The organism is Paenibacillus sp. OT2-17 (assembly GCF_009827695.1).
In the GTDB taxonomy this organism is placed as follows: Bacteria; Bacillota; Bacilli; order Paenibacillales; family Paenibacillaceae; genus Paenibacillus; species Paenibacillus polymyxa_B.
Map to the genome: position 1 here is coordinate 57,672 of NZ_WUDQ01000004.1, position 57,671 is coordinate 115,342.

Below are 57,671 nucleotides of genomic sequence, written 5' to 3' on the forward strand. Positions count from 1 at the left end.
TGTATCTGACAACATCGCAAACGGCATAGAACATGCAAAGCCTGATCCTAACGCACCAATAATCCAGCCGATAATAATGAGGGTTAAGTCTGTACTGCCCATTAAAATCACGACTTGACCCAGCGCAGCTAATATCAATCCGATAATCATAATCGCATTTTTACTTAATTTTCTGGCGAAAAACGGAATCAGAACCATCGAGATCAACTGCAAGGAGGTCAGTCCATTGATTAAAGGCACTAAGTCCTTACTGTCCAGATTGTATTGCAGATAAAAGATTAGCGTTGCTGAACGAATATTCAAACCAATCCAGTAGCACAAGTTGGCAGCTACAACGAGCATCCATGGCCAGTTTCGTTTGATGGCTGTAAAGCTTTTAGCAATGGGAACGGATTTCGTTTTCACTGCTGCATTTTCTCGCAAATCGGCAAACGCTATGAAAAACATAATAATCGCCATGATTCCAAATAAAACGAGCGTTAAGGAAAATCCTTTTTGATCATTTCCCTGTCCAAAGAAAGCGACCAAAGGTAACGTAAACGTCGTGGCGATGAAGAAACCCACATTCCCCCCGACCATGCGGAAGGAGTTCAAGACTACGCGTTCATTAGAATTGGTGCTCAGATTAGGCAGAATAGACGTAATCGGCGTACTGATTCCGGTATAAAGGATACCTGCTATGATATACGTAATGGCGGCATATGCAATTTTGCCCGACTCACTCCAATTGGGTGTCGTAAACGTAAGGACCATGAACACAGCGAACGGAATAGCTAACCATAGAAAATAGGGTCTGCTCTGGCCGTATTTCGACTTGGTTCGGTCAATCAGGATGCCCCAAATCGGGGCATCAATGGCATCGATAAAACGGGTGATAAATAGTAATGTCCCGGCAATCCCGATAGAAAGACCGAATACATCTGTATAAAAATATAATAGATAACTGGAAATAACACAGTATAGTAGATTGCCTGCTGTATCCGTTAATGAATAGCTGATTTTACGATGAAAAGGAACGGTACTTGCTGCCTTTTCCGGTGATTCCGTACTCACAATTCTCGTACTCATGATCTTTCCTCTCCCCATGCGAATGAATTATGATTCATAAACCCATACACGCATTTCCCCTTTAGCCCGATTGCACCAGGCGTAGTAAGGAATGGCGGTAATTTGTTGAGGAACAAATTCAGGAGGCTCCGAGCTATATAATGCGTTCGAATTTTTTACCCGGTATCCCTCTATAGTCAACTTTACAATGCCACCCAGCAGGTTTTCGCTAAACTCTTCCGTAATGAGGCTATCCTTCGTCAATCTTAATCCTGCCAAATTCGCTCCATTATCCACTTCTTCCAGACAGAACACGACTGGGCCGCGTTGGAGAGCAATTTGCTGCTGGTTCATGGAGACAAGTGGATTGCTCCGAATGCGCTCAACTGGCATAGCCAAATGCAGAGTTACCACATCTCCGTCCTTCCAAGTACGCTGAATCTCGATATAGCCATTTTCCAGATGGTCTAATGACATAGCTTCCCCATTCACCTTCACCTCTGCCTGCTTGCACCAACCCGGAATCCGCAGTGCCCATTTGAAGGAAGTCGGCTCTGTTACGTGGATCGAAAAGGTTAGATCCGCATCCCATGGATAATGATGAGTTTGTGTAATTTCAACCTCATGACCAGATAAAGTCATGTTCACCTTGCTGGCAATGTACAGATGCGTATACAACGTATCATCCGTTTGGGTGTACATATTGTCCTCAACCGATGCAATCATTCGTGCCAAATTGGGCGGACAGCAGGCGCAGAAGAACCATTTTTGCCGTTCTGTTTTTACATGCTCCTGATCTTTTCTGGATTTTTGAAAAGGATTAACCTCCAGCGGATTCACGTAGAAAAACCGTTTTCCATCCAGGTCCATCCCACTAATCGTTCCGTTGTATAGCGCACGCTCCAAAACATCGGCATATTTCCGGTCTGGCGCTAAGCGCAGCATACGATTGGCCCAAAAGGCCAGCCCTACAGAGGCACAGGTCTCACAGTACATGCTGTCATTGGGAAGATCGTGATGGCAAGTGAACGCTTCCGCGTTTACAGTAGAACCGATCCCTGCGGTGATGTACATTTTATGATTCGTTACATCATCCCACAGCGTTTCACAGGCTTGTAACAGGGAAGCATCCCCTGTTTTCGCGGCCAAGTCCGCCATCGCAATATACAGATACACCGCTCTCACCGCATGGCCGACTGCCTCTTTTTGTTCCCGCACAGGTTGGTGTGCTTGCTGGTATTCGAAGCCTAAGCCAAAATTAATGTTGTTATCATCATTCCAGGTAGGCTCTGTTTGAATATGTTTTCTCTTTTCTTGTTCCTCTGCAAAGTAAATAGGATGCTGTCCCCGCTGTTCAATAAAATATTGCGCTAATTTGAGATATTGATCCTTTGCAGTTACGTCGTATAATTTGATCAAGGCCAACTCAATTTCTTCATGTCCCGGGTAGCCTTTCCGTTTCCCTTCTTCCGTACCAAAAATCTGCTGAATCAGGTCTACGTATTTCTCCATAATGTGAAGAAACTTCGTTTTGCCCGTCGTTTCATAATAAGCAACAGCCGCTTCTATAAAATGCCCTGCACAATACAGCTCATGATTATCTCTTAGGTTCGTCCAGCGATTATTGGGTTCCTTCAGCAGATAGTACGTATTCAGATACCCATCCTCAGCTTGAGCTCTTCCCAACAATTCAATCACTTCATCAGCCCGCTCTTCAAGCGCAGGATTCGGATGATCCCTTAAGCTAAAGGCAACTGTCTCCAGCCATTTGGCAATATCACTGTCCTGGAAAACGGTTCCATAATACTCCCCACTGGATTCCCCAGCTGCAATCCTAAAGTTTTCAATCGCATGACTAGGTTCTGTATCTGGTAATTCATCATTTAATGCTTTCCACTGATAAGGAATAACCTCTTCCGCCACAACCTGCTTATACTTTTTCCAAAATAAATCATCAACGATGACATGCTTAACTGGCTTTGCCGTTTTCATTGGATAAACATCCCTTCCTGGAAATAGAACGCTTTCATTTTTGAAAAAATAAGGATAAAGTAATGATAATATCGTACAAGCTAACCTGAGCTCCCCTTGCTACGTCCTTATTTTATCAACCTGAATTTATAAAAAAAATCGCGATCTTTAACTAAAACTTATACGATTTCACACACAAAGGAGCTGGCTTCCATGAGCAAAACAGACTTTCTATCATTCCTTGTCCCTCCGCTGCCTTATTTCATTGAGGGGAATTTTACTACATATCAAAAAGGGGATTGGCACCCGAATAGGTATAATCTGGGTTATTTTGACGTAATAATCATTAAAGAAGGATTGCTGCACATTGGCGAAGAGGACGAAGTGTGGAAGGTAACTGAAAATTACGCTCTCATTCTTGAACCGGATAAACATCATTTTCCCATTGAGGCATGTACAGAACAAACCTCCTTTTACTGGTTCCATTTTCAAACCAATAGCATGTGGTGCGCACAATCCTCGCCCAATCCTATTATACCCAGCACCCCCATTCCCGAGCTGCATTTTCATTCAGAACATACGACCATTCATTTGCCCAAAATTCAAAAAGTGGTGAATCCGCATGAGCTATTTTCGAAATTAGACTATTTACTAGCCTCTACTTTAAAACCTAGAAAGCTGGCACTATGGGAGGCCCAACAGACGTTTGTGAATGTTTTTCAGAGCTTGGAGTATGATCAGAATAATAAAGACAGCTCCTCTAAGTTGGCGGAACAGATCGAAATATACCTAAAACAGAATTACAAAAATACAATCACTAATAAAGATTTGGAGACCCATTTTCACGTACATCAGAACTATCTCGCCAGATGTATGAAGGTCGCCTTCCAGCGCACACCGCTTGAGTATTTAATGGATTATCGCCTGGATCAAGGACGCAGTCTTTTGCTGCAAACTGACTGGTCTGTCCAACAAATTACCGAGGAAACAGGATTCTCCCAAGCAAGCTATTTCTCCAAATGCTTTAAAGAAAAGTTCGGAATGTCTCCAAAGAATTATAGACAACAATACTGGAAGCCAGTCCATTGAATGCTTACACCGCCTTTACATTCCTTTTACATTTTCATTGTATCCTTTTGATATTCTCGCTTTATACTGAGTCGGTTATATCATTTTCACTTCAGAAAAGGGGCATACATATGAAGTCAACTAAACTAGCATTATTAGCCATTTTAACGGGGGTTCTGGTATCACCAGAACTGACCCATGCGGCAGACATTCAGCCATCCGGGTATGCATCACTACGAACACAGGCAGATAAAATGGGGGCCACAATTACATGGGACAGTGATGACCACTCTGTTTTGGTCAAACTGAAAAATGGCATTGTCGGGACCTTTACAGTGGGTGAGAAGCAATATCGTCTAGCTGGACTAAGCGGAAAAGCGGACCGGGAAATTAAGATGATGAATGGAAATGTATATCTTCCTACAAAACTTCTTACAGCTCTTGAAGCAGAGAACAGCAAATATGCAGATCCAAAGGATGCAGTCCCCACCTATAAAGTGATCCCTTCTGCTGAAACAGAAGCTGTGGAGGATGGAGAAGACGCAGCCGACGACCCTGCAATCTGGCTCAACCCGGCCGAGCCAGAGAAAAGTAGAATTTTAGCAACCAATAAAGGCGGCGGGATTTTAGTCTATGATCTGGAAGGCAAGCAACTGCAAAACATGAAGGTCGGAAAAATGAATAACGTGGACCTTCGTTACGGTTTCACATTGGGCGGCAAAAAAATTGATATTGCAGGGGCAACCAATCGAACCAACAACACGATTGATATCTTTGCCATTGACGGTGCATCAGGAAAGCTGACCAACGTGGTTGGCAAACCCATTAAAGCATCTATGAAAGAAGTGTACGGATTCAGCTTATACCATAGCCTCAAGACAGATAAATTTTACGCGCTCGTGTTGGGCAAAGAGGGTGAATTTGAGCAATATGAGCTGACTGACGACGGAAGCGGCAAAATTGCAGGTAAGCTTGTCCGCCAGTTCAAGCTGAATACGCAATCCGAAGGCATGGTTGCTGATGATGAATATGGTACGATCTACATCGCTGAAGAGGATTACGCCATTTGGAAGTATAGTGCCGAGCCAGACGGTTCATCCGAGCCGCTGCGACGTGTTGATATTGCAGATGGGCGCAGACTTCACGATGACATAGAAGGACTTACATTGTATTACGGTAAAGATGGCAAGGGGTATCTCATGGCCTCCAGTCAAGGAAACAGTAGCTATGCGATCTATGAACGACAAGGCGACAATGCATATATAAGCAACTTTACGATCAGCGCGAGCCCTACCGTTGACGGTACGTCTGTCACAGACGGTATTGATGTTCTTGGCTACGGATTAGGCAAGAATTTCCCTCATGGTATCTTCGTTGCACAAGATGACGAAAATCTTCAAAACGGCAAAAAGTTAAATCAGAACTTTAAAATGGTGCCTTGGGAGCGAATCGCTACGGGAGCCCCTACTCCGCTAACGATAGACGATGGCATCAACCCGCGTGAATTGGTAAACAGAAGCACGCAGTAATGCCCTTCGGGGAAATCAACTCAACATTCCGACTCTATTCATAGAAAAAAAGGGGTCTTCCAAAAGCCATAAAACGGCTGTTTGGGAACCCCTTTTTGTTTTTAAGCAGGAAAAGGTTTAAGATCCAGCACCAGCACATTTACCGAGTTGGCCGGTAAGTCTAAGAGAACAGAATCCGTATGAAGCGTGATCTGCTGTTCGGTAGGCACTACCTTCTCGTCATTCTTCTTGTTCACGTTAGGTACATGAACAAGCGAGGAATCGCCGGTTAGTGTAACCAGCTTAGCGATGGACTCAACACTCAAATCTTGTAGATTCAGCTGTATTACCTTATCTACGTTGTCAGCATTCACCAGCTTCACGTATACATGCTCAGCATCTTGGGTTACCGAGTTGAACACGTCTCTGTTGTAAGCCTCCAGCTTGTAGTCCAGCACTTTGCTGGTTGTCTCGCCGTCGGTGTATGAGCAAATCAGATTACTGCCCGTTTCACCGCCGTAGTTCACTGTTATGGTGTAGTCCGTGTTGTCAGCCAACTCTTCATAGCTAGCTGCTCTCAAGTTACCTGCCGCTGTACTGGAAGAGTAGTCACCCAATGTGTAGCCTTCTATGCCTTGCTTGTAAACCTTCACGCCGGTAGCCTTGCCGCCATAACCGATCGCGTATTCGACAACGTCCTTTTTCTCCGCAGAAATATCCGTGAGACCCGCACCCACATAAAAACCGTCCGTGCCGGAAATACGGGAAGCGACCACCTCTACCTTGTAATTGCTCCAGCTGTCGTTCAAGATGTACAGACCATTCAAACCGCTATCCTGAGCTTTGAGGACAAGCCCCTTGCCTTCCTCCACTGTAGAGCCCACGGAACCGGGAATGACCTGCCAGGCCGAATTCAATTCCTGGGTAAAGTCTTGATCCAGCAAAACACTGCCGTCCTGGTTGGAAGTAACAGTCACACGCTTAATCATAACTTCGGCGTTGCCTGTCGCTATTTCAATTCCACCCTGAGGAATGAGATCCGTTGGCTTGCCGTTTTTGTAAGTAGAGAAAGAAGTGCTCAATACTTTATTCCCCAAATATTTAGCATACATTTGCTGTACATAGTAGTTCGGCGTAAACCACACCGTTTCGTCATCGAACCAGATGCAGTCTGGCGTCCATCTGTAGGTTCCATCTGTCAGCACCTTGTTAAACAGCGGTGCATAGGCAGCTAGCCGAACGACATCGGCATTATTTTCGAAGCCCGTCATCACCGCTGCCTCTGCTACAGCGCCTGCTAAAGTATTTTTATCCGTTGATGCGTACTCCCCGACAAAAACCTTTGATGTTGCTTTCCAATTTATACTGCCGTCCACGTTATAAGCTCTGTAGTAGTAGTTATAGCGGTCCACGTTATTCAGCAGGTACTCGTTAGAACGATAGTAGTGCTCGTCTGCAATGGTATCCATATAGTCCTTTTGCTTCTCATACCAGGTTACCGTTTCTTCCGTCACCTGGTCACCATCTGCAAAAGCAACCTTAGCCGAACCGGTCATATTACCGCTTAAGAACTTCCAGCCCTGTTGATATGCATCGTCGTCTGCTTGAGCGCCAACCGTGGAGATGATATGCAGCTCATAACCCGGATAGTTTTTCTCCATATACTCATCAATCGACGTTTTGAACACTTCAAAGTTGGCAAAGAATTCTGTGCCCCAGTTCTCGTTACCCACACCCAAATAACGCAGATCGAACGGAGCTTCATGGCCCATTTTTTTACGCATAGCAGCCCATTCATTATGTTCAAAATCCACACTAATCGCAAAGTCGATCAGATCTGTAAAGTTCTTAATATAGTATTCTCTTAATGCGCCTCCAGCCGGATGAGCGTAATCGGAACGGGCTTGACAGAGAACGCCACAGGCCATAACCGGAAGCGGAGCTGCATTCAGGTCTTCTGCCAACTGGAAATACTCCATATAACCAAGGCCCATGGTCATCATATAGCCCCATACATTAAAGTTTTCCTTGCGCAGCTCGATATCCCCAATCGATTCCTTCCAATCGTATACGTTTTCCCATATAAACGAACCCTCGGAAATACAACCACCTGGAAACCGCAAAAACTTCGGATGCATGCCAACCAGTGCGTTCACCAAATCTTTTCTCAGTCGGTAGTTAGGATTTCCCTGAAAGTTAGCATGTGCCGATGGGGATTGCGCTTCCTCTCCTGCGCCCCATACATCTTGTGGGAATAAAGAAACCATATCAACCGAAATGTCCCCTTCAAATGTAAGCGCCAGCTGCCCGAGAACCGTAGCTGAGCCTGTCAGCACAAGTTTGGAATCGATGCCGTACTTCTTCCACCTGTTGCCACCTTCCACCTGTATCGTAACCGAATCACTAATAGCCTTTTCATTCGAGTCTTGCAGTTGCAGTGTGATTGCGCCCGCTGAATCGGCCTTCGCCCAGATGGTAAACTCATACTTGGCACCCTCTTGGATGGACATGGCACAATTCTGGTTAGAATCGGAAAAGCCCTTGTTCCGAATTGTTGCGCCATCCGCTACCGTCACATAATAAGAGTTCACTTCTTTGTCTTTTGCGCCTAAAAACTCATTTAATCCACCGCTATGTTGTGGAGTCATCTTGTCCGTATCACCAGACCAGGCAAACAACGGGTTGCGGTTCCGTCCTGTAGAGCAGCCGCATTCACCGGAAGCATGGGAATACGTATCAAACTCGAAAGATTCAAAGGAGCGATTCTGAACGAGTTCTGCATAAATCCCGCCATCTGCCGCGTTATTGATATCTTCATAGAACAAGCCGTACATCACTTCGCTGACATCCAGTACTTTCTTATTTCCATGAATGGTCAGCGTGTACGGAGGCAGCTGTTCAGGAAGAACGGATACTTCAAAGCTTTCTTCAATCTGGCTTAAGCCCTTCGTTAATAAAGCTGTGACGGTAACCCCTTGTGCGGAGGTAATCGCCTGCACCTGCCCATTGTCAGAGAGTATACTAGGTTGGCTGGATTTCCAGGTCACTTCTACTCTACCGCCCATCAGAACGGTTGGCAGAGATAAATCCTTGGTCACAATCGTCGTTGGAAAGGACAAATATTTATCTTTAGCAAGCTTCACGATCTCTTCATCTGTCAACGAATCGCACATGACCTCAATGACTTCATCTGCCGACAAGCCTGCTTTATAAATTCTAAAGTCTGAAACGGAGCCGGCAAAGTCTACATCCGCCGCATGCTGGGAGCGACCGATAAAATTGTTGCTGTAGTTGGACGAGTCTGTAAACGTTTCGAACCATTTACGCAGCTTGGCATAGTTACCGCTGGAAGTTTGGCTGATGGAACCATCCGCTACCACTTCACCATTGACATATATCACCGGACCGGCACTGCTTAATGTGCCGCCTTCCGTGCCGATCACAGACAGGGCTATGTGCATCCACTCATCCCTGACAAAGCCTCTTCCCGGGTCTACGGACAAATCCGCCTCGGTGAAAAGGGTTCCGCGCAGATTCCGTGTCATGAACATATAGGGTCCTGTATGGGCTTTACCAAAGTCAAAGACACGTTCCCACATATCTGTGAATCTGCCGAAGTTGACCCAAGCAGTAACCGTCACACCGGTGTTATCGCTTACATCTTTGAATAGATCGGAAGGAAGCTGGATATACGATGTACCGTTGGGGCCACCCTCAAGCATCAAAGCTGATCTACCGGTAGCATGGGAAATCGTAGGTGTTACTGTGCCTGAAGCAACCCCATCGTTACCTTGCCCTGAGCTATCTTTGCCGACGTTCTTTGCATCATCAAACTTGTAACGCGCAATGATTTGATCTTGGAATTTGGTCATCTTCGTTGCTCCTATACCTATAGTTTATTAATGTAATAACTAATTAATTAATATAAATACATACTATATAGCTATAGTACCTTATCCTGAGTACCTTTTTCAATCCAATAAATCGGATTTATGAAGAAAAAACTTGAACGAACTACATAAAAAAGCAGCCATCACAGAAGATACTCTGCGATAACTGCCTTTTGGCTTACAGGATTACTTGACCCAGTCGGAACTTTTCTGAAATAAAGAAGTTTGACCGTAGCTATGTTATCCGTTCAATTTTTGTCCACAATTCGGACAGAAGTTAGCTCCTTCGTTTTTTGTACCGCAATTCGGACAAAAATTGGGCTTATTACCGTCTCCAGATGGAGAGGGGGCAGCAGGTGTAGGCTGAGTCTCAGCCGAAGGCTTTTGGTTAGGGTTCAAATTTTTCATCATTTCATTTGCTATATTCATCCCCATCATCATACTCGCCATATCTGAAGCAGCACCGCCGCCTTTTACATTACCCGATGCAATCCCGTCCGTCATCGTCACTTGTTGGTACTTTTGCAGATTACCGATCATTTCATGAGAGGCTGTCTTCGTGATCATATCTTGGATTTCTTGAGGATAATTGAAGCTCATCACATGAAAGCCAGTAATCGTCATACCGTTGTCCATCACTTGCATATCCAGATCTTCTTGAATACCTTTTGAAATGTCAGAAGCATTCGCCTGCAGATTGAACATGTCCTTTCCTTCTCTGCTGATCCACTTCATCAATAACTGATCCAACACCGAAGTAATCCGTATTTTCACATCCTCAACTAGATAACTGTCCTTCACTCCGGCAATCTTATCGATGAGCGTAACATAATCGTTCACTTTAAAATTAAATGTGCCATTGGCACGTATCGGCATACCGCCTGGCAGCTGAGGGGTCGGGATCAGCACTGGATTCTGCGTCCCCCATTTGACCGTAAACTCCTTCGTATTAACGAATAAGACCTCTACCCTCATGCCACTGTTAAAACCAAATTTAAACCCTTTTAATGTGGATAGAAATGGAATAATGTCAGAGTCCATGTTATACGACCCTTCATTCTCGAAAATACCCTCTATTTTTCCGTTATTTACAAAAATCGCATCTTGACCGGAGCGGATGATTAATTTACTGCCTTTTTTAATTTCACGATTGCTCCACTTCCAGAAAATCATATCATCTCTAAATTCTTCCCATTCTACAACATTTGCAAATTGATTTCTGAAGAACCCCATACTGTATCCATCCTTTCAGTTTAGGATTTTGCAAAATTCGATTCCAGTCGCTCCAAAGTGCAATATATAGACGAACTAGACCATTTCGATCTATATATTGTTCATTGAAAGTCGCTTATTGGATTTTTACAAAATCCTCAGTTAAAATGATCCTCTGCTGCCGCTATGCGAATGACCGCCGCTGGTCGTTCCGCCACCACCGCCTGAGCTGCTGCTACTGCTGCTCTTTTCAATCTTCCGTTTCGTTGTCGTTGTGTGAAGATACTGATCTCGATGCTCCAGAACTCCTGAAGCGTTCGAATCCTCGTAGGTCTGCCGATTTACCGTAACCCGACCGCCAGAATTGGAAACCATCTTGCCCACGATCATCGCCGCCAATCCCAGGGCAACCGCCAAATGAAGCCAGCCTTTAAAAAATATACTGTCTGGATTCACCCCTGGACGGATGGCCAAATATTTGTGCGCGCTTAGAATATACTTTTGAAATGCCAGCCCATAGTTACCGTTCGTCAGATCCGGGCTAATCTCATGGCGTATTTTAGTAAGCCTGTCATCATCCAGATACCGTTCTGCCTTATAAAATCCGGCCAAGTACACCTCTCTATTTCTCATATCCATCGTTAAAATGACCGCGTTCCCATGAGATCTGTCATACCCAGGGCCATGGTCATCATAAAAGTCCTGCGTCATTTTCATAACATCCATATTGTCGGGATTGAGAGTAGTATAAATAATAATGTCCGTTTCTCTTTCCGCTCCGTATTGATTAGCCATAGCGTTCAACACATCATACTCTTCCTGATTGAGCAGACCCGCTTCATCATAAATCAATGGCTTCATTTCTGTCGTTGCTGGTTCGCCCTTCATTTCCATAGGAACTGCCAGAAAAGCAGCAAAGAACAACAAGACGGCTATAATCGCTCTATGCTTTTTCAATAAAATCCCCCTCCCATCATCAACCAAGTGATTAACCTCAATGAAAAGAGAGTAATGCCGAAAATGCCTGCAAACCAAGCCGTCACTTTGAACTTGCTAATCGGAGGCTTACCGACTACCTTGCCCGTCTGTCCGTTCATAGCAAACGTATGCTCCAATTGATTATAGTCATAGTGTATGACCCACACCGGGAGCAGGACATAATCCGCTTGTTTTAATGTAGTATCAATTTGCTTTTCCGTATAACTCACGGCCGTATACTCTGACACCGTAGAATGAATATAAGCATCAATATATTCCTTCACTTTTTCTTTAACTCGCGGGAAAAGCTCTTCTTCGTTATAACTGTACTTCTCCGCAATATAACCTGCTAGATATGGCGTTTTAAAGGGTTTTAGCTGATCGTATGGAAAAGGCTCCAATTTATCCATCAGCTCGTCGTTCATTTTCTCCGCAGCATCAATCGGAACCTTTACATAATTCAAACGGATTTTCCGATATACATCAAAATGCTTCGTTTCCGTATATTCGTAGTCTCCGCTCGTATAGGTTCTCACTTGGGTACCTTCACCTTGAACCTCAATTTTATTATGTAATTCATATAACCAGAAGGGCACATACATCCCGGTTATTCCCTTGATTCGGTCTGCTATCATGAACCGGTTCGGCGTCAGACGGCCATTCTTGCACCATTTTTTGAAAGCAGCTATGGCTTCTTCCTTACTGATTGAAAAAGGAATAACCTGCGCTGGAGCCAGCTTCCCAGTCAGTCGATCCCCGAGAACCACGGCAGAACCACAAAAACTGCACACCGTTGCACTCGTCTCCACTTCGGTCATAATCACTGCTCCGCAGTTATTACAATGATACTCATGGGCCTCATCTTCTGAAAAAATACGATTTATCAGAGGATCAGGAATAGATTCGATATTGTCCTCTCTTCCGCAACTATGACAGGATAACATCCTTGTCTCACCGTCAAAGACCATGCCGCTGCCGCAGTTTGGGCATTTGTATTCGATAACCGGCATCTGCTCACCTCTTCATGTAGATACTGTTATGATTCCTTATGGTTGATTTTTTCTTTGATCGCAGCCAGTTCATCTTCTGCATTCGTACTCTTCTCGTATTGTGCAAATAAAGCATCCAGGTCGTCCTTCGTTCCTGCCCGAAGCTCGGCTATAGCCATCGCTTCATCATACGCTCTGTTCACCTGTTCTTCCATAACTTCGAAAGCAGAATTCTTGCTGCCCATAGAGTTCAAGGTTTGCTGCGCTTTGGCAATCGCCATCTTCCCTTTAAGTTCAGCGCGCCGTGCTTCTAGTTGCCCCATATCGGACACCAACTTCTCCTGCATTTGTTTCATATTTACGGCGTTTGTCGAAGCTAAATCATAGGACGTTTGTAATTGTTCCAATTTCTCCGCCTGCAAACCTTTTCTCTCCAGAAACTTTCGAGCTTCCTCTTCATTACCAGCTTCCACAGACTTACTGGCATAATGCTGGAGCTTTTTGATTTCGGCTTTGCATTCATCCAGTGCTCTTTTTGCCCTTCTCTCATCAGCCAACACTGAGGCCGTCTCCGCTTTCACCTTGCCTAGATCACTGTTTAAATTCCGCATATAATCGTCAATGGTTCTCTCCGGGTCTCCCACCTTATCCACTAAGGCGTTAACATTCATTTTCATAATATCCCTAAACCTCGACAAAATTCCCATGATGACCTCCTTCGAAAGGACTACATTCCACCATATCATACATCAAATCCGGTAAAAAATGTTCATCATAGCTCTATATACTGGCCCACAGATCACTTTCGGATGTGTGTTCGTTTTATTATAAAAGCAAAGGGTCCAAAAACCCGCGACAGATTTTTGAACCCTTCTATTTATTGTTCCTGATTATAGTTCTTCATAGAACTTGGGGTCCTGACCCCATATCCGCCCATCCTCACTGCTAAATGCCGAAATCACGTTCATTTCCTCTGTAGACAACTCAAAATCAAAAATATCCAAATTCTCCGTCTGGTGTTTTAAAGAAGAGGCCTTAGGGATCGGGATCGCTCCAAGTTGGATATGCCAACGTAAAATCGCTTGTGTAGTCGTTTTACCATGAGCAGCAGCAATTTCCCCAATCTTTTCATTCTCCAGTATGCTGTGACCACGCCCCAAGGGGCTCCACGATTCGGTCACGATGCCCTGTTCAGCATCTTTTGCACGCTGGTGCTCCTGATTAAACAATGGATGCAATTCAACTTGATTGATGCTCGGGGCGACACCTGTTTCCCGAATTAAACGTTCATTATGCTCGGGCAGAAAATTGCAGACCCCGATGGAACGAATATAGCCCCTTTTCTTCGCCTCAATCAACGCCTGCCAGGCTTCAACATATCGATCAATTTGGGGATTCGGCCAATGGATCAGATAAAGATCATAATAGTCCAGACCTCCTCTATATAATGACTCTTCGATCGTTACAATGGCTTCTTGGTAAGCATGTCGGCGACCCGGTAGTTTGGAGCAAATCAACAATTCCTCTCTGGGCACAGAGCTCTGCCGGACCGCTTTCCCGACAGCCCCCTCATTTTCATAGTTGAACGCTGTGTCGATCAGACGGTAACCTGCATCAATTGCGCCGGTAATCGCCTGTACTCCATCTGCACCCTTAAATCCAACAGTCCCAAATCCAATGACGGGCACTTTAGTGCCATCATTCAATGCCTTCTTCGGAATTTGATGGTTCATATTAACAGCCTCCTTTACTATTCTCATATACCATAACACCTCTTTAATCCTCAGGCAAAATATAGAAATTCATTTCGTTCCCTATATATGTATATACCCACTAGCTTGTAAATTCTCTACCAAGTTCTCTGTGTGCTAAATCAAAAAGCGCCTGATCCCCATTGAAATCATACTTGAAGTCAAAGGAGTCAGGCACTTGTATACCACTACCAGATCATATATTCCACTTCATGCTTGATGGCTTGGTTGTCCAACACAAAGTTGAAGTGTCTGTGTTTTTATTTCAAGCCTTTCCATACCCAGTTCTCTACCTCTGGCAAATCAATACCCTCTTCGCGAATGAATTGATGATGTTTCTTAACCGTAGCATCCATTTCATCCACAATGTTGGTGTACTTCTCAGCGTCAGGTAAGTTGAGGACAGCTTCCTTCACTAAGTCAAAACGATCCATTTGATTCAATACACGCATATCAAATGGTGTCGTAATATCGCCATTCTCACGGTAACCATGTACATGCAAGTTATGGTTGTGACGATCAAAGAACAGATCTTTGATCAGACCTTCGTAACCATGGAAAGCGAAAACAACTGGCTTGTCTTTTGTGAAAAAATGATCAAACTCGGCGTCGGATAATCCACGCGGGTCTAGTTTTTGACTTCTCAGTTTCAGCAAATCTACCACGTTGATGTACCGAATCTTCAAGTCAGGCAGTTTTTCATGCAAAATGGAAATCGCAGCTAAACTTTCAATAGTTGGCTCTGTACCAGCAGAAGCAATGACAAGGTCAGGTTCCCCACCTTGATCTGTACTTGCCCAATCAATAATCTTCAACCCTTTGTCCACCAATTCTTTCGCTTCATCAGCACTAAACCATTGTGGACGTGGGTGTTTAGACGAAACAATCAAATTGATCTTTTGACGGTCATTTAAAATGGTGTCGAAAACAGCCAACAATGAATTGGCATCCGCTGGCAGATACTCCCGAATAAATTCTGGTTTTTTATCAGCCAAATGACCTAACAAACCTGGATCTTGGTGTGTATACCCATTATGATCCTGTTGGAACACTGTTGAGGTTGCTACGACATTCAATGATGGGATATCTGCACGCCATCCTTGATCCGTTGCTTTACGCAGCCACTTAAAGTGTTGGGTGATCATCGAGTCAACCACACGCAGGAAGGCTTCGTAACTTGCAAAGAAACCATGACGACCTGTTAATACATAACCTTCCAGCAATCCTTCAGCTTGGTGTTCGGATAATTGAGAATCAATTACGCGACCATAGGATGATAAGAATTCATCATTAGGTTCAATAATTTGGTCCATCCATTGGCGTTTGGTTACTTCAAAAACAGGAGCCAAGCGGTTAGACATCGTTTCATCCGGTCCGAAGATTCTGAAATTACGATTTTCTTCATTTAAAAGAACCACATCTTTAACGTATTTCCCTAAAACCGACATATCTTGCGCAATCACTTTACCAGGTACGGAATTATCCAGCGCATAGTTACGGAAATCCGGTAATTTCAAGTCTTTAATGAGGTTACCCGCATTCGCAACAGGGTTCATTCCCATACGTTTATCGCCTGTAGGCAGGATTTCAGCAAGCTCAGAGTTTAAACGACCGTTTTCGTCGAACAATTCCTCTGGTCTATAGCTATTCAGCCATTCTAACAAAGCAGGTGCGTGTTGCATATTCTTTTGATCAACCGGAATTGGAACCTGATGGGCACGGAATGAATTTTCATTCGGCACGTTGTCCCATTCCTTCGGACCTGTCCAGCCTTTAGGTGAACGGAATACAATCATCGGCCACGCCGGACGAGTAAGGTCATTATTTTCACGTGCATTCTTTTGAATAGCTTCAATCTTCTCGATGGCCGTATCCAATACTTTCGCCATTTCTGGATGCATGTGATCCGGATTTTCACCTTCAACAAAGAACGGCTCCCAACCCAAACCTTTAAAGTAGGAGGTCAATTCTTCTTTCGATTGACGAGACATAATCGTTGGGTTACTAATCTTAAAGCCATTCAAGTGCAAGATTGGCAGCACTGCACCATCCGTGATGGGGTTGATAAATCTGTTAGAGAACCACGAAGCGGCTAATGGGCCCGTTTCAGCTTCGCCATCACCAATAACAACAGCCGAAATCAGATCAGGATTATCTAAAATGGCACCTACACCATGAGAAAGGGAGTAGCCTAATTCTCCACCTTCATGGATAGATCCAGGTGTTTCAGGAGCAGCGTGTGAAGCAATACCGCCAGGGAAAGAGAATTGCTTGAACAATTTCTTCATACCTGGGATATCTTGCGTAATTTGCGGATAGATTTCAGTGTAACTTCCATCCAGATAAGAATTTGAAACCATAACCTGGCCGCCGTGACCAGGACCTTCAATATAAAGCATGCTCAAATCATATTTATTAATAACACGATTTAGATGCGCATAAATAAAGTTTTGACCCGGAATTGTGCCCCAGTGTCCAATAGGCTTAACCTTCACATCTGAATCTTTTAAAGGCTCTCTCAACAAAGGATTATCTTTTAAATAAAGCTGACCTACCGAAATGTAGTTCGTTGCACGCCAATATGCATCAAGTTTATCCAAATATGTTTTAGATGAATAATCTGCTAACACGGGTGATAATGACATTGTGTCCACTCCCTAAGTAGTTTTGTTTGTAATTTATTTCCGGAAATTTCATCTACATGTACATCATAACGCTACCCCAATTTAATTCAACCTTTTTCACAAGTGATACGGTCCAATTTTGTGAAATTTTGAACATACTATGAAATATAAATTAAAAAGACAGTAAAAAAGCTCTTACATTAAAATATATAGAAGTATAAACCAATAAAATTTGTAATAAACGAGGTAATTGCAGGCTTCAATCCTTTTTTCAAAACCATAAAAAAAAGACCGGAGAATTCTCCAGTCTTATCATTAGTGAACCGATACAAAGGTATTAAATTTCAAATATTTGTAATGAAATCGCATATGAGAAAACTCAAATGGCGTACCGTTATCTAAAAAGAACACACCTTCCATAATACCTACAGGCTCATTTTCATTTAAATGTAGCAGCTTTTGATCATTCTCTTGAGACGGTTCTGCAAAAATGGATAAAAAAGATTTGGTGACGGCCAAGTTCCGCGAGTCTTCCAAATAATTAAAAATGGACCCCTCGATAATTGTCTGATTTAAATTCTGGACAATTTTAATGGGGATATAGCCCGTTTCAATCATAAAAGGATCATCATCAAACAGACGTAAGCGAACAATTTTGTAAACAAAATCATGAGTCTCCAAGAACAAATCGCGCTGTAACTCTTCTGTTGGCGGAATGACCTCAAAACTCAATACTTTGATCTTAGGCTTTTTACCATGCATTTGAAAATTATCAGTGACCCCTAGATTAGAGCCTTCGTAGTTAAAGATAGATTCATTTCTTATGTATAATGGATTAATAAATGTCCCGGAACCTTGTTTTTTGAAAATAATTCCGACATTCTCCATTTTAGTCAGAGCACGTTTAATTGAACTACGACTAACCTGGTACGTCTCACTAAGACTACGTTCATCTGGCAATCTCATATCCGCAAACTTTCCCGCAAAAATTTTCATCTTGAGATCGTCAATAATTTGCTTATAGACAAATTGTGTCATAAAGTACTCCTCTTTCAGGTCTTCTATAACTCTATATAGTTTACCATAACTTGCCCATTTCATCTCATGTTTGTTTCTGTTTGCTGAGCGGGCTTTCAGCGGATAGGAAGCGCCGTCGCTTTTACTTTACATCTCTATGCATAATACCATGATTACACATATATAACACCACTGAACGCACCTGCAAAACAGCAGAAAATACAGAACCCCCACCTTAGCATCAGTAATAAGACCAAGCCTGTTTCCAACCTTGAGGGATGTTTGACTAGACCAGGCTAAAATCCTTGAATACATTGTTATTATTCATCTTGTTCAAACGTTTTCTAATAAGAATGGTGGGGGGGAGATCATATTGGCTATCCGCTACAGCGTCATCATTCCAACCTATAATCGAGCCCAGCAATTGTTGCTCACACTCGCTTCATTTGAGACACAAACCTATCCAAAGCAACTATTCGAAGTCATTGTAGCTGATGACGGTTCTACAGACGGAACGAAAGAAATGGTCGAAGGCTTCAAAGCATCCTATCCTCTTATCTATGTGTCACATCAGGAACAACGCGGTCGATCTGCCGTTCGAAATTTGGGACTGCGCCGTGCAAAAGGGCTATACATCATCTTCTGCGACGCTGACTTTGTAGTATTACCGGAATTCATTAGGATCGTGAGCCGTTATCACCGTAAATATCCCAAGTCCGTGCTCTCAGGCATTCCTCACTCATGGGACGATGCTTTTACCCATTATTACCCTGACTTTTCTCCTGAAGAAAAAGAACAATGTCGCAACATACTTACGCAGTCCAACTTATGGAATGCTGACTATGAAGCAGCGAACGAAATTACTCCGATCATAACGCCTGAAGATATCCTTCATCAAACGGGTGCACTGTCTAAAGTAGTTAGTCCCACAAGAGTCCCCCCCAATACGCAGAAACAATTTGCCACAACGGATGTCGCTCCCTGGATGCTGCTGGTTACTCGTTGTGTAGCCATCAGACGCAGCCACTTGATTCGTATTGGAGGTTTCAATGAACGGTTTGTGCTGTATGGACTCGAAGACTGGGACCTCGGCTATAGACTGCATCGCTTGAAGATCCCTTTTTATTGCATCAAAGAGGTGGTCGGATATCATCAGGAACATCCAACCTATCTTAGAGGTAACGTTTTAAATACAGAAAATCTGAGAATCATGTATGAAACTTACGGATTCAATGACTCCTCGTTAAATTTATTTGCCCTTATCCCTCCATCCGAGGATTTTGAGACCTACAAAAATACGTTGCGGGTATTGCGCAGGGGATTCCGCTCTAGGTTAACACGCTCATCAGCACTGTTATTAAGAAGAACATTACGCATTGCAGCCAAACAGTTCTACGATCAAAGCCATACTCATGCATACAAAAAATCATTACACTTGATAAAAAAGAAAGCAGAGAACCGGAAAAGTCGAGTCGCTTACGTGTTACGAGAAATGCTGGTGAAGTCTGAAAAGCTGGTGGAATAATAGTTACTCATTTACAGCGTGCAAAATCGTATGTATTGCATCCTCCTTACGGGATAAAAAAACTCCTCCATAAAGGTGCGAGCCCAACTTGGCAAGCAGCTTTATGGAGGAGGAGTCGCCATGTCCGGAGATAACGACAAGAATTGTCGTTACTAGTTTACTATTCCTCTGATAGTCCAGCATGCTTTCTGATTATTCATTACATATGAGTTTTACCAACTGCTAAGAACTCAATATTTTAATGCTATCATCGCACCAGCTAATTAAACTGCTAAACTGACTTTTACCATAGCTCATTGTGATCATCCAATATTTGTGATTATGGTCTTTATGCTCTACGTTGATAAGCCAACGTTCAAGTTCTTCAAAAATATGCAAGCTTTCCACTAGCTTTTCTTTATACTCCTGTATGTGCTTTATAATCGTTTCAGGCGAAGAATTCCCGCCAAAAAACACCCTCAACAGCAGCTCATTTTTTTTAAGCATCACCACATGCTCCATGGGCTGAGAAAGCCAGTCTGACAACGTCTGCCTTCCCTGATCGGTAATGCTGTAGAGTTTCTTGTCAGGCTTTCCTTTCTGTCGAATAACCTCGACTGCAATATCTTTTCGATCCAGTAGCTCTGCCAGGCTGGGATAGATCTGACCATAGTTCTCATTCCAAAAGTAACTAGTGCTTTGCTCCATATGTTGCTTTACATCATAACCGGTATGAGGACCCAGACTCAGAATGCCTAATACCGCAAACATTGTATTGGTTTTTCCTGACTGTCTCGCCATTATATATTGTGCCTCCTGTTACCTCTAGCAAATCTCCGTAGTATGTCATGCTTTCATTAGACTAGACATAATTATAGCCCATTTAAACTAGCTTCACATCTCTCTATATATTATTTAAATATATATTATTATAATAATTAGTGTTGACAGGGGTTTATCATCGTTTTATATTAACGATATCAACAAAATACCAATGAGCTTGCCAAGCTGAAGCCTTGGATACAGATATCATAAAGAATTCCAAGACATCGCTTGGTTAAATCTTAATAAGGAGATATCAGACCATGACCATGATCAGTGTAAATTATCCCGCAGGCCGCATAACGCTTGAACAGCGCCGTCTTTTGGCAGAAGGTTTGACGGATGCAGTTCTCGTTCCAGAGGTAGGTCAATATTGTCCGCCAGCAAGAGAAGGGTTTCAGGTCCATTTCAACGAACGTCCAATAGATTACATGGCAATTGGTGGGCAATTGCTGTCGGATCAGCCAGAACGTGATGTAATTACTGTCAATGTTCTGGTGATGGATGGTGACTGGCCTAACGACGTTCGCAAAAAAGTGCTTGAGAATATTCTTGGCAGTTTGACTAAAGTACTTGGTGTACCGGAACCATCCCCAACTTGGTGGGTATCCTTCCAGGTCATTGAAGAAGGCAGCTGGGGTTCTCGCGGCAGCGTGCTCTCCATTCTAGACCTGCTGGATTCAGGAGTCTTTACTGAGGAGAAAATTAAGGCTATCAAGCAAAATATTACACGGGTAACACCGGGAAATCTAACGAAAAAACACCCATAAGGGTGTTCTTCATTTTTCCAAAGAAACATCCTGCAGTTTACGTAATCTTAATGGCTAGCCAAATCATGCTCCAAAGCTTGAAGAGAAAGGCTATCCCTCGTACTGCCTCCCTCTCCCGGTCTCATATCAAAAATACGATCGACAAATCGATTGACATCCAGCAGCATTGCTTTTCGTTCCTCCAAGGTTACACGCGGCACCGAGCAAAGAAGCTTAATCTCGGCATCCGAAAACTTGGCGAACCCAAACAAATTATCGTTAGCCGCGTAGAGCATATCTTTCTGACGTGATATGCGAATATAATCTTCTGAAGATCCTGTTGTAAAAATCGAGTAGGCTCTCTTGCCCTCAAGCCCATATACACCATCAGAAGAGCGTATGAGTCCTGTTGTGAACACTCTATCTATATATCCTTTAATAACAGCGGGAAATCCGCCCCACCATACCGGTGAAATAATAATCAAGGCATCTGCCCACAATAAATCCTCCTGTTCTTTTACTATCTCCTCTGGCAATACGTTAGTGACCTTAGCCTCTAAATCCTTTAAGCCTACCATCGGATTAAATGACATTTGAATTAAATCTTTTACCTTAACATTCGCCCCTCGTACGTTTAAATGAGCGATCACCTGCTCCAAAATCGCTTTGTTAAAGCTCTTAGCATAAGGGTGACCGTATAAAATATTAATGTTCATCTTCTTCGCCCCAGAATATTTTCAGATGGCTTGTCAAAGCTTTAATGCTAATGTAATGTTAAGCCAATGGTATCGAAACAACAAGTAGGCATATTTATAGTATATACTATCAAAAATCATACTAATTGATTTCATAGGACTTTCTGGAATACAAATGATGAGGAGATGGCACAAATGAGTGAAAATCTGAATTATTTTATAGATTGCCCCTTAACAAAGGTTCAGAAAATCATTGGCGGCAAATGGAAAATAGTGATTTTATGGTTTCTGTCCCGTGGTACCCGAAGATTCGGTGAAATTAAACGCGCCTTTCCTGATATCACACAAGCGATGTTAACCAAGCAGCTAAGAGAATTAGAAGAAGACGGGTTTGTGCATCGCGAAATATTCAGAGAAATCCCTCCCCGGGTTGAATACTCGCTAACAGCTCACGGAGCAAATTTCGTCCCCATATTGCGCAGTATGTATGATTGGGGGGAGGTTCATCTGGAGCACTCGAAAATTAGATGCGTTGAAAAATAGCGATTAAATATACATCCCTTCCTGCCTAGCGTGATCAGACTTTCATCCCTATGTTATAAGTCCATACCAAGTGCATAATGAAAACCCACTATGACCAATTTTGTCAAAGTGGGTTTAATCCTGTTGATATTCATCTTGTCATGTTTATATTCAGTCATGTACCGTTTTTCTAAACCTGGCAGTTCCCATCAACGTGGCTTCACCTTTTCCTCTGGAGGCAAAACAGCTGCCGTTTCGTTTACTGTTGTTTTCCAGTTAATGTTCTCACTTCAATAGGATGCAGATTCGCCTCAATTTGAGCCCGCTGCGGTTCATACCACTCTGGCAGCATTAATTTCTGCCCCAAAGATTCAGCAGGTTCATTATTAGCAAATCCCGGTGGATCTGTAGCAATTTCAAATAGTATGCCGCCCGCTTCTCTGAAATATATCGCATTAAAATATTGGCGGTCTATGATTGGAGTCGGCTGATAGCCATAATGCTGGACTGCGCTTCTCCATTCTTCATGTTGTTCGAAATCTTTTGCACGCCATGCAATGTGATGTACCGTGCCTGCTCCACCAAAGCCTAGACCCATTTTGGCGAGCGGAACATCTACGATGTTGCCGATTTCTCCTACGGACTGATAACGGGCATATTCAGCGTCTTCATCGGTTTTTGTAAATCCGAGTATGCTCTCCAATGCATCCATCGTTCTCTGTGGATTGACGCTAAATAGCACAGCACCTCCAAACCCCTTAATTGCTTTATCAGCCGAAATGCCACCGTAAGACCAAGTACTATTCGCTCCCGCTTCACGTTCAACAAGCTCAAGTCGTAAGCCCTCATTATCCTCGAATTGAAGATATTGTTCAGAAAAACGGCTCGTTTTCGTAACTTGAATATCAAAGCTTTCCAAACGATGTTGCCAAAAATCAAGTGAACCTGGGGGTACCACATACGAGGTTATGCCCACCTGGCCTCCTCCGATTCGTCCTTTGGGAGTTCCTGGTGCAGGGAAAAATGTAATGATCGTTCCAGGACCTCCTGCCTCGTTACCAAAGTACAAGTGGTAAACCTCAGGAGCATCGAAGTTGATTGTTTTCTTCACTAACCGAAGTCCCAGGACGCCGGCATAGAAGTCGACATTTTCCTGCGGATTACCGGCAAAAGCTGTAATATGATGGATACCTGTAGTTTGCAGTGACATATGAAACCCTCCTTTAATCGTAGGAACCTTTATTTTTTGTTGTTAATGGCTTTTAATGACCTAAACATCATGTTTTATCTAAGTAATGCATCGATAGAATATGAACCTGCTCCTGTCAACGTAATACCGATTACGACTGCAATAAGAACTAGCGGATATTCATAGCCATTAGCTGTTGCCCAGATCCCGTTTGGGCCATGTACTTTGAAAATTGCTCCGAGCATAGTCACCGTAATCAACAATGCAGCCAGTGGAGTGAATAGTCCTAAAGCAAATAGAGCTCCTCCCAACAATTCCATCAACCCAGCAGACACTGCCATGAATACTCCGGGCTTAATGCCAATCGATTCCATCCAACCGCCCGTACCCTTTGGACCATAGCCGCCAAACCAACCAAAAAGTTTCTGAGCTCCGTGCCCCACCAATAACAATCCAACCACCAAACGTATCAATAATAATCCACTTGCCAACATAAAAATCATCCTCCATATTATACTCATTTAAAGATTATTAAATTAGAGATATTAGATAAAATTAAATTCATTGTTTAGCGATTTGAGCCTGTTCTTTTTTTAGTTTTTCAGGCGTAACATCGTCTCCATTCGGATCATAAATCGTAGCGTTCAAGAGAATGCTTTGTACAGAACCCCGAAAGATTTGAAGGTATTCTTTGCGAAGATCCATTTGTTCCGTTTTTTCAATTTCAGTCAACCCAACTTCTTTTGCTTTTTTTGCGAGCTGATTAATTCTTTCTAAAATGGTGATCATGTGTATACCTCCCTATTCAAAATTTTCTGGTTATTTATCTTTAATTTATTTATCTTGATATAAAGATATAATATTTTTTTATCCGTGTCAATACTTTTTCGAAAAGAAAATCAATGCTTGGGTTGCTTACGGAGAAAAAGCAGCAGGAACACTTAGAGATACCTTTAAGCTACAAGTTGTGTAAAACCTCTTCAACTCAATTACTAGAGCCATAATAAAAAGCCACCAACCAGAATCACTGGCTGATGGCTTTCTTGTCTTACTTAAATGGAGGCGAGGGGAGTCGAACCCCTGTCCGAAGATAACGACACATAAGCTTCTACGGGTGTAGTGACAGTTTTGATGTCACCCTAGAAACTCCCTGTCACCGGATTCCCTTCGGGTCAGCCTGATTATCTTCTTCAGCTCACCGCAGGCGGAGATGAGACAGCGTATTCCACTATTTGTTAGCCCCTATCCCAGTCACATGGACGATGCTGGGTAGAAGCACGCACACAGTTTCTTAGGCTGCGAAAGCGTAGTTGTTTTGTTGTTTGCCGTTTAATAGGCTTTAGCGTTGATGAAGCGGACGCGTCCCCACTACCCGCTACCCATGCTCGAACTATCCCCGTCGAATCCATAAACGCCCCCTTATTATAAAAGGGCTCCACGGATAAATCCGGAAATACCGGAGCATAAGCATGCATAATATCAAAAGCTGAATTCTAAGATTCAACACTCGAACAAAGTTAAAAGCTTTAAAACTGACTACTTCGTTAGTATAGCATATTACAGGTCATTACGAAACGAAATGAAGCCATTTAAGCCTTATAAAATAGCACCATTACAGGAACAAGTAACTTCTCCACGTAATTTGTACCATACAATAATACAGCAACTTATCTCGCAATTTTCTGTTTCTCACGCAAAGCGCGCTGGATATCACGCTGTGCATCACGTTTAGCGGCAGCATCACGTTTATCATACTGTTTTTTACCTCTACCCAGTCCGAGCAAAAGCTTGGCATAACCATTGCGAACATAAATCTTTAACGGAACAATCGTGTAGCCTTCCTGTTTGGACAATCCGATAAGTTTGCGAATCTGCTCTTTATGCAACAGCAGCTTACGCGTACGGGTCGGATCAGTAGGATTATTACGATTGCCTTGCTCAAAGGGACTGATATGCATATTGTGAATATGAATTTCGCCGTTACGGATCGTAGCAAATGCGTCACTTATATTAGAGCGACCATTCCGTAGAGACTTAATTTCTGTTCCCGTTAGCACCATGCCCGCCTCGTAAGTGTCCTCAATAAAATAGTCATGGGAAGCTTTTTTGTTCTGGGCGAGCACTTTCCCGTCTGCCTTCTTACCCATGAATACCACTCCTTATGAATAACGTAATTCACTCTTGAAATCCAGGCATCAAAATCCGGCTACAAAGAGCCACCTAGAAATATATTGTAACAAATTTCAGATGGTAAAAGCAAGAAAGGTCAAGCCTTCTACATTTCTAACTGCACTTATATCACACTTAAAACCAAGCGGCTTCCATCCAATACAGCAGACAGAAACCGCACGTATACCTATGCTTCAAATCAGCTTCATACACTGCAATGAAAGCTCCAGCCTTCAAAGTAAGTAAGCTCTAGCTACCTACTTCTTCTTTTTCCGCACAAAGCCCGCGGTGCTATTGCCGCCACTTCCGCCCTTATTCTTCCGCTTGCGACGTGCTGCGCCTTCACCGTTTGGTCTGGCATCACTACCTGGTGTAGCTGCTCCGCCGATGAAAATACCGCTGGCAGACGTCTTCTTCCGTCGCTTGCTTGCCCCGGATGCTGGCGAGTTATACCCGCCCTTGCCACTGCCAAAGCCGAAGCTGCTAGCTGAGCCGGCTCCAGCTCCGTTTCCACCGCCGCGCCCTGAACGACCTGCGGTGCTAATACCTCCGCCACCTACGCCTGAACCGGCTTCTTTAGGCTTCCCGGCAGCATCACGACCGCCTTTACGCTCCCTGCCAGCCTTGTCTTTACCACCCTTACGTTCGCGCCCTTCATGGGGTTTGCCTTTACCTCGGCCCTCACCGCCACGCGCAAAACCTCCGCCCTGTCCTGAACCGCCCGTCCGTTCACGGCGTTGCCGTTGCTTCATATCGACAAGTTCAAAGTCAATTGTGTAATCTTCCATGTTCACACGCGCGACGCGAACCTTAACCTCATCCCCAATGCGGAACACCTTGGAGGTGCGTTCGCCAATCAACGCCATATGCTGCTCGTCAAAGTGATAATAGTCGTCCGTAAGCGCACTCAGACGCGTCAGACCCTCCACTGTATTGTCCAACTCAATGAACATCCCAAAGCTGGTTACACTGCTGATGATCCCCTCGAATTCCTCGCCGACCTTGTCCAGCATGTATTCAGCCTTTTTCATCTGCTCTGTATCACGTTCTGCATCCACAGCCACACGTTCACGCTCAGAAGATTGCTGCGCAATATCAGGCATACGTGCAGTCAAATATTCCTGACGCTCGGCTGTTAAAGCCCCGCCATTCTCCAATACCTCACGAATGACACGGTGAATCACCAAGTCAGGGTAACGACGAATCGGCGATGTAAAATGAGAGTAATACTCTGCTGCTAGCCCAAAATGTCCTGTCGTTTCCGCATCATACTTTGCCTGCTTCATCGAACGCAGCATCATCGTGCTAAGCACGGTTTGCTCCTTCGTACCCTGAATATCTTCCAGCAACGTTTGCAGTGCACGGGGATGAATGGAATTTCCTCTACCTTTGATCTGATGCCCAAAATTAGCCGCGAAAGCCATAAAGTTTTGCAGCTTCTCTGGATCTGGGTCCTCATGAATCCGGTACAAGAAAGGTACTTTGAGCCAATGGAAATGTTCGGCTACCGTTTCATTGGCCGCCAACATAAACTCTTCAATAATTTGTTCAGCTATCGTACGCTCTCTCTTCACAATATCTACAGCTTTTCCTTCATTATCCACAATCACTTTAGCTTCATCAAAATCAAAATCAACCGCACCTCGGCGCATTCGATTAGCACGCAGCTTCAATGCCAATTCCTTCATCGTGCCGAATACATCAACGAGATCCTTGTACCGTTCCATCAGTTCAGCATCTTCCTCTTCGAGGATTTTGCGAACGTTAGTGTACGTCATCCGTTCCTTCGTTTTAATCACACTGGTGAAAATATCATGCTTTACAACCTTCATATGCTCATTGAATTCCATCTCACAGGATAAAGTCAGTCGATCCACCTGTGGATTCAAAGAACATATTCCGTTCGAAAGTCGATGTGGAAGCATAGGAATGACACGGTCAACCAAATACACGCTACAACCGCGGTTATATGCCTCCTGATCCAGCTTAGAGTTCTCACGCACATAATACCCTACGTCGGCAATATGAACGCCCAGACGGTAGTTCCCGTTCGGCAAGCGCTCTACATTTACAGCATCATCCAGGTCTTTAGCATCCTCACCATCAATGGTAACAATGATCTTATCACGCAAATCGCGCCGTCCCTGACGTACAATCTCTTCTTCCGTAATCGCGTCGGGAGCATTCTCCGCTTCCTCTGTAACTTCATCTGGAAAAGCTTCCGGAAGCTGATGCTTGCGAATAACTGACAAAATGTCGACGCCCGGATCATCCTTATGACCCAAAACTTCCAACACTTCGCCTTCCGCCGCTGCTCGTCCTTCTGGATAGCTCACAATACGCACAACGACCTTTTGACCGTTTACGGCTCCATTGAAGCTTGTTTTTGGAATGAAAATATCCCGGTTAATACGCTTATCATCCGGCAGAACGAAACCATATGCTTCGTGGCTCTGAAACACGCCTACTACTTGAAGCACTGCACGCTTCACGATCCGTACAACTTCACCTTCTAATCGACCGCCCACAGGTCCCTTCGAGGACACTCTTACCAGTACCGTATCTCCATTCATCGCACTTTTTAAGTCGTTCGCATGAATATATACATCCGGGTGCTCCCGGTCCTCTGGAATCAGAAAGGCAAATCCCTTGGCATGAGCCTGCAAACGCCCACGCTGCAAATCCATCCGTTCCGGCACGCCATAACGGTTTGTGCTGGTCAGCAGGATTTTCCCCTCTTCCTCCAAGGAATTCAAGAGCTTAAGAAATTCACGGAAATCCTCCGCATCCTTAATATCAAAGTGCTGCTCCAGCTCCTGGTAAGTCATGGGTTTGTATGCAGTCTCGCGCATAAAATCGAGTAGTTGTTGCTCTGTTATCATAATATTGTCCACCTCGGGTGACCTTTAATTTTCAGTAATAAATCCGCATGTCCTTGTTCCTGATACAAGGCTCTTAATATACTCATACCCTAGTATACACGAATTTAATCGACGGCATCCCTGCCTGTCCAAAATCTAAAAAAAGCCCCCGTTTCCCGCGAAACGAAGGCTTAAGGTACATATTTATCTTATTTTGCAAAAAATGCAACTAAAACAGAAACGATCATAAAACCCGCACCCAAAACAGCAGTTGCACGTTGTAAAATCAAATCCATACCGCGAGCTTTTGTTTTGCCGAACAGATGCTCAGCACCGCCAGAGATGGCACCGGACAAACCTGCGCTTTTCCCCTTTTGCAGTAAAACAACCGCAATAACAGCAATCGAGAACACAACGAGCAGCACTTTCAAAAAGATTTCCATGAAAAATCCCACCTCCTGAGCTTATACATCTGTTTTGCAAAACAACACAGCCTCTTTTATGAAAACATGTACATATCATGTTATAAATAGCCGGAAATTAACGCAAAACACTATTTTTATTCTACCACAGCTTCCAGTAGATAACAACAGTTATACAAGTCACTCAGCCATTAAGCCTTTGCAAAGTTATGTATTCTCATACACATCCATAATAACAAAAAAACAGACCTGCCCGCGGTGGCGAGTAGGTCTGTTTTTTAATGCGTAAAAGCTTTGAGCGTTCAGACTTCGTGATCATGAACCATGAGTCAGAGGCGCCATCAGCATTTTTGCGCAATATTATTTTTTCAGGTTGTAGAAAGATTTCAGGCCGTGGTATTGAGCCAGCTCACCCAGTTGATCCTCAATGCGGAGCAATTGGTTGTACTTCGCAATACGGTCAGTACGGGAAGGAGCACCTGTTTTAATTTGGCCAGCATTTGTTGCAACAGCGATATCAGCGATTGTGCTGTCTTCGGATTCACCGGAACGGTGAGAAATAACAGCTGTGTATCCTGCGCGTTTAGCCAATTCGATAGCATCGAAAGTTTCAGTCAGCGTACCGATTTGGTTTACTTTGATCAGGATGGAGTTACCGATGTTTTCATCGATACCTTTAGCCAGACGCTCTGTGTTTGTTACGAACAGGTCGTCACCAACCAATTGGATTTTGTTGCCCAATTTTTCAGTGAGCAATTTCCAACCTTCCCAGTCATCTTCGGAGCAACCATCTTCAATAGTGATGATTGGGTATTTATCAACCCAAGAAGCAAGCAGGTCAACGAACTCAGCAGAAGTGAAGGATTTGCCTTCGCCTTCCAAAGTGTATTTTCCATCTTTGAAGAACTCAGTGGAGGCAACGTCCATACCGAGGAATACGTCAACACCTGGTTTGTAACCAGCTTTTTCGATCGCTTCGATAATAGTGGACAGAGCTTCTTCGTTAGATTTGAAGTTAGGAGCAAAACCACCTTCATCACCAACAGCTGTGTTCAAACCTTTGGAGTTCAGTACGGATTTCAGGTTGTGGAAGATTTCTGCGCCTACACGCAGAGCTTCTTTGAATGTAGGAGCGCCTACAGGCAGAACCATGAACTCTTGTACGTCAACGTTATTGTCGGCATGAGCGCCACCGTTAACGATGTTCATCATTGGCACTGGCAATTGTTTAGCATTGAATCCGCCCAGGTAAGTGTACAGTGGCAAGCCCAGAGCTTCAGCAGCAGCGCGAGCTACAGCCATGGATACAGCCAGAATTGCGTTTGCACCCAATTTACCTTTGTTATGTGTACCATCCAATTTGATCATCAGCGTGTCGATTTCTACTTGGTTCACAGCATCCAAGCCGATTACTTCAGGAGCAATAATTTCGTTCACGTTTTTAACAGCTTGCAGAACGCCTTTACCCAGGTAACGGGATTTATCGTTATCACGAAGCTCTACAGCTTCGTGAGCGCCTGTGGAGGCACCGGAAGGAACGATAGCACTACCGATAGCACCGGATTCCAGATATACTTCAACTTCAACCGTTGGGTTACCACGGGAGTCGAGGACTTCGCGAGCGTACACGTCAGAAATAATAGTCATTTGTACTTAATCTCCTTTGTGAATCATGATTTATTGGTCAAGCCTATACTTATTAAATCAAGCTTACTTGCGGGATGCAATCATAGATTTTCCTGTCATTTCCGCAGGTTGCGGAAGTTGCATCAAATCCAGAAGCGTTGGAGCTACGTCAGCCAGTATTCCATGCTCACGCAAAACGATATTTTCGTCAGTCAAAATGAACGGAACCGGATTAGTTGTGTGAGCTGTGAACGGACGTCCCTGCTCATCAATTTCCATATCCGCGTTACCATGGTCAGCAATGATAATAACCACGCCGCCTTTGGCTTTAACCGCATCTACAACACGTCCAACACATTCATCCGTCGTCTCTACCGCCTTAATTGTTGGCTCCAGCATACCGGAGTGTCCAACCATATCCGGATTGGCAAAGTTCAGGATAATCGCATCATGCTTGTCGGCTTCGATTTCCTTAACAGCAGCATCCGCTACTTCATACGCACTCATTTCTGGCTGCAAGTCATATGTAGCCACTTTAGGCGAGTTGATCAAAATACGAGTTTCGCCAGGAAGCTCCACATCACGTCCGCCACTGAAAAAGAAAGTAACGTGCGGATATTTTTCAGTCTCAGCAATACGCAATTGCTTTTTGTTGTTTTGAACCAACACTTCACCAAACGTGTTATCCAGGTTTTTCGGTTCATAAGCTACAAAGCCTTCAACCGTTTCGCTGAACAACGTCAGGCAAACAAAGTGCAAATCTTTAGGCAATTTCGGGCCACGGTCAAAACCACGGAAGTCCGCGTTTGTAAATACCTGAGACAGTTGAATCGCACGGTCAGGACGGAAATTGAGGAAGATAACAGAGTCATTGCTTTCGACCAGCCCTACAGGACTTCCGTCAGCCTTCACAATAACCGTTGGCTCCACAAATTCGTCGAACACTGATTTTTCATACGATTCTTTCAATGCTTCCATTGGATCTGTGTATTGAGGGCCTTCTCCGTATACGATTGCACGGTAAGATTTCTCCACACGTTCCCAACGTTTGTCGCGGTCCATAGCATAATAGCGTCCTTGTACAGTCGCAATTTTGCCTACGCCCACTTCTTGAATTTTGGCGATCAGTTGCTGCATGAAGCCTACGCCGCTGTCAGGCATAACGTCGCGTCCATCCATGAAAGCATGAATGTACACTTCAGTTAAGCCTTCTTTTTTCGCCAAGTCCAGCATAGCGAACAGATGGCTGATATGGCTATGCACGCCGCCGTCAGACAACAGTCCGTACAGGTGAAGTTTCGTGTTGTTCTTCTTAGCATGTTGCACTGCTTTAACCAGTGTTTCATTGTCGTAGAACTCGCCGTCACGAATGGACTTCGAAATACGAGTCAAGTCTTGATATACAATTCGGCCTGCGCCGATGTTCAAGTGACCTACTTCGGAGTTACCCATTTGTCCTTCAGGCAGACCCACTGCTTCGCCAGAAGCCGTCAGCGTTGTATGAGGATACTGTTGTAAATACCGGTCGTAATTCGGTTTGTTGGCCTGCGCAACCGCATTACCTTCTACGGTGTCACGCAATCCGAACCCGTCCATAATAATTAAAGCTACCGGTTTTGGTGCTGTCATCTTACTTCGCCCCCTCAACAAGCGCGATGTACGACGCCGGTTGAAGACTGGCACCGCCCACAAGCGCGCCGTCGATATCGCTTTGACCCAGGTACTCAGTAACATTTTCAGGTTTTACACTGCCACCATACTGAATACGTACAGCATTTGCTGTATTTTCATCATACAGCTCTTTAATCAGACTACGGATATAGGAAATCACTTCATTCGCATCCTGCGAAGTGGAGGATTTGCCTGTTCCGATGGCCCAGATTGGCTCATAAGCAACAACTACTTGTGCAGCCTGATCCTTAGCCAAACCAGCAAAAGCTGCTACAGTTTGCACTTTTACAACCTCTTTAGTTTGTCCAGCTTCACGATCTTCCAGCTTTTCGCCTACACATACGATTGGAGTCAGGTCATGACGGAATGCCGCATGAACCTTTTTGTTCACCGTTTCGTCTGTTTCATTAAAATATTCACGACGCTCGGAGTGTCCGATCACAACGTAGTCTACGCCCAGATCTTTCAGCATTCCACCGCTAATTTCACCTGTAAATGCACCATCTTCTGCAAAATGCAGGTTTTGTGCGCCAATTTTAATAGACGTGCCTTTTACTGCTTCAACCAGAGCAGGAAGATTCGTAAATGGTGCGCAAATCACGCTTTCCACTCCTGCAACCTCTGCTTTGCCTTTGATCTCTTCGATGAAAGTTTTAGCTTCTGGTACGGTTTTAAACATCTTCCAGTTACCCGCGATAATCGGTGTTCTCAATGGTTTCAACTCCTAACTATTAGGTGCCCTAAAGCTTTATTCACGCATAGTGCGTTTGATTATTTATCGTTCAGTGCAACAACACCCGGAAGTGCTTTGCCTTCCATAAATTCCAGAGATGCGCCGCCGCCAGTGGAGATATGATCCATTTTGTCAGCCAAGTGGAATTTTTCAGCCGCAGCCGCTGAATCACCGCCACCAATGATGGTGTATGCTTCAGTTGTTGCGCAAGCTTCCGCTACTTCACGAGTACCACCAGCGAAAGGTTCGATTTCAAATACACCCATTGGTCCATTCCAAACAACCAATTTGGAGTTTTTGATAACATCTGCATAGATTTTACGTGTTTTCGGTCCGATGTCCACGCCTTCCCAATCTGAAGGAATGCCGTCGATATCCACAATGTTTGTGTTCGCCGTAGCGCTGAAATCGTCAGATACCACAATATCAACCGGAAGGTAGAAGTTTTTGCCGAGCTTCTTCGCTTTTTCGATAAATCCAAGAGCTACGTCCAATTTGGATTCATCCAGTAGGGATTGACCCACTTCATGACCTTGAGCTTTGAAGAATGTATAAGCCAAACCGCCACCAATGATTACGTTATCTGCAATATTCAGCAGGTTGTCGATCACGTCGATTTTGTCTTTTACCTTGGAACCGCCGATAATGGCTGTAAAAGGACGATCTGGGTTTGAAAGAGCTTTACCGATTACAGACAATTCTTTCTCCATCAGCAGGCCGGAAACAGCCGGAAGAAGATGCGCGATACCTTCTGTGGAAGCATGAGCACGGTGTGCTGCACCAAATGCGTCATTCACGAAAACGTCTGCCAATTCAGCAAATTGCTTCGCCAATTCAGGATCATTCTTTTCTTCTCCTGCATAGAAACGTACATTTTCAAGCAACAGCACGTCGCCGTTTTGCAGTTCAGCCACTTTCGCTTTAACAGCTTCGCCTACCGATTCGTCCACTTTAACTACTGGTTTTTTCAGCAGCTCAGACAAACGTACGCCAACAGGAGTCAGACGCATGGATTCAACAACCTGACCTTTTGGACGTCCAAAGTGACTCGCCAAAATAACTTTTGCACCTTTTTCAATCAGGTAGTTAATGGTTGGCAAGGTTTCACGAATACGCTTGTCATCCGTAATTTTACCGTCCTCAACCGGAACGTTAAAATCTACACGAACAAACACCCGTTTTCCATTCAGTTCTATATCACGTACGCTCTTTTTGTTCATCTCCATATTCCTCCGCACCCTTATAATTTTACGAATCAGGAATTCAAGGCACATTTGATATATAAAGAGCGGAAACAATAACCTGTTTCCGCTCTATGATGTTGCTCAATAAGACTGTTCTTATTTAGCCAGTTTTGCGAAGTATTCCAACGTGCGGATCAATTGTGCAGTGTAAGACATTTCATTGTCATACCAAGCTACAGTTTTCACCAGTTGTTTGTCGCCAACAGTCAGAACTTTAGTTTGAGTTGCATCAAACAAAGAACCGAAAGTAAGACCTTTGATGTCGGAAGAAACGATTTGATCTTCAGTGTATCCATAAGTTTCAGGATCGGATGCTTCTTTCATCGCAGCGTTGATTTCTTCAGCAGTTACGTTTTTCTCCAGAACTGTTACCAGCTCAGTCAGGGAACCTGTAGGTACTGGAACACGTTGAGCCGCGCCATCCAATTTACCTTTCAACTCAGGGATAACCAAACCGATTGCTTTAGCAGCACCAGTTGTGTTAGGGATGATGTTTTCAGCTGCTGCACGAGCACGACGGAAGTCACCTTTAGCATGTGGAGCATCCAAAGTGTTTTGGTCGCCAGTGTAAGCATGAATTGTAGTCATCAAACCTTCAACGATACCAAATTTATCTTGCAGTGTTTTAGCCATAGGAGCCAGGCAGTTTGTTGTGCAAGAAGCACCGGAGATTACAGTTTCAGTTCCGTCCAGAATTTCATGGTTTACGTTGTAAACGACAGTTTTCATGTCGCCAGTAGCTGGAGCGGAGATAACAACTTTTTTAGCGCCGCCTTTCAAATGTTTCTCAGCAGCTTCTTTAGTTGTGAAGAAACCTGTACATTCCAGAACGATGTCTACACCCAGGTCTCCCCAAGGCAGTTCTTCAGGGTTGCGGTTAGCCAAAACTTTAACTTCTTTACCGTTTACTTTGAAGAAGCCGTCATGTACTTCTACTTGTCCTTGGAAATTACCTTGTGTTGTATCATATTTCAACAAATGTGCCAACATTTTGGAATCTGTCAAGTCATTGATTGCTACTACTTCAATACCTTCCACATTTTGAATCCGGCGGAAAGCAAGGCGTCCAATACGTCCGAAACCGTTAATACCAACTTTAACTGTCATGAGTGAGTTCCTCCCAAAGTTCGTTTAGTTTAGTTTTATATATTCAAGACAGACCCGAAAGCCCGTCAAGACAACATTATTCATAAATCCTATATTAATCATTTAAATAACGACTTACAATCTCAACAGCAGCGCCTTCGTCGGTGACTAGAATGTCCTCTTGCCCGAAACGCAGTACCGCATGAATAGCGGCCGCCTTGTTTTTGCCTCCAGCTACACCTAGAACCGTATCGGTACGCCTAATGTCTTCCAATCGGAGTCCAAGCGTCAGCATTCTGTGAACAACGACGCCATCTTCGTTAAAGTAATAACCAAACGATTCGGCTACCGCTCCTTCACTGCTGATCTGGGCAAAGGTTTCGGGATCAAGTTTACGTCTATGTGCCATCGCTATGGCGTTGCCTATCCCGTGAATGATGATACGACTCTCGCGAATCAGGTTCAATATATCCTGAATGTTCGTATCTTCAAGCAAGGAGTTGTAAGCATGATTGCTGAGCAAATCCGGTACATGGAGCAGACGGTATTGAGCGCCTACCTTGCGAGCCATTGTGGAAGCAATTGTGTTGGCCTGCATTTCCATGCTTTCTCCCAAACCCCCGCGTGCCGGTACAAACCACCCACCCTTAAGTGGGCCATTAGAAGGTAGTGCCAGTTGTTCCGCCACGTCGGCAATTGTCGTGCCACCTGTTACAGCGACCACATCCTCGTCGTCCATAACACTCAGCAACGCTTTTGCTCCAGCGCGCCCCAGCTCCTGCTTTGTTAACGGAGAAGCATCCGAATCCCCTGGAACGACAACCACCTTCCTCAAACCATAGGCTTGACGAATCTGGTCCTCCAATTGGGACAGGCCGAACAAGTTGTTCGCAATCGGCTCCAGCTGTTCCAGCAGATCCAGTCCTGCTTTGCTCACCTTCATGCCTACACTCTCAATCTCAATTAGCCCCTGAGCTTTAAGAAGATCGGTTTCGGCGCGCAACACGCGCTCAGTCATGTTCAGTGAAGCTGCCAGTGTTCTGCGTCCAACAACATCGGACAGCATAATCTGATGCAGGATCGTGTACCTTTTTTTCAAAACATCCATGAGGTCGGGCAGAAGCTGCTTCTGTATTTCTAATATCTTTCGCATGCTTTCCACTCCCGCACACTTCTAAGTTCTGTCTCTAATGCTCTATCTCTAACTGGTCTCAAAACGTCCCGGGATAACTTTTTAAGTCCCACGTATATCTTAACCAATATTTGCTCCATATGCAAGTCTATCTGAACCTATATTTCTCAACCATTTATCTGAATATGCGCATTTAATAAAAGCTTGCAATTCACTGCTGTATATCATATAATCATCTTTGTTTCCAATTAGCTGTTTAATTAGTTAGTTGTTTGCATTGAATCAACTATGCGCCCGTGGTCCAACGGATATGACGTAGGCCTCCGGAGCCTGAGATCGAGGTTCGATTCCTCGCGGGCGCGCCATTTTAAATGAACGCTTAGATGCTTCTATATAATGTTTTAACCCATAAGAGCGCTGAGGGCTCTTTTTTTTAATCATTAGTTTGACTTTCTTTGACTTTTTGTTTGAAATTGTTTATCATGTGGTTATTACGGTAACAGTTTATAAATAAGGGACGTGTAATCGGCATGTCCACCAAATCCACTAACGATATTTAAGGGAGGTTTTTTGACGTGAGCTATGTTCCTATGGTAGTAGAACAAAGTAACCGCGGCGAACGCGCCTATGACATTTATTCCAGACTGTTAAAGGATCGCATTATTTTGTTAGGCTCGGACGTCAATGACGTTGTAGCCAACTCTATAATTGCGCAAATGCTGTTTTTGGCTGCCGAAGATCCTGAAAAAGATATTCACTTGTATATTAACAGCCCTGGCGGTTCCATTACAGCTGGTATGGCCATTTTCGATACGATGCAATACATTAAACCTGACGTATCTACGATTTGCGTAGGTATGGCGGCTTCCATGGGCGCGTTTTTGCTGAATGCAGGCGCCAAAGGTAAACGTTTCGCTTTGCCAAACAGTGAAATTATGATTCACCAACCACTGGGTGGTGCACAAGGTCAGGCAACGGATATCGAAATCCGCGCACGCCGCATTCTGAAAATGCGTGATAAACTGAACCGCATTCTCGCAGATCGCACAGGCCAACCACTGGAGCGCATTGAAAAAGATACAGACCGTGACTACTTCATGTCTGCTGATGATGCCAAGGAATACGGTATTATTGATAAAGTGCTAACTAGCTCCTCTCCAGAAGGTGTATAAGAGAAGAAATTCACCTCTTTCGATAACTGGTAAATGAAAAAGCTGCTCCGGACTTTCTTATCCGGTAGGCAGCTTTTTTGCATTATTGTTTTTTAGGTTATAGACAATTGGACTTATTTATTTCTACTATTCATTCTGTCCCGCAAAAGGCTTTTCGCCTTGAGGCAGCAATTGACCGAACGAGTAGGTAAACTCCGGAATTCCATACGCGTATGGCGCATAATCATACAAATCAAACACGATTGTTACTCCACTGTTCGTCACATAAAAATTCTGATCTGCCGCCAGCTCTTTAAATTTGCCGAATCCTTCGCCAGCCTGAAGTGCATCGATTTTTTTCTTCAAATCAGCATTGAGGAACTTTTTGTAGTTCGGATTTGCCTTCAATACGTCAGACAATTGCTGCAGTTTACCATCAGCGAGCGAAAACGTATATCCTTTACGTGCCGTCATGCCATGTGCGCCACCCGTATACGAGTAGTCCTGCATAATCACACTCAGAATACCATCTTTGTTATAGGCAATCGCAAAATCATTTCCAAACTCATACGGTCTTTCTGTTGTAGCCTCTCCCTCAGCCATCATCTTTTTGCCTGCTGCCAATATACCTTCTGCATGCTTTTTAAGCACATTGTTAATGGCCTGTTGAGCCTCAGAATTCAGCTGGCTACCGCTGATTTGCGGGTACTTAATCTTGTAGGACACCTTCGCACTACTCGAAGCTGGAAGTGTTTGAGACGCAATTGTAATCGGATTTAGCTGGCTTTTACTCAGCGTTACTGTTTTCTGAGCTGCATTCCATTGAGCATCTATGCCCAGATAGTCTTTCAGCAAACTCATAGGAATGTATAGCTTCCCAGCGATCTGTTTGGCATCCATACTACGTGTATTGATTCCATTGACGTTGACGTAGGCATCCGAGGAAGAAGCCATAATGTAAAGTTTATTGTACCCGCTACCTACGGTATATGTCGCTGTTTTCGCATCATAGCTTACTGGAATCCCCAAGCTGTCGCGCAGTGCGGCCACCGGAATCATTGTACTCCCGTTCACTTGGACACCTTTAGCGGGCAACGTTTTACCATTCCATTGGATGGTGATTCCTGGTTGCTGTGTTGTCGCTTGCTGCTGTTTCGTCGATGCTGCCTGGATATAGGAAACGGGAACAGCTGTGACTCCTGCGAAAATCCCTGCCGCCAGCAGTGCTGAACCCCATTTTATTGCATGCTTACTCATATTAAATATTCCTCCTGTTAATGATCTGTATTGTCTATGTGTGATAACTACTTTTAATATTATATCTATACCCTATTGTATGTAGTTTACAATCTGTACACTCTCCGATTTCAATATGTACACCTAATAACCCTTAGCTATGACAGACTCATTACAAAAAGGTTTCGGTATACAAAAAAAGCCAGCAAGCCAGCCTGCACATGATGCAGGCCGCTTGTGGCTTCGTTTGATGATCTATATTAGTTCATTTCGTATTGAGCCGACACCTGAACTTTCACTGTTACTTGCCCCGATTGTATCTCTGTCCCGCCACCTGCTACGTCCAAGAGCGATTTTGACATGGCATTTTCACGTTGTGTAAAGATTTGTGCTTCTCCGCCATCTACCGTCACACTCACAAGGACACCTAACCCTCGTTTGGCTGCCTTAGCTACAGCACTGGCTTTAGATTGTGCGCTTCCCAATGCCTTAGTAATGGCTTCTTCTTCATAAGTCGAAGGATCTTCCACGGAAAAACGTACATTATCTACGTTATTGGCTCCGGACTTGGTCGCCTCATCCAACAACTGACCGATTTTATCCAAATCGCGGTATTTGACGGAAAGTGTATGGTTGGCAGTGTAGCCTTTGAGCTTCTGCCCTTCTTTTTCGTTATAGGTGTAGTTAGGCTGTACATAAAACTGGCTGGTCTGAATGTCATCTGCGCTAATGCTCCACTTTTCTTTCAGCAGTTGTGTAACCTTGTTCAATTTTGTAGCATTGGCTTTTTGAGCAGCGGCTGCCGTATTCCCTTCCGATTGTACACCGATAGAGAGATAAGCAATATCGGGCTTCGCCAATACTTCCCCGCTTCCAGTCACATTAATTACACCGTTTACCGTCGAAGCTGTTGACGCAGCATAAGCACGATCTGCCCCCGTCCATAATCCGCCTGCTACTCCCCCTGCCATTAATGCTCCTGCGAGAACTGCCGTGGCTACTGTTTTTGTCCAAAGTCTCATTGAATTCAACCTCTTTCTTGAAAATGTTTGTACCTTCCAGACGGAGAAGACGGAAAAAGGTTGCAGCCAAGCGTACAAATTTCCGAAACAGAGCATGACCACGGGGATCTTAATTATTTATAGTTTGAACTTAATACAGTCTCTATATTCAACAAATCCATCCATAAAACAGTTAACGGAAGAGTTTTCGAAGACTTTTTTCTGGATACAAAAAAAGCCCCAAAGGGGCTTTTCACTAAGAGCATACACCATATCACAAAGCAAATCTTTGTTTATTGATTTTCCAGCTCTACCTTACTAACCAGACTTACTAAAGCGTTTACAGCCTGTTCGGCGTCCGCACCTTCAGCACTAATATTGATTTCAGTACCTGTACTGATGGCAAGACTCATAATACCCATGATGCTCTTGGCATTAACCTTTTTGTCTTCCTTTTCCACAAAAATCTCAGATGAATATTTATTCGCTTCCTGTACGAACAACGCAGCAGGTCTGGCGTGCAGTCCTGTTTTCAAGCGTACGACTACCGGATGTTTTGACATGTCAGCTTACCCCCTCATCAAATAAATCTGGACACTACTTACTCCATTTTATTTATCACATTATAACATTAACCCGGGACAGACACTAGAAAAAAAACTAAAAAAACCGGGGCTGAAAGCCCCACGGACATTCTTTTTACGGAATCAGGCCATTTTCGCCCCTGATTTTGTCAGCCATCTCATCAATTTTGCGAAGCCGATGATTTACACCCGATTTACTCACGACCCCTTTGAGCATTTCCCCGACTTCTTTTAAATTCAAATCGGGATGAGCGAGACGAATTTCTGCCACTTCACGCAGTTTATCCGGCAAGGTCTCCAAACCAACTTCCCTCTCCAGCAACTTAATATTCTCAATTTGCCGGACAGCAGCTCCGATCGTCTTGTTCAAATTAGCCGTTTCACAATTGACAATGCGATTTACGGAATTGCGCATATCGCGCATAATGCGTACATCTTCAAATTTGAACAAGGCTTGATGCGCCCCAATGATGCTAAGCAGCTCAATGATCTTCTCGCCTTCCTTGATGTAGAGAATAAAACCTTTTTTTCGCTCAATACAGCGAGCATTTAGGTGAAACTCATTCGCAAGATCAACGAGTGCCTGACAATGCTCCTCATACATCGAAGAAATTTCAAGGTGGTAAGACGATCCTTCAGGATTGTTGACAGAGCCACCTGCCATAAAGGCGCCCCGCAAATAAGCCCTCTTACAACAGTTTTTCCGAACGATATCCCGATTAATCCCGTCAGTGAACAAGAAACCTTCTGAGACGATATAAAGATCCTTTAACAGCTGTTGCACACCATTGGGAATACGGACAATGTACACATTATTTTTTTTCAAGCGCATTTTTTTCCGTACAAGCAGTTCGATATGAAGTTGAAAATGCTTCTTGATCAAGGAGTAAATCCGCCTTGCAATCGCGGCATTTTCTGTGGACACGTCCAATATCACCCTTTTATTCGACAGTTGTACGGATCCGAGCATACGTATGAGCGCAGATAGTTCCGCTTTCTCACAACAGGACTGGCTTTCAATCATCGTAAGCTCTTTTTTCGTTTGTGCCGCAAAGGACAAGGGACTCACCTCCTTCTTAATATCCAGTTTTGTACCAATTGGTAAATATGCTGGCTTAATTTGTCGGCATCATGCCGTAGATACGTACGGAACAAAACTAAAGTATCTGCCACCACTTTATATCCCCGATCGGTCAGCTCGCCCATGTCTACTTGAACTGGCTTAGCGCCCTGCTCGGCATACATTTCCTGTACTTGGGGTGGAATTTCTCCGTTATTTACAATGACATAGTCGAAGAGATGATGCCCTACATGCTCAAAAATAGCTTGCAGGTGATCTCCTACCGTATAGCCATCGGTTTCTCCAGGCTGGGTCATAACGTTACAGACAAATATTTTGATAGCGTCTGATTTTACTACAGCTTCAGCGAGTTTAGGTACAAGCAAATTCGGTAATATGCTGGTATATAGACTGCCGGGGCCAATCAAAATCGCATCAGCCTCATTAATGGCCTCTACAGCCTCAGGCAACGGCTCCACGTGAGTCGGTTCAAGAAAGACGCGTTTGATTCGTCCGCCCGCTTCCGGGATCTTGGACTCTCCCGTAATCACCGTGCCATCCTCCATTTCGGCACTTAGCACAACGCCTTCCTCAGCTGCCGGCAGCACGCGTCCCCGGACAGCAAATACACGGCTAAGCTCACGCACCGCCGTTACAAAATCTCCCGATATATCGGTCATCGCTGCTAAAATCAGATTACCCAGGCTGTGGCCTGACAATCCTGATCCCGCACCGAAACGGTATTTCAGCATATCTGACATCACTGGTTCCACGTCAGCCAAGGCAGTCAGCACATTGCGAATATCCCCTGGAGGGGGCATCTGCAGCTCACTGCGCAAAATCCCGGAGCTTCCGCCATCGTCAGCGACTGTAACAATAGCCGTAATATCTAGCGGCTTTTGCTTTAAGCCCCGCAGCATGACGGACAAGCCGGTTCCGCCGCCCATAACAACAATACGTGGGCGCTCCCGTTGTGATCCGGTCTCTTTCATGATTTCACCTCATTAATGCCGGTCCCGATCAGCATCCCGATGCGAAACAGAAACAGATTCTGTCTCGCTGGCACCCAGCATTTTTCCTAAATACTCCGATATTGCAACAGAACGATGCTTACCGCCAGTACAGCCAATGCCGATAATGACCTGGCTTTTGCCTTCTTTGCGATATTGCGGAATCAAAAAGTGTAACATATCCAGCAACTTGGTCAAGAATGCCTGAGTCTCGGGCCATTTCATGACATAATCATATACATCGCTATCCTGTCCCGTGTGGGGACGTAGTTGGTCCACATAGTGGGGATTAGGCAGGAAGCGCACATCGAATATAAGATCGGCATCAATGGGAATACCATACTTGAAGCCAAAAGAAGTAATGTTCACGGAAAGCATACTGCTCTCCAGATGAGAAAATCGTGAAATAATCCTCGCCTTTAAGGTTGCAGGCTTCATCACACTTGTATCAATAACCTGTGTAGCCGAGCTTTTTAATTCTTCCAACATCTTGCGCTCCAACCGAATCCCATCCAAAGGCATGCCGTCTGGAGCCAGCGGATGACGTCTACGGCTTTCCTTATACCGCTGTACGAGAACGCCATCATTCGCATTTAAGAATAAAATTTCACAATGAATCGTAAAATGATCTTTAATATAATTCAACGATTCAGACAAGGCGGTGAAAAATTCTCGTCCGCGTAAATCAATTACGAGTGCCACCTTGCCTATTTTACCGTTAGACTGCTCAATCAACTCGGCAAATTTGGGAATCAGTACAGGAGGCAAATTATCAACGCAGAAGAAGCCCAAGTCTTCCAGGCTCTGAACCGCAATGGTCTTCCCTGCGCCTGACATCCCCGTAATAATAATGAGCGTTGCCCACGGCGCAGCATTTTTTAGGTTATCTGTCATATGGACTTCCCTCTCCTTTTGCTTCTTCGCTCTATGCCAGTACCCGTATTATCAATAACCTGTGGATCAGGAGCGTAGCAGCAACCCTGCAGCCCCTACGATACCTGCGTCATTGCCTAACACCGCTGGTACGATATATACACCCTTTTGAAGCGGTTCAGGTGCCAGCTTGGCGTATACGCGACGCATCTCTTCAAATAAAAAGTCGCCTGCTTTAGAAACACCGCCGCCTATAATAAACAACTCTGGATTAAGCACAGCGGCAACCGCTGCCATGGATTTCCCCAAATAGAAAGCAGCACGGTTCACGATACGAAGCGCGACTTCATCTCCAGCTTTAGCAGCATCAAATACTTCCTTGGCAGCAATTTGATCTTCCAGCGCCAGAGAGGTCCGGTCGCCACGTTCCACAGCGTCCTTGGCCATACGAATGATGCCTGTTGCGGAAGATACAGTTTCCAAGCAACCCATTTTGCCGCATCCACACTGAATAGCCTCCAGATCAGGTACGACACTGATATGGCCAATTTCTCCGGCCATGCCCGAAGAACCTTGGTATATTTTACCGTTTATAATAATGCCGCCACCTACTCCTGTTCCCAGGGTATAGCATACGCAGTTTTCTATGCCTTTGCCTGCACCAGCCCAAGCCTCACCCAGCGCAGCAACATTCGCATCGTTGTCTATTTTCACAGGCTTGCCAATCCGGTTCTCTAGGAGCGCACGGATCGGTACGTCACGAAAGCCAATATTAGGAGCGAGGACAATAATACCATCACGAACATTCGTAAAACCTGCAACGCCTGCACCGACACCCTTTAGTTGATCCCACTCATAAGGAGATTGCTCAACAATATGCCGCACATATTTTTCGATATTACCGATGACAACGTCTACACCTTTATCGGTTTCGGTTGGTCCCTCATATGTGTGCAAAAGCTGTCCGTTTTCATTACAAATGCCGACTTTAATCGCGGTACCGCCCAAATCGACACCTACATAGATACTTTCAGACATGTTCCAAGCCACCTTTATGTTTACTTAAAAACCTGGTATGAAATATATGCTTACAATTCCTACTTCATAATAGTAATCCTACGTTCCAACTATAATTGAAGCCCCCGTTACGGTCAAGGACACTTCCTTGTTGAAAAGTGTACGATTAGCGGAATTTTTAACCTCATGCACCCATAAGAAAAACGTCTATTGACGTACTTTCAAGGAAGCCAGACCACGCTTAACGGAAATTTTTCTTGCGATTATAGATTGTTCAGCTCCGCTGAAAACTTATAAATTCTATAATCATAAAAAGGAGAAAGCCTGTGCAAACGCAGCAGGCTTTCTCTTCCTGAACAAAAGATGCGGCATAACAGAGGTTTCCTTCGCTCTCCCGTTAGCCTTTTTGTGTACCATAGACACGCTTTTATTGATCCAGCGTTTCGCTCCAGTCGTGAACAGCACTGCCTTCGAGATACTTCTCGCAGTCCATAGCCGCCATACAGCCCGTTCCCGCAGCCGTAATAGCTTGACGGTAACGGTTATCCTGTACGTCCCCACAGGCAAAAACTCCGGGGATATTCGTTTCTGTTGTGCCTGGCTTCACTACAATATAGCCGTGTTCATCGGTATGGATTTGTCCGTTCAGGAAACCTGTGTTCGGTGTATGACCGATGGCTACGAATACGCCATCTACCTCAATCAGCTCATCCTGATTGGTCTCATTATTGTGTACCTTCAAACCCTTTAAGCCAGCTTCTCCCGTCACAACTTCCAGAGGAGTCCGGTTTAATGCCCAATGTACTTTTTCGTTCTCACGCGCACGATCTTGCATAATTTTGGATGCCCGCAACTCATCGCGACGATGGACCAAGGTTACACTGGAAGCAAAACGGGTCAAGAAGCTCGCTTCCTCCATGGCTGAATCGCCACCGCCAACCACGACAATCTTTTTCCCTCGGAAAAAGAATCCATCGCAAGTTGCGCACGTGCTGACTCCGCGACCTACATTGTCCTGCTCACCCGGAATGCCTAGATATTTGGCGGACGCACCTGTAGCAATAATGACCGACTCCGCCTCAATGATACCTTTACCCTCTACCTTCACTTTAAAAGGGCGTTTGCTGAAATCTACTTCCTCTACCCATCCGGAAGTAAATTCAGCGCCAAAACGTTCAGCCTGCTTGCGCATATTATCCATCAGTTCAGGCCCGAGGATACCTTGCTCAAAACCCGGGAAATTTTCAATTTCGGTCGTTGTAGTAAGCTGCCCACCGGGCTGCATCCCTTCAATGATCAGCGGATTCATGTTAGCGCGTGCCAAATAAATAGCCGCTGTGTAGCCTGCAGGACCTGTACCAATAATTATGGATTTATACATACGTTTGTTGCCTCCTTTAAGTGATGTTTGGAGCAGGTCTCAGACCTGCTTTTTAAACGTGGAGAGCGGCTGCTTCAGCTTCTGTTTGATACCACACACGCTGTCAATCTGGCGTGCATAGCGGCTTACGGTCGATACGGAAATACCATAACGATCGGCTACTTCCTGATAGGTGACTGAATGATGATGCATTTTGGCAGTCAAATATTCCAGCGCCGCTGCCCATCCCTCAGTATGCTGAACCATCGGAACTTCCGGGGCAAGCCGATCCAAATACTCCAGCCAAAGCGATCTCAAATCGTGCTGCATGGCCGGATCTGATGGCTTGCTCATGACGGTCAGTACCTTATCCAGCACTGCCTGCCATTGTGGATCGACCGGGGAAGCAGATACATCACCTTCAATTGTATGCGGATCGTTCTCAACCTCCAACTGATCAGAATGTTCCGTTTCCGGGTACATTTTCTGCTCACCCTGCTCCGCCAGCTCTTGCAATACTTGCAAGGCACGACGTTTCAGCTCATCCTCCTGGTCCGGGTCTTCTACGAAGGACTCCAGTGCCTGACGCACCTCATCATCACCGATCAGGCTTAACGCCTGAATGACCTGAAGCTGAGTCGCCCGGTCCCCGTGGCGCAAGGCCCAGAAGAAGGATGATCGGATTAGCGGGTCCTTCTTCATGCTGTCAGGCACCTGGTCAGCACCAAACTTCTCCCACATGCGGAATTGCTCCTCAAACGGGAGATGATAATGATAGCTGAGCACTTGCAGCGGTGTACCCTCCTGCTGGAGTTCCTCCAGTCGGGACAGGAAAAACCGCGGAACTTCCGAGGAAGCATCCTGCTTTTGCAAATGACTCCACAACCGCCGAGCTTCCGCATATCTTCCCGTATTGCTGGCAGCTACCGCCGTGTAATGGTACAAAGAAGCGTCCGCATTGTTCTCTCCATCGCCATGAAGCAACCTGCGGAAATGTCTGTAGGCCTCCTCGTGGCGTCCGAGAATCCCCATAGTGGTCGCCAGCTTGAATACCTGCTCCTCCTGAAACGGTATAGTAACCGCCAAAGTCTGCACCAGACGATCCAATTCCGGGCCGCCGCCCTCGTGCTGATAAAAGATCGCCAAGTTGCACAATGCGTGTAAATTACCCGGCTCATCTTCCAGCACTTGAATAATGGTAGCCTTAGCATTTTGGAACAATCCCATGTAGTAATACGCCAGCGCCAGATTATTCCGCGCAGCGAACATATCCGGTTGTTCCTCTGAAATTTGCTTGAGCAACTGGGCTGCCTGAGCAAATTTCCCCTCCTCCAGCAGGACACGAGCCTGATCATGCTCTACTACTCCCTGCCGGGCCTTAATGCGGTTCAGCTTCGTTGGACGGTCCAGCTCATAATAGAGCAGCTCCATCATTTCCTCCGCTTCATCAAGAAACTGGCCTTCTTCGTCCTCCTCCAGGTACGTGACCAATGCTTTCTCCGCTTCTTCAAACTGCTCCATATTAGCGTAATTATTCGCCATATAGAAATAACACTCTGTCATCGACGAGTCTACGTCACTTAGAACAGAGGACAGGATCTCATTCGAACCTGCATAATCCCCCATCTCTGATAATATACCCGCCATATTGCAATGATTCACCGGATTATCCGGTTCATATTCAACGGCTTTGCGAAAATATTTCAATGCCTTGTCATAATGATTGCGATCAAGCGAGCGCACAGCTTTCTCAAAAAAGAAAGATGCGTCGAAACGCAAAGCAATAATTTTAGGGCTAGGTTCCGATACTCGCAGATGTTTCCCTTTCATAAATAACCAAGGCACCTCCTTTAAAAGTAACTGGCATGTTCATACCCTTCAGTATACCACAACTTCAAAACGACTTGACAGTCGATCCTACCTCATTCCAAAAAACGGATACATGCTCGTATACCGATAGATATATATACAAGAATACGCTAAATAGCCGAGCGCTTTTTCCCTGTATAAATAGGGAGCGTTCGGCTAGCCACTGGATATGATACTTAGACCCAATAAACGTAATAATTAAAGCGTCAGCGGCACCAGCGAGCGCTCGCGATGCTGAAATACGGCAAGCTCGCGATAACCGACTTCATATAGAAGCGCGCGTGCCTTCTCCAAGTGCTCGGACAGCTTCGCCGGATCATGAGCATCCGATCCTACGGTCAGCGGGATGCCTAGCGAAAAAGCTTCTTCCAGCATGCGGCGGCTCGGGAACATCTCGGCACAGGGCTTCGAAAGCCCTGATGCATTCAGTTCCATCGCCCGACCGCTACGGGCAACGGCTGAGAGTGCGGAGCGCTCCAGTTCACGCAGCTCCTCCATTTCCTCCGGCTTCGGATGATAGCCGAAGCGCTTAATGACATCCAGATGACCCATGATGTCATACAAACCGGTAGCTGCCGCCTTAGAAACCGCATCATAATATGTGCGGTACACCTCAAGCACATTTTTGCCTTCCCAATGGTGTACCTGACGGAAGTCCGTGACATCCCATTCACCGAGAAAGTGGACGGAACCAATCACATAATCCCAGGGATACGCGGTGATGATGTCTCCGATTTCTCGTTCCCAGCCCTCGATGTAGTCGCCTTCCAAGCCAACACGAATATCAATTTGCCCTTTAAAACGTTCCTTCAGTTCCAAACATTCTTCCACGTATCGGGGAAGCTCCTCCATAGGCATCGCCATTTCCGGATAATAGTCAGCCGGTTTTACATGCAGTAGTGGCATGTGATCGGACAAGCCGAGCTGATCTAGCCCCAGCCGAATTCCCTGCTGCACATACTCTTCCAGACTCCCTATGGCATGCCCGCAGCGGGCGTGATGCGTATGATAGTCGATTTTCATGCGACCCTCCCCCTTTCAACACTACAACAAACCGTACTAATCACGACGAGGACGTTCATGACGGCGATTCAGCTCAGCCAGCACGTCATCGAGCGGTAGCTTGCGCTCCTGCAACAGCACCAGTAGGTGATAAATCAAATCGCTGACCTCCAGGCGCAGTTCGTCATTATCTTTATTTTTGGCGGCAATGATTGTCTCGGATGCTTCTTCGCCAACCTTTTTCAAGATTTTATCTACACCTTTATCAAAAAGATAAGTCGTATAGGCCCCTTCAGGACGTGTCTCTTCGCGCTCCTTAATAATCGCCTCCAGCTGGGCAAGCACCTCAAAGCGGTCTGCTGAAGCATTGGAAACATCATTTACCAGCGTGTGGTCTCCTGCATTTCCTGCAACAGGTGCTACAGCCGTTCCTGGCGCGGAAATATCACGAAAAAAGCAGCTCGTTGCTCCTGTATGACAGGCAGGACCACTCGGAATGACACGTACCAACAGGGCATCACCGTCACAATCCAGCTGGATGGAGGTGATTTTTTGCGTATTCCCCGAAGTAGCCCCCTTATGCCACAGTTCCTGTCTGGAACGAGACCAGAACCAGGTCTCTCCCGACTCCAAAGATAGTTTCAGCGACTCGCGGTTCATATAGGCCAGCGTCAGCACCTGAAGCGTAGCATCATCCTGCACAATCGCCGAGACAAGACCTGCTTCATTCCAGCGGACATTATCCAATATCTGCTCCAGAGATAGCTGTTGGTTCAATTCGTTGCTCATCGTATCTCCACTCCTCTGCGCTTCAAATCCCGTTTTAGCTCAGGGATTCCTATTTCTTTATAGTGAAAAATCGTTGCTGCTAATCCAGCATCCGCTTTGCCCGCCGTAAACACGTCATAGAAATGTTCCTGTTTGCCTGCACCACCAGAAGCGATAACTGGAATTCCGACGGTATCCGATACCGCAGAAGTCAGTGGCAGGTCAAAGCCGTCCTTGGTTCCGTCCGCATTCATGCTGGTCAGCAGAATCTCACCGGCTCCCAACTGCTCAGCTTCCTTGGCCCAGGCCAAGGCGCGGATACCAGATGGCGTGCGGCCTCCGTGCGTATACACTTCCCACTCGCCCCACGCCTTGTTGTACTTGGCATCAATGGCAACAACGATACATTGTGAGCCAAAGCTGCGCGCACCCTCCGCAATCAGCTGAGGGTTACGGACAGCTGCCGTATTTACGCCGATTTTATCAGCTCCGGCACGCAAAATGCGTTTCATATCATCAACATGAGATATCCCGCCACCTACGGTGAAAGGAATGGCAATTTCCCCAGCTGTCTGACGCACTACTTCTTCCATGGTGGCACGCCCTTCAACTGAAGCAGAAATATCCAGAAATACGATTTCGTCCGCCCCTTCTCGGTCATAAAGCGCCGCCAATTCCACCGGATCGCCTGCATCACGTAAGTTCACAAAATTAACGCCCTTAACTACCCTGCCATCCTTTACATCCAAGCAGGGAATAATACGTTTAGCCAGCATGCCTACTCCCCCTATGCCTTTGCTACAGCTTGTACGGCGACCTGTAAATCAATGCTGCCTGTATACAATGCCTTACCCACAATAGCACCGCCTACACCCTCTTTCGCATAGGTGCTCAGCGTGATTAGATCGTCCATCTTGCTGACACCACCGGAAGCGATCACGGTTCGTCCACTGCTTTTCGCAAGGGCTACGATAGCCTCAACATTCGGACCTTGCATCATTCCGTCGCGGGAAATGTCTGTGAAAATGAACGTTTCCGCTCCCTTGGAGGCCAACTCAGCAGCCAATTCGTCCGCTCGAACCTCCGAGGTTTTAAGCCATCCGCGCGTGGCCACATAGCCATTACGTGCATCCAGACCAATGGCGATCCGATCACCGTAGGTACCCAATACCGCTTCCGTAAAAGCACGATCCTCAATCGCTGCCGTACCCAAGATCACACGGCTCACGCCCAGCGACAACAGCCGCTCCACATGTTCTCGTGTACGCAAGCCGCCACCCACTTGTACAGGCACTTGCACCGCAGAAGCGATGCGCCCAATGAGCTCATCGTTCACCGGTTGACCTGCTTTAGCACCGTCCAAATCAACCAAGTGAATGTAGGAGCCGCCCAAACGCTCCCATTCTTGGGCAACCTCCACCGGGTTTTCGTTGTATATCGTCTCCTGGTTATAATCTCCTTGTACCAGTCGTACACATTTGCCATCGCGAATATCAATCGCTGGGTATATCGTGAACAAAGTATGACCCCCTTGTGAGCTATTCAACATCTATATGCCTTTACATCAATTAACGACCAAAGTTGGCGTACCTCCAACTGCAAACTCACGAATCGTTACGCTCGCTTTTCCGCTTCCGCTAGTTCCAAAAACTGACGAAGCAGTTGCATCCCCATTTCCCCGCTTTTCTCTGGGTGGAACTGCATGCCATATACATGGGCTCTGCCCACGATAGCCGTTACGGGCCCACCGTAGTCGGTCACCGCCAGCAGGTCACTTTCGACCTCCGGCTTCGCATGATAGGAATGCACAAAATACACATGTCCTTCCTCCAAGCCCTGTAACAACGGGTGATCCGGCTGAGTCATACGCAGACGATTCCAGCCCATATGCGGCACTTTAACCCCCAGATCCGGAGCAAACCGAATAACCTCGCCTGGTAAAATATTAAGTCCTTCGTGACTGCCGTATTCTTCACCACGAGTGAACAACAGTTGCATTCCTAGACAAACACCGAGCAGCGGTTGTCCAGCGCTTGCAACCTCCTGAATCACCCGATCCAATCCGCTGGAACGCAAATGCTCCATAGCGTCCCCGAATGCCCCTACACCCGGCAAAATCACACCGCTGGAGGAACGAATCACTTGGGCATCTCCCGTTACTACAGCCTCATAGCCAAGACGCTCAACCGCCTTGCTCACACTATGCAGATTGCCTCTGCCGTAATCCACAATGGCAATGGACATGGACTACAGCACTCCCTTCGTTGAAGGCACTCCCGTCACTCGCGGATCAATGGAGGTCGCTTCATCCAGTGCACGTCCCAGTGCTTTGAACACCGCCTCAATCATATGGTGGGTATTTTGCCCGTAGTGAACGATGACGTGTAGCGTCATGCGAGCCTCCAACGCAAATTTCCACAGAAATTCATGCACCAGCTCTGTCGAAAAGCTCCCTACCTGCTGTGATGGATACTCCGCACGATACTCAAAATGGGGTCGGTTACTCAGATCAATGACAACTTGCGCGAGCGCCTCATCCATCGGTACAAAGACGCTGGCATAGCGCTTAATTCCTTTTTTATCACCCAACGCTTCCAGCAAGGTTTGCCCCAAACAAATACCAATGTCCTCCACGGTATGATGATCGTCGATATCAACATCCCCTCTGGCCTGTACATTAAGATCAAATTGTCCGTGCTTGGTGAACAAATCCAGCATGTGATTCAGAAAAGGAACATCCGTTTCAATCTCGGCTTGCCCTGTGCCGTCTACTGCAAAAGATAGCTGAATATCCGTTTCGTTCGTCTTCCGGCTGACGCTGCCTGTACGTCCTGTTACGTTATTTTCGTTCCCCATCGCCATCCACCGCCTTCTTTTCATTGTCCAATCGAACTTGTATCGCCCGTGCGTGACCTTCCAGTCCTTCATGGCGGGCAAGCTGCATAATCGTCTCTCCATTGCGCAGCAGTGCTTCCTTGCTGTAATAGATCATACTCGACTTCTTGATAAAATCATCAATATCCACTGGCGAAGAAAACCGCGCCGTTCCATTCGTCGGGATAATGTGGTTAGGTCCAGCAAAATAATCGCCTACCGGCTCCGAGCTGTACGCTCCCAGGAAAATAGCTCCCGCATTTTCGATCAGACCCACATGTTCCATCGGCTGCTCTGTCATAATTTCCAAATGTTCCGGTGCCAGTTGGTTTACAATATGGATGCCCTCTTCCAAAGTGTCGACGACAATGATAGCCCCGTATGCCTCCACCGATGCAGCAGCAATATCTCTACGCGGCAACTCTGCCAATTGGCGCTGTACTTCAGCTGATACTTCTTTGGCCAAGCGTTGCGAGGGCGTAACCAGTATGGCTGAGGCCATTTCGTCATGTTCCGCCTGTGAAAGCAGGTCAGCCGCTACATAAGAGGCATTCGCCGTGTCGTCAGCCAACACGACAATTTCACTTGGTCCCGCTATACTGTCGATATCCACCGCGCCGTACACCTCGCGCTTCGCCAGCGCTACATAAATGTTGCCAGGACCGCAAATTTTATCGACTGGTTCAATGCTATGTGTTCCGTAAGCGAGAGAGGCAATCGCCTGCGCTCCGCCAACCCTATATATTTCCGTTACACCAGCCTCTGCCGCAGCTACCAGTGTATATGGATCTATCCCTGCCTTGCCGCCTGTCGCCGGGGGTGTCACCATGACAATCTCCGGTACACCAGCCACCTGAGCGGGAATGACATTCATCAGCACCGAGGATGGATAGGCTGCTTTACCGCCCGGAACATACACGCCTACACGTTTCAACGGTCGGATAATTTGGCCGAGCAAGCTACCATCCGGCTGTAAATCCATCCACGAATTACGTTTTTGCTTCATGTGAAAAGCACGGATATTATCCGCCGCCTCTCGAATCGCCTGTAAAAAAGAAGGCTCTACCTTGTCATATGCCGCCTTCAATTCTTCCTCCGTCACACGAAGTTGCTCTGCTATCAGCGATACACCATCAAACGATTGCGTATACCGCAGGACAGCCTCATCCCCCTCTTGGCGTACCGAATGAATAATGGTACGCACAGCCTCATTTTGCTCAGGTGTGCCGTAATCCACCTCCCGTTGGAGACTGAAATCACGGGCTGATACGATCTTCATTTGTCCATTCCCCCTTACTTGCAGCTTGCAGAATGCCCCTTTAACCCTTAGCTTATTCCTTTAGTCCATTTACTCCCGGGGTGCCACCGCATTTGGAATCACCTGATGCAATCGATCACACAATGCCTGAATCGAGCTGTTTTTCATCCGGTAGCTGACCCGATTGGCAATCAGACGACTGGTAATATCCAGTATGCTGATCTGCTCGACCAATCCATTCTCCCGCAAGGTCTGCCCCGTTTCCACCATATCAACAATGCGGTCTGCCAGACCAATTAACGGCGCCAACTCAATGGAGCCATTCAGCTTAATAACCTCCACCTGCTGGCCTTGCTCCCGAAAATACTGGGAAGCCACGTTCGGATATTTGGTAGCGACCCGCTGACGAATACCTGGCTGCCAATCTGGTAAAGCAATCACCGACATCCGGCAACGAGCAATCCCCAGATCCAGCAGTTCATACACATCCTTATTCTCTTCCAGCAAAACATCCTTGCCCACGATGCCGATGTCCGCCGCCCCATACTCCACATACGTAGGAACATCGACGGGCTTCGCCATAATAAATTCCATGCCTAGCTCAGGCAGTGGAATGACCAGCTTACGCGTTTCGTCCACATCCAGTGGAATCGGAACCCCCGCCTGGCGAAACAGCTCGGAAGCCTGCTTATAAATCCGTCCCTTTGGCATGGCTACCTTCAACGTTTCCGTCATGGCAATTCCCTCCTTTGTACTGGCTGTCTTCCTTCTGCTGTATAGCTGTATACCTCTGCGTACAGGCCCTGCTGCTCACGACGTCGATCTTCCGTTCCGCCCGTGAGCCCTGTCACTACAGTAAGGCCTATTGCGCGTAGCTGTGCCGCTGCGGATAACGCCTCTTGGCGTCCCTGTTCATCATAACGGATAAGTACAGGAAGCTTCGTCTCCATTTGGATACCATCCACACCATCGACGATCCGGTTTGTCTTCAATGCAAATCCCGTTGCAGGTACGGATCGACCAAACTGCTGAAGCAGATTGTCATAGCGGCCTCCGTTGCATACCGGGAACCCAATCTCCGCTGCATAGCCCTCAAAAGTCATTCCTGTATAATATGAGAAATCCCCGATCATGGTAAGGTCGATTAACACATGCTCAGATACGCCGTAAGCCTCCAGCACTTCCCACACCTCGCACAAATGTGCAATGGATTGAATCGTCTGCTGCTCCACACTAAGACGGGTAGCCTGTTCGCAAATTTCTTTTCCACCGCGCAACCGAAGAATAGCCTCCAGCTTATCCCGATGTTCGGGAGCCAAGCCCAAAGCTTCAATCGCTGTTCGGTAGCCCACTACATCACGACTGAGCAACAGTTCCTTTAGCGCTTGTTGTTCAGCCTGACGGCCGGGAATGATTTCCTCAAATAAGCCGTTCAGGAATCCCACATGCCCCATGGCAATTTTAAAAGAGGTCACCCCTGCTGCCTGTAATGATGCAATTGCCAATGCTACAACTTCTGCATCAGCCTCAGGCGAATCATCACCCACCAGCTCCACACCCGTCTGAAAAAACTCCGCTTCTCTTCCTGCTTCTTCCTCAATCGCCCGAAATACATTTGCGTGATAGGAAAGTCGGAGTGGTACTTCCTCTTCCTTTAGCAACGAAGATACCACCCGTGCAATCGGAGCGGTCATATCCGATCGCAGCACCAACGTGGTTCCCCGGTTATTGAGCAATTTAAACAGCTTCCGATCGGAAGTAGAACTAGCCACTCCCACCGTATCGTAGTATTCCATCGTAGGCGTCATAATCTGGCGGTAACCCCAACGCTCCATGCATTCGAGTACATTCAGTTCAATGGCCCGCAGCTTCGACACTGCACGCGGAAGATAATCTCGAACCCCTACAGGGATCTCAAATCCTTTTGGCTTAGACATCTCTATCACCTCATGATTTCACAATATCTTTATCATGGTAAAGTGCTAACAAACTAAAGTATATTCGATATATTATCATGCCCTACTTGTGAACGTCAACCGAACGGCGCAGCCCTTTTTTACAAGTCTATACACCACAAATCTTATTCCATCAGAGTAACTAGATATTTCACCTATAGCTTTGGAAATAATTAATTTATTTTGTAAAATGTTTGATTTTTCAATTCTTCCACATAGTATAAACAATTTATTTCATAATTTAGAAATTATTAAAGCGTGCCTTAAGCCCTATTCTATCGACAATATAATATATCATTTTTAAAATTGTTTTTAGTTTAGAGAATTTAAAAATCATTTTTACATATATTATTTCAATAAAAGATATTATTTTCAGAAAAAAGTGATAATTAGTAATACAAACTAAAAAGATTATATAAAAAAACAAAATTAATAATGTTTTTGTTTTATTTGACAAATTTTGATGCCGGTTGTTAAATTAGGAACATAAAAACCAATATAGGAGCTGTTGCAAAGTGAGGACAGTTAATGAAGTTGACCAATCAATAGATGAGAAAGAACGTGATCATCGCAGGTTCTTAAAAGGGGTATCCTCGGTTTATACACTTGGAGGTTATTTTCCTACAGAACTAATCTTATTCAGCAAGGCAACCTCTATATCTTTGGATTGGATTAAACAAGTTTGCTCAGGCTCTATTTTGTTCTTTATGAGCTCATACTGTAGCGCTTGCCATATGGAAGTGATGGAAGATTTCATAGAAGAGTTTCCGCAGTTTGATTATGGGATCTTCTATGAAACCTCAGAAGAACAATTTGCTGAACATACTAAATCGTTTCTTGGTAAAGCTCACTTGTACCCATGTGATTTGAGCAGATTGAAACCTCAGACGCTGGTGAACTCTGTACCATATGCTCTAGCGTTAAATAAAATCGGACAAGTTACAGGTGCTGGAGTCATTGGTACGGATACGGAAATGCAGCAGGTAGCTTATTCTTTATTGACCGTATATGCACGTAACAACGAGCCGAAATGAATCACTTATTCAAAACTTTAAAATACTCCAAAATTTCTTTCATCAAAGTATTTCATTTCAACAAAACTATTGTCCTATTATCCTTAGCTGTATATATATTTAATTCGATCCAATCTAATATCAATATTTATTTGACAGGAATGTTGGTGAATCAATTTCAAAGCCAAAGCATTAGAATTGTTATTCAAACGATTATGGTAATTGCGGGATTACAAATTTTCAAGTTAATATTGGACACTTTTTTAAGATATAAAAACCTCCAATTAAGTATTAACTTTGCTCAAAGATCACAAGCTGATTTAATTCATATTGTTGCCCAGACTGAATTACTTGATAAGGAACATCCCAAGTTTAAATCTGAGTTTTTGTATTGGAGCTATGCCAGCGCTCAATATTACAATTCATATTTAGGGACAATTCAACTAACACAGCAGATCGTCACTTCTATTTTAGGATTTTATTTATTATCTTCTTCTTATATATTATTAGGCCTAATGGCTGTCATCATAGGAATCATTAGAGGAGTATATGAACTAAGTGCCGTTCGGCACAGAGTAAACCTGAATCAGGAAATACAAAAAAAAACGCGAGAGCACTTCTATTACTTTTATCTGTTAACAGAAACTCAACATCAAAAAGAACTGATGTTAAACAAGCTTGCCAACCATTTCATGAAAAGTTGGGAAGCAGCTAAGAAAAAAGTGAATACGCTGGAGCTAAAACTAGAGAAGCTGAACATAAATAGGTACCGTGTTGGGCAATTAATATCGACTTTAAATTACGCTGTCATTCTAATCATCATTGCTGTACTAATCGCCAATCGACATTTAACCATAGGCGATTATGTGACTATTACAATGGCCCTATCCATGACAGAAAATAATATTGCTGCTTTGTTTCAAGGACTCTCCAACTTAATGGAAAGCGCAAACCATATTGAGCAGCTAGAAAACAACAAAGAGCTAGTTGAAAGACAGAACATATCTACCCAAGAAGCAGGTTTAACCCCGTTTTCATTTCATAAACAAATCAAGGTGAGTGATCTTACCTTTTATTATCCAAATCGGGAGAAGCCGGCTTTATCTCACATTTCATTATGCATTCCAAAAGGGAAAAAGATTGCTATTGTCGGGGCCAAC

General features: G+C 45.1%; 50 protein-coding genes, 1 tRNA gene and 1 other RNA gene (2 of these 52 cut by a window edge). 9 read left to right on the plus strand and 43 right to left on the minus strand.

Going from position 1 to position 57,671, the window contains the following annotated elements:
- Both GRP75_RS02570 and GRP75_RS02575 read right to left on the minus strand, forming a co-directional pair.
- Window positions 1-1,068: the 5' portion of a glycoside-pentoside-hexuronide (GPH):cation symporter gene (locus GRP75_RS02570; protein ID WP_023986522.1), read on the minus strand. It extends 303 nt beyond the left edge of the window; the window shows 1,068 of its 1,371 coding nt (coding positions 1-1,068); it begins with the start codon at window positions 1,066-1,068; its stop codon lies off the left edge, out of view.
- Window positions 1,069-1,095: 27 nt separating this feature from the next.
- Window positions 1,096-3,039, minus strand: a complete 1,944-nt coding sequence (locus tag GRP75_RS02575; RefSeq protein ID WP_075153544.1) for a glycoside hydrolase family 127 protein — start codon at window positions 3,037-3,039, stop codon at window positions 1,096-1,098.
- 192 nt (window positions 3,040-3,231) lie between these two features.
- On the opposite strand from GRP75_RS02575, the gene GRP75_RS02580 reads away from it, so the two are divergent.
- Together GRP75_RS02580 and GRP75_RS02585 are read left to right on the plus strand one after the other, a co-directional pair.
- A complete protein-coding gene (locus tag GRP75_RS02580) occupies window positions 3,232-4,107 on the plus strand; it encodes a helix-turn-helix transcriptional regulator (protein ID WP_023986520.1) in 876 nt (291 codons plus the stop codon).
- Window positions 4,108-4,217: 110 nt separating this feature from the next.
- The gene (locus GRP75_RS02585; protein WP_076265131.1) at window positions 4,218-5,615 is read left to right on the plus strand and encodes a phytase; all 1,398 of its coding nucleotides are present in this window, start codon (window positions 4,218-4,220) and stop codon (window positions 5,613-5,615) included.
- Window positions 5,616-5,716: 101 nt separating this feature from the next.
- Here GRP75_RS02585 and GRP75_RS02590 read toward each other — a convergent pair whose 3' ends face one another.
- The 8 genes from GRP75_RS02590 to GRP75_RS02625 all read right to left on the minus strand — a co-directional run bounded on the left by GRP75_RS02590 (window position 5,717) and on the right by GRP75_RS02625 (window position 18,139).
- Window positions 5,717-9,466, minus strand: a complete 3,750-nt coding sequence (locus GRP75_RS02590; protein ID WP_160788539.1) for an alpha-L-arabinofuranosidase C-terminal domain-containing protein — start codon at window positions 9,464-9,466, stop codon at window positions 5,717-5,719.
- Window positions 9,467-9,724: 258 nt separating this feature from the next.
- The gene (locus GRP75_RS02595; protein ID WP_160788540.1) at window positions 9,725-10,717 is read right to left on the minus strand and encodes an SPFH domain-containing protein; all 993 of its coding nucleotides are present in this window, start codon (window positions 10,715-10,717) and stop codon (window positions 9,725-9,727) included.
- 141 nt (window positions 10,718-10,858) lie between these two features.
- Entirely contained in the window at window positions 10,859-11,653 is a 795-nt protein-coding gene (locus GRP75_RS02600; RefSeq protein WP_023986507.1) for a TPM domain-containing protein, read from the minus strand.
- Window positions 11,650-12,684, minus strand: coding sequence for a TFIIB-type zinc ribbon-containing protein (locus GRP75_RS02605; RefSeq protein ID WP_160788541.1), 1,035 nt, complete (start codon window positions 12,682-12,684; stop codon window positions 11,650-11,652). The genes GRP75_RS02600 and GRP75_RS02605 overlap by 4 nt, the downstream gene beginning before the upstream one ends.
- A 26-nt stretch (window positions 12,685-12,710) precedes the next feature.
- Window positions 12,711-13,370: a PspA/IM30 family protein gene (locus tag GRP75_RS02610; protein WP_160788542.1), complete on the minus strand. Its 660-nt coding sequence runs from the start codon at window positions 13,368-13,370 to the stop codon at window positions 12,711-12,713.
- 183 nt (window positions 13,371-13,553) lie between these two features.
- Window positions 13,554-14,396 carry an aldo/keto reductase gene (locus GRP75_RS02615; protein ID WP_160788543.1) on the minus strand — a complete coding sequence of 281 codons (843 nt, stop codon included), beginning with the start codon at window positions 14,394-14,396 and terminating at the stop codon, window positions 13,554-13,556.
- 278 nt (window positions 14,397-14,674) lie between these two features.
- Window positions 14,675-17,059 (minus strand): phosphoketolase family protein, encoded by a 2,385-nt coding sequence (locus GRP75_RS02620; RefSeq protein ID WP_076159835.1) that lies wholly within the window; start codon window positions 17,057-17,059, stop codon window positions 14,675-14,677.
- Between the two features lie 294 nt (window positions 17,060-17,353).
- Window positions 17,354-18,139: a GntR family transcriptional regulator gene (locus tag GRP75_RS02625; protein WP_231517207.1), complete on the minus strand. Its 786-nt coding sequence runs from the start codon at window positions 18,137-18,139 to the stop codon at window positions 17,354-17,356.
- A gap of 289 nt (window positions 18,140-18,428) precedes the next feature.
- On the opposite strand from GRP75_RS02625, the gene GRP75_RS02630 reads away from it, so the two are divergent.
- On the plus strand, window positions 18,429-19,580 hold the full coding sequence (locus tag GRP75_RS02630) for a glycosyltransferase family 2 protein (RefSeq protein ID WP_160788544.1): 1,152 nt from the start codon (window positions 18,429-18,431) through the stop codon (window positions 19,578-19,580).
- A gap of 222 nt (window positions 19,581-19,802) precedes the next feature.
- On the opposite strand, the gene GRP75_RS02635 is transcribed toward GRP75_RS02630, so the two are convergent.
- Window positions 19,803-20,360, minus strand: coding sequence for a PadR family transcriptional regulator (locus tag GRP75_RS02635; RefSeq protein ID WP_160788545.1), 558 nt, complete (start codon window positions 20,358-20,360; stop codon window positions 19,803-19,805).
- A gap of 284 nt (window positions 20,361-20,644) precedes the next feature.
- On the opposite strand from GRP75_RS02635, the gene GRP75_RS02640 reads away from it, so the two are divergent.
- Window positions 20,645-21,151, plus strand: coding sequence for a tautomerase family protein (locus GRP75_RS02640; RefSeq protein WP_160788546.1), 507 nt, complete (start codon window positions 20,645-20,647; stop codon window positions 21,149-21,151).
- Between the two features lie 47 nt (window positions 21,152-21,198).
- On the opposite strand, the gene GRP75_RS02645 is transcribed toward GRP75_RS02640, so the two are convergent.
- On the minus strand, window positions 21,199-21,846 hold the full coding sequence (locus GRP75_RS02645) for an NAD(P)H-dependent oxidoreductase (protein WP_160788547.1): 648 nt from the start codon (window positions 21,844-21,846) through the stop codon (window positions 21,199-21,201).
- A 174-nt stretch (window positions 21,847-22,020) separates the two neighbouring features.
- On the opposite strand from GRP75_RS02645, the gene GRP75_RS02650 reads away from it, so the two are divergent.
- The gene (locus tag GRP75_RS02650; protein WP_076265139.1) at window positions 22,021-22,368 is read left to right on the plus strand and encodes a winged helix-turn-helix transcriptional regulator; all 348 of its coding nucleotides are present in this window, start codon (window positions 22,021-22,023) and stop codon (window positions 22,366-22,368) included.
- 238 nt (window positions 22,369-22,606) lie between these two features.
- On the opposite strand, the gene GRP75_RS02655 is transcribed toward GRP75_RS02650, so the two are convergent.
- The 13 genes from GRP75_RS02655 to GRP75_RS02715 form a co-directional block, all read right to left on the minus strand.
- A complete protein-coding gene (locus tag GRP75_RS02655) occupies window positions 22,607-23,557 on the minus strand; it encodes a ring-cleaving dioxygenase (protein ID WP_160788548.1) in 951 nt (316 codons plus the stop codon).
- Window positions 23,558-23,631: 74 nt separating this feature from the next.
- The gene (locus GRP75_RS02660) at window positions 23,632-24,030 is read right to left on the minus strand and encodes a DoxX family protein (protein ID WP_160788549.1); all 399 of its coding nucleotides are present in this window, start codon (window positions 24,028-24,030) and stop codon (window positions 23,632-23,634) included.
- A gap of 67 nt (window positions 24,031-24,097) precedes the next feature.
- Window positions 24,098-24,325, minus strand: coding sequence for a DUF896 domain-containing protein (locus GRP75_RS02665; RefSeq protein WP_160788550.1), 228 nt, complete (start codon window positions 24,323-24,325; stop codon window positions 24,098-24,100).
- Window positions 24,326-24,590: 265 nt separating this feature from the next.
- Window positions 24,591-24,955: a transfer-messenger RNA gene (ssrA, locus tag GRP75_RS02670) on the minus strand.
- 248 nt (window positions 24,956-25,203) lie between these two features.
- On the minus strand, window positions 25,204-25,683 hold the full coding sequence (gene smpB / locus GRP75_RS02675; protein WP_013308270.1) for an SsrA-binding protein SmpB: 480 nt from the start codon (window positions 25,681-25,683) through the stop codon (window positions 25,204-25,206).
- Between the two features lie 279 nt (window positions 25,684-25,962).
- Entirely contained in the window at window positions 25,963-28,587 is a 2,625-nt protein-coding gene (gene rnr, locus GRP75_RS02680; RefSeq protein WP_160788551.1) for a ribonuclease R, read from the minus strand.
- 188 nt (window positions 28,588-28,775) lie between these two features.
- Entirely contained in the window at window positions 28,776-29,009 is a 234-nt protein-coding gene (gene secG, locus GRP75_RS02685) for a preprotein translocase subunit SecG (protein ID WP_013308268.1), read from the minus strand.
- Between the two features lie 339 nt (window positions 29,010-29,348).
- Window positions 29,349-30,635, minus strand: a complete 1,287-nt coding sequence (gene eno, locus GRP75_RS02690) for a phosphopyruvate hydratase (protein WP_013308266.1) — start codon at window positions 30,633-30,635, stop codon at window positions 29,349-29,351.
- 63 nt (window positions 30,636-30,698) lie between these two features.
- Complete coding sequence (gpmI, locus tag GRP75_RS02695; RefSeq protein WP_028541876.1) at window positions 30,699-32,243, minus strand: 2,3-bisphosphoglycerate-independent phosphoglycerate mutase; 1,545 nt, start codon at window positions 32,241-32,243, stop codon at window positions 30,699-30,701.
- A 1-nt stretch (window position 32,244) separates the two neighbouring features.
- Window positions 32,245-32,997 carry a triose-phosphate isomerase gene (gene tpiA, locus GRP75_RS02700; RefSeq protein ID WP_023986490.1) on the minus strand — a complete coding sequence of 251 codons (753 nt, stop codon included), beginning with the start codon at window positions 32,995-32,997 and terminating at the stop codon, window positions 32,245-32,247.
- A 59-nt stretch (window positions 32,998-33,056) separates the two neighbouring features.
- Window positions 33,057-34,238, minus strand: a complete 1,182-nt coding sequence (locus GRP75_RS02705) for a phosphoglycerate kinase (RefSeq protein WP_023986489.1) — start codon at window positions 34,236-34,238, stop codon at window positions 33,057-33,059.
- 120 nt (window positions 34,239-34,358) lie between these two features.
- Window positions 34,359-35,369, minus strand: a complete 1,011-nt coding sequence (gene gap / locus GRP75_RS02710) for a type I glyceraldehyde-3-phosphate dehydrogenase (RefSeq protein ID WP_023986488.1) — start codon at window positions 35,367-35,369, stop codon at window positions 34,359-34,361.
- A gap of 94 nt (window positions 35,370-35,463) precedes the next feature.
- Entirely contained in the window at window positions 35,464-36,501 is a 1,038-nt protein-coding gene (locus GRP75_RS02715; protein WP_023986487.1) for a sugar-binding transcriptional regulator, read from the minus strand.
- A gap of 269 nt (window positions 36,502-36,770) precedes the next feature.
- Here GRP75_RS02715 and GRP75_RS02720 point away from each other — a divergent pair.
- Window positions 36,771-36,845 (plus strand) — tRNA-Arg (locus GRP75_RS02720).
- 210 nt (window positions 36,846-37,055) lie between these two features.
- Entirely contained in the window at window positions 37,056-37,652 is a 597-nt protein-coding gene (clpP, locus tag GRP75_RS02725) for an ATP-dependent Clp endopeptidase proteolytic subunit ClpP (protein WP_013368815.1), read from the plus strand.
- A gap of 126 nt (window positions 37,653-37,778) precedes the next feature.
- On the opposite strand, the gene GRP75_RS02730 is transcribed toward clpP, so the two are convergent.
- The 18 genes from GRP75_RS02730 to GRP75_RS02815 form a co-directional block, all read right to left on the minus strand.
- Entirely contained in the window at window positions 37,779-38,888 is a 1,110-nt protein-coding gene (locus tag GRP75_RS02730) for a PdaC/SigV domain-containing protein (RefSeq protein ID WP_160788552.1), read from the minus strand.
- Between the two features lie 239 nt (window positions 38,889-39,127).
- On the minus strand, window positions 39,128-39,889 hold the full coding sequence (locus GRP75_RS02735; protein ID WP_076159786.1) for an SIMPL domain-containing protein: 762 nt from the start codon (window positions 39,887-39,889) through the stop codon (window positions 39,128-39,130).
- Between the two features lie 272 nt (window positions 39,890-40,161).
- Entirely contained in the window at window positions 40,162-40,431 is a 270-nt protein-coding gene (locus tag GRP75_RS02740; protein ID WP_013368811.1) for an HPr family phosphocarrier protein, read from the minus strand.
- 136 nt (window positions 40,432-40,567) lie between these two features.
- On the minus strand, window positions 40,568-41,512 hold the full coding sequence (whiA, locus tag GRP75_RS02745) for a DNA-binding protein WhiA (protein WP_013308256.1): 945 nt from the start codon (window positions 41,510-41,512) through the stop codon (window positions 40,568-40,570).
- 5 nt (window positions 41,513-41,517) lie between these two features.
- A complete protein-coding gene (locus GRP75_RS02750) occupies window positions 41,518-42,504 on the minus strand; it encodes a gluconeogenesis factor YvcK family protein (protein WP_023986485.1) in 987 nt (328 codons plus the stop codon).
- A 12-nt stretch (window positions 42,505-42,516) separates the two neighbouring features.
- A complete protein-coding gene (gene rapZ, locus GRP75_RS02755) occupies window positions 42,517-43,416 on the minus strand; it encodes an RNase adapter RapZ (RefSeq protein WP_013308254.1) in 900 nt (299 codons plus the stop codon).
- Window positions 43,417-43,482: 66 nt separating this feature from the next.
- A complete protein-coding gene (locus GRP75_RS02760; protein WP_013308253.1) occupies window positions 43,483-44,433 on the minus strand; it encodes an ROK family glucokinase in 951 nt (316 codons plus the stop codon).
- 406 nt (window positions 44,434-44,839) lie between these two features.
- The gene (gene trxB / locus GRP75_RS02765; RefSeq protein WP_013308252.1) at window positions 44,840-45,793 is read right to left on the minus strand and encodes a thioredoxin-disulfide reductase; all 954 of its coding nucleotides are present in this window, start codon (window positions 45,791-45,793) and stop codon (window positions 44,840-44,842) included.
- 39 nt (window positions 45,794-45,832) lie between these two features.
- Window positions 45,833-47,602, minus strand: a complete 1,770-nt coding sequence (locus GRP75_RS02770) for a tetratricopeptide repeat protein (RefSeq protein WP_160788553.1) — start codon at window positions 47,600-47,602, stop codon at window positions 45,833-45,835.
- 237 nt (window positions 47,603-47,839) lie between these two features.
- Window positions 47,840-48,664, minus strand: coding sequence for a histidinol-phosphatase HisJ (gene hisJ / locus GRP75_RS02775; protein ID WP_160788554.1), 825 nt, complete (start codon window positions 48,662-48,664; stop codon window positions 47,840-47,842).
- A 36-nt stretch (window positions 48,665-48,700) separates the two neighbouring features.
- Complete coding sequence (gene hisIE, locus GRP75_RS02780) at window positions 48,701-49,432, minus strand: bifunctional phosphoribosyl-AMP cyclohydrolase/phosphoribosyl-ATP diphosphatase HisIE (RefSeq protein ID WP_028541874.1); 732 nt, start codon at window positions 49,430-49,432, stop codon at window positions 48,701-48,703.
- Entirely contained in the window at window positions 49,429-50,187 is a 759-nt protein-coding gene (hisF, locus tag GRP75_RS02785) for an imidazole glycerol phosphate synthase subunit HisF (RefSeq protein WP_023986479.1), read from the minus strand. Before hisF ends, hisIE begins: the two co-directional genes overlap by 4 nt.
- Before the next feature lie 11 nt (window positions 50,188-50,198).
- A complete protein-coding gene (gene hisA / locus GRP75_RS02790; RefSeq protein WP_160788555.1) occupies window positions 50,199-50,930 on the minus strand; it encodes a 1-(5-phosphoribosyl)-5-[(5-phosphoribosylamino)methylideneamino]imidazole-4-carboxamide isomerase in 732 nt (243 codons plus the stop codon).
- 95 nt (window positions 50,931-51,025) lie between these two features.
- On the minus strand, window positions 51,026-51,655 hold the full coding sequence (gene hisH / locus GRP75_RS02795; RefSeq protein WP_160788556.1) for an imidazole glycerol phosphate synthase subunit HisH: 630 nt from the start codon (window positions 51,653-51,655) through the stop codon (window positions 51,026-51,028).
- Window positions 51,656-51,658: 3 nt separating this feature from the next.
- Complete coding sequence (gene hisB / locus GRP75_RS02800) at window positions 51,659-52,267, minus strand: imidazoleglycerol-phosphate dehydratase HisB (protein ID WP_013308245.1); 609 nt, start codon at window positions 52,265-52,267, stop codon at window positions 51,659-51,661.
- Window positions 52,251-53,564 carry a histidinol dehydrogenase gene (gene hisD, locus GRP75_RS02805; RefSeq protein WP_160788557.1) on the minus strand — a complete coding sequence of 438 codons (1,314 nt, stop codon included), beginning with the start codon at window positions 53,562-53,564 and terminating at the stop codon, window positions 52,251-52,253. Before hisD ends, hisB begins: the two co-directional genes overlap by 17 nt.
- A gap of 69 nt (window positions 53,565-53,633) precedes the next feature.
- Window positions 53,634-54,278, minus strand: a complete 645-nt coding sequence (hisG, locus tag GRP75_RS02810) for an ATP phosphoribosyltransferase (RefSeq protein WP_029519011.1) — start codon at window positions 54,276-54,278, stop codon at window positions 53,634-53,636.
- Window positions 54,275-55,480 (minus strand): ATP phosphoribosyltransferase regulatory subunit, encoded by a 1,206-nt coding sequence (locus GRP75_RS02815; RefSeq protein WP_160788558.1) that lies wholly within the window; start codon window positions 55,478-55,480, stop codon window positions 54,275-54,277. The genes hisG and GRP75_RS02815 overlap by 4 nt, the downstream gene beginning before the upstream one ends.
- A 533-nt stretch (window positions 55,481-56,013) precedes the next feature.
- Between GRP75_RS02815 and GRP75_RS02820 the strand changes: the two genes are divergently transcribed.
- Both GRP75_RS02820 and GRP75_RS02825 read left to right on the plus strand, forming a co-directional pair.
- Window positions 56,014-56,532 carry a thioredoxin domain-containing protein gene (locus GRP75_RS02820; RefSeq protein ID WP_160788559.1) on the plus strand — a complete coding sequence of 173 codons (519 nt, stop codon included), beginning with the start codon at window positions 56,014-56,016 and terminating at the stop codon, window positions 56,530-56,532.
- A 140-nt stretch (window positions 56,533-56,672) separates the two neighbouring features.
- A protein-coding gene (locus tag GRP75_RS02825) for an ATP-binding cassette domain-containing protein (RefSeq protein ID WP_237448902.1) crosses the window boundary here: on the plus strand, window positions 56,673-57,671 show its 5' portion. It continues 627 nt past the right edge of the window; only the first 999 of its 1,626 coding nucleotides appear in the window; it begins with the start codon at window positions 56,673-56,675; its stop codon lies beyond the right edge, outside the window.

Bases quoted from the DNA above. Each gene is read 5' to 3' on its own strand.
- GRP75_RS02575 (WP_075153544.1), bottom strand. From the start codon at position 3,039: ATGAAAACGGCAAAGCCAGTTAAGCATGTCATCGTTGATGATTTATTT.
- GRP75_RS02580 (WP_023986520.1), top strand. From the start codon at position 3,232: ATGAGCAAAACAGACTTTCTATCATTCCTTGTCCCTCCGCTGCCTTAT.
- GRP75_RS02585 (WP_076265131.1), top strand. From the start codon at position 4,218: ATGAAGTCAACTAAACTAGCATTATTAGCCATTTTAACGGGGGTTCTG.
- GRP75_RS02590 (WP_160788539.1), bottom strand. From the start codon at position 9,466: ATGACCAAATTCCAAGATCAAATCATTGCGCGTTACAAGTTTGATGAT.
- GRP75_RS02595 (WP_160788540.1), bottom strand. From the start codon at position 10,717: ATGGGGTTCTTCAGAAATCAATTTGCAAATGTTGTAGAATGGGAAGAA.
- GRP75_RS02605 (WP_160788541.1), bottom strand. From the start codon at position 12,684: ATGCCGGTTATCGAATACAAATGCCCAAACTGCGGCAGCGGCATGGTC.
- GRP75_RS02610 (WP_160788542.1), bottom strand. From the start codon at position 13,370: ATGGGAATTTTGTCGAGGTTTAGGGATATTATGAAAATGAATGTTAAC.
- GRP75_RS02615 (WP_160788543.1), bottom strand. From the start codon at position 14,396: ATGAACCATCAAATTCCGAAGAAGGCATTGAATGATGGCACTAAAGTG.
- GRP75_RS02620 (WP_076159835.1), bottom strand. From the start codon at position 17,059: ATGTCATTATCACCCGTGTTAGCAGATTATTCATCTAAAACATATTTG.
- GRP75_RS02625 (WP_231517207.1), bottom strand. From the start codon at position 18,139: ATGAAATGGGCAAGTTATGGTAAACTATATAGAGTTATAGAAGACCTG.
- GRP75_RS02635 (WP_160788545.1), bottom strand. From the start codon at position 20,360: ATGGCGAGACAGTCAGGAAAAACCAATACAATGTTTGCGGTATTAGGC.
- GRP75_RS02640 (WP_160788546.1), top strand. From the start codon at position 20,645: ATGACCATGATCAGTGTAAATTATCCCGCAGGCCGCATAACGCTTGAA.
- GRP75_RS02645 (WP_160788547.1), bottom strand. From the start codon at position 21,846: ATGAACATTAATATTTTATACGGTCACCCTTATGCTAAGAGCTTTAAC.
- GRP75_RS02650 (WP_076265139.1), top strand. From the start codon at position 22,021: ATGAGTGAAAATCTGAATTATTTTATAGATTGCCCCTTAACAAAGGTT.
- GRP75_RS02655 (WP_160788548.1), bottom strand. From the start codon at position 23,557: ATGTCACTGCAAACTACAGGTATCCATCATATTACAGCTTTTGCCGGT.
- GRP75_RS02660 (WP_160788549.1), bottom strand. From the start codon at position 24,030: ATGTTGGCAAGTGGATTATTATTGATACGTTTGGTGGTTGGATTGTTA.
- GRP75_RS02665 (WP_160788550.1), bottom strand. From the start codon at position 24,325: ATGATCACCATTTTAGAAAGAATTAATCAGCTCGCAAAAAAAGCAAAA.
- smpB (WP_013308270.1), bottom strand. From the start codon at position 25,683: ATGGGTAAGAAGGCAGACGGGAAAGTGCTCGCCCAGAACAAAAAAGCT.
- rnr (WP_160788551.1), bottom strand. From the start codon at position 28,587: ATGATAACAGAGCAACAACTACTCGATTTTATGCGCGAGACTGCATAC.
- secG (WP_013308268.1), bottom strand. From the start codon at position 29,009: ATGGAAATCTTTTTGAAAGTGCTGCTCGTTGTGTTCTCGATTGCTGTT.
- eno (WP_013308266.1), bottom strand. From the start codon at position 30,635: ATGACTATTATTTCTGACGTGTACGCTCGCGAAGTCCTCGACTCCCGT.
- gpmI (WP_028541876.1), bottom strand. From the start codon at position 32,243: ATGACAGCACCAAAACCGGTAGCTTTAATTATTATGGACGGGTTCGGA.
- GRP75_RS02705 (WP_023986489.1), bottom strand. From the start codon at position 34,238: ATGAACAAAAAGAGCGTACGTGATATAGAACTGAATGGAAAACGGGTG.
- gap (WP_023986488.1), bottom strand. From the start codon at position 35,369: ATGACAGTTAAAGTTGGTATTAACGGTTTCGGACGTATTGGACGCCTT.
- GRP75_RS02715 (WP_023986487.1), bottom strand. From the start codon at position 36,501: ATGCGAAAGATATTAGAAATACAGAAGCAGCTTCTGCCCGACCTCATG.
- GRP75_RS02730 (WP_160788552.1), bottom strand. From the start codon at position 38,888: ATGAGTAAGCATGCAATAAAATGGGGTTCAGCACTGCTGGCGGCAGGG.
- GRP75_RS02735 (WP_076159786.1), bottom strand. From the start codon at position 39,889: ATGAGACTTTGGACAAAAACAGTAGCCACGGCAGTTCTCGCAGGAGCA.
- GRP75_RS02740 (WP_013368811.1), bottom strand. From the start codon at position 40,431: ATGTCAAAACATCCGGTAGTCGTACGCTTGAAAACAGGACTGCACGCC.
- GRP75_RS02750 (WP_023986485.1), bottom strand. From the start codon at position 42,504: ATGAAAGAGACCGGATCACAACGGGAGCGCCCACGTATTGTTGTTATG.
- rapZ (WP_013308254.1), bottom strand. From the start codon at position 43,416: ATGACAGATAACCTAAAAAATGCTGCGCCGTGGGCAACGCTCATTATT.
- GRP75_RS02760 (WP_013308253.1), bottom strand. From the start codon at position 44,433: ATGTCTGAAAGTATCTATGTAGGTGTCGATTTGGGCGGTACCGCGATT.
- trxB (WP_013308252.1), bottom strand. From the start codon at position 45,793: ATGTATAAATCCATAATTATTGGTACAGGTCCTGCAGGCTACACAGCG.
- GRP75_RS02770 (WP_160788553.1), bottom strand. From the start codon at position 47,602: ATGAAAGGGAAACATCTGCGAGTATCGGAACCTAGCCCTAAAATTATT.
- hisJ (WP_160788554.1), bottom strand. From the start codon at position 48,664: ATGAAAATCGACTATCATACGCATCACGCCCGCTGCGGGCATGCCATA.
- hisIE (WP_028541874.1), bottom strand. From the start codon at position 49,432: ATGAGCAACGAATTGAACCAACAGCTATCTCTGGAGCAGATATTGGAT.
- hisF (WP_023986479.1), bottom strand. From the start codon at position 50,187: ATGCTGGCTAAACGTATTATTCCCTGCTTGGATGTAAAGGATGGCAGG.
- hisH (WP_160788556.1), bottom strand. From the start codon at position 51,655: ATGTCCATTGCCATTGTGGATTACGGCAGAGGCAATCTGCATAGTGTG.
- hisB (WP_013308245.1), bottom strand. From the start codon at position 52,267: ATGGGGAACGAAAATAACGTAACAGGACGTACAGGCAGCGTCAGCCGG.
- hisD (WP_160788557.1), bottom strand. From the start codon at position 53,564: ATGAAGATCGTATCAGCCCGTGATTTCAGTCTCCAACGGGAGGTGGAT.
- hisG (WP_029519011.1), bottom strand. From the start codon at position 54,278: ATGACGGAAACGTTGAAGGTAGCCATGCCAAAGGGACGGATTTATAAG.
- GRP75_RS02815 (WP_160788558.1), bottom strand. From the start codon at position 55,480: ATGTCTAAGCCAAAAGGATTTGAGATCCCTGTAGGGGTTCGAGATTAT.